The organism is Pseudoalteromonas sp. SR44-5, from assembly GCF_014163675.1.
Classification (GTDB): Bacteria; Pseudomonadota; Gammaproteobacteria; order Enterobacterales; family Alteromonadaceae; genus Pseudoalteromonas; species Pseudoalteromonas rhizosphaerae.
In genome coordinates, this window is record NZ_JACJDT010000038.1 from 1 (window position 1) to 45,980 (window position 45,980).

Annotated in this window: 45 protein-coding genes and 3 pseudogenes; 23 read left to right on the forward strand and 25 right to left on the reverse strand. The window is 39.4% G+C overall.

Features of this window, described 5'->3' with window-relative positions; all coding sequences use genetic code 11:
- The 7 genes from H5154_RS16940 to H5154_RS16970 all read left to right on the forward strand — a co-directional run.
- Positions 1–186 (forward strand): T6SS immunity protein Tdi1 domain-containing protein (locus tag H5154_RS16940; RefSeq protein ID WP_182719050.1); only part of this gene is annotated, 186 nt, incomplete at its 5' end.
- 62 nt (positions 187–248) lie between these two features.
- Entirely contained in the window at positions 249–725 is a 477-nt protein-coding gene (locus H5154_RS16945; protein WP_182719051.1) for an SMI1/KNR4 family protein, read from the forward strand.
- 67 nt (positions 726–792) lie between these two features.
- Positions 793–1,137, forward strand: coding sequence for a DUF600 domain-containing protein (locus H5154_RS16950; RefSeq protein WP_182719052.1), 345 nt, complete (start codon positions 793–795; stop codon positions 1,135–1,137).
- A 48-nt stretch (positions 1,138–1,185) separates the two neighbouring features.
- On the forward strand, positions 1,186–1,428 hold the full coding sequence (locus H5154_RS16955; RefSeq protein ID WP_182719053.1) for a hypothetical protein: 243 nt from the start codon (positions 1,186–1,188) through the stop codon (positions 1,426–1,428).
- Positions 1,429–1,692: 264 nt separating this feature from the next.
- Entirely contained in the window at positions 1,693–2,037 is a 345-nt protein-coding gene (locus H5154_RS16960) for a PEGA domain-containing protein (RefSeq protein ID WP_182719054.1), read from the forward strand.
- A 156-nt stretch (positions 2,038–2,193) separates the two neighbouring features.
- Positions 2,194–2,814, forward strand: coding sequence for a hypothetical protein (locus H5154_RS16965; RefSeq protein WP_259398543.1), 621 nt, complete (start codon positions 2,194–2,196; stop codon positions 2,812–2,814).
- Positions 2,804–3,889, forward strand: coding sequence for a rhomboid family intramembrane serine protease (locus H5154_RS16970; protein ID WP_182719055.1), 1,086 nt, complete (start codon positions 2,804–2,806; stop codon positions 3,887–3,889). The genes H5154_RS16965 and H5154_RS16970 overlap by 11 nt, the downstream gene beginning before the upstream one ends.
- 50 nt (positions 3,890–3,939) lie before the next feature.
- Here H5154_RS16970 and H5154_RS16975 read toward each other — a convergent pair whose 3' ends face one another.
- Together H5154_RS16975 and H5154_RS16980 are read right to left on the reverse strand one after the other, a co-directional pair.
- On the reverse strand, positions 3,940–5,136 hold the full coding sequence (locus H5154_RS16975; protein WP_182719056.1) for an iron-containing alcohol dehydrogenase: 1,197 nt from the start codon (positions 5,134–5,136) through the stop codon (positions 3,940–3,942).
- Between the two features lie 46 nt (positions 5,137–5,182).
- Positions 5,183–5,542 carry a DUF1294 domain-containing protein gene (locus H5154_RS16980; protein WP_182719057.1) on the reverse strand — a complete coding sequence of 120 codons (360 nt, stop codon included), beginning with the start codon at positions 5,540–5,542 and terminating at the stop codon, positions 5,183–5,185.
- 52 nt (positions 5,543–5,594) lie between these two features.
- Between H5154_RS16980 and H5154_RS16985 the strand changes: the two genes are divergently transcribed.
- Positions 5,595–6,122, forward strand: coding sequence for a hypothetical protein (locus tag H5154_RS16985; protein WP_182719058.1), 528 nt, complete (start codon positions 5,595–5,597; stop codon positions 6,120–6,122).
- Positions 6,123–6,391: 269 nt separating this feature from the next.
- On the opposite strand, the gene H5154_RS16990 is transcribed toward H5154_RS16985, so the two are convergent.
- Entirely contained in the window at positions 6,392–8,512 is a 2,121-nt protein-coding gene (locus H5154_RS16990; protein ID WP_182719059.1) for a methyl-accepting chemotaxis protein, read from the reverse strand.
- A 432-nt stretch (positions 8,513–8,944) separates the two neighbouring features.
- Positions 8,945–9,373 (reverse strand): organic hydroperoxide resistance protein, encoded by a 429-nt coding sequence (locus H5154_RS16995; RefSeq protein ID WP_182719060.1) that lies wholly within the window; start codon positions 9,371–9,373, stop codon positions 8,945–8,947.
- Between the two features lie 125 nt (positions 9,374–9,498).
- Here H5154_RS16995 and H5154_RS17000 point away from each other — a divergent pair, with 125 nt between their 5' ends.
- The 5 genes from H5154_RS17000 to H5154_RS17020 all read left to right on the forward strand — a co-directional run bounded on the left by H5154_RS17000 (position 9,499) and on the right by H5154_RS17020 (position 13,586).
- Positions 9,499–9,930 (forward strand): MarR family winged helix-turn-helix transcriptional regulator, encoded by a 432-nt coding sequence (locus H5154_RS17000; RefSeq protein ID WP_149981882.1) that lies wholly within the window; start codon positions 9,499–9,501, stop codon positions 9,928–9,930.
- A gap of 104 nt (positions 9,931–10,034) precedes the next feature.
- The gene (locus H5154_RS17005; protein WP_182719061.1) at positions 10,035–11,045 is read left to right on the forward strand and encodes a zinc-binding alcohol dehydrogenase family protein; all 1,011 of its coding nucleotides are present in this window, start codon (positions 10,035–10,037) and stop codon (positions 11,043–11,045) included.
- 362 nt (positions 11,046–11,407) lie between these two features.
- A complete protein-coding gene (locus tag H5154_RS17010) occupies positions 11,408–11,638 on the forward strand; it encodes a helix-turn-helix domain-containing protein (RefSeq protein ID WP_182719062.1) in 231 nt (76 codons plus the stop codon).
- Positions 11,639–11,702: 64 nt separating this feature from the next.
- A complete protein-coding gene (astB, locus tag H5154_RS17015; protein WP_149981885.1) occupies positions 11,703–13,049 on the forward strand; it encodes an N-succinylarginine dihydrolase in 1,347 nt (448 codons plus the stop codon).
- Positions 13,050–13,052: 3 nt separating this feature from the next.
- Positions 13,053–13,586 (forward strand): GNAT family N-acetyltransferase, encoded by a 534-nt coding sequence (locus tag H5154_RS17020; RefSeq protein ID WP_182719063.1) that lies wholly within the window; start codon positions 13,053–13,055, stop codon positions 13,584–13,586.
- 253 nt (positions 13,587–13,839) lie between these two features.
- Here H5154_RS17020 and H5154_RS17025 read toward each other — a convergent pair whose 3' ends face one another.
- Positions 13,840–14,694 carry a mechanosensitive ion channel family protein gene (locus tag H5154_RS17025; RefSeq protein ID WP_145242032.1) on the reverse strand — a complete coding sequence of 285 codons (855 nt, stop codon included), beginning with the start codon at positions 14,692–14,694 and terminating at the stop codon, positions 13,840–13,842.
- A 346-nt stretch (positions 14,695–15,040) separates the two neighbouring features.
- Here H5154_RS17025 and H5154_RS17030 point away from each other — a divergent pair, with 346 nt between their 5' ends.
- Complete coding sequence (locus H5154_RS17030) at positions 15,041–15,721, forward strand: SDR family oxidoreductase (protein ID WP_182719064.1); 681 nt, start codon at positions 15,041–15,043, stop codon at positions 15,719–15,721.
- 58 nt (positions 15,722–15,779) lie between these two features.
- On the opposite strand, the gene H5154_RS17035 is transcribed toward H5154_RS17030, so the two are convergent.
- The 3 genes from H5154_RS17035 to H5154_RS17045 all read right to left on the reverse strand — a co-directional run bounded on the left by H5154_RS17035 (position 15,780) and on the right by H5154_RS17045 (position 17,030).
- The gene (locus tag H5154_RS17035) at positions 15,780–15,947 is read right to left on the reverse strand and encodes a hypothetical protein (RefSeq protein ID WP_182719065.1); all 168 of its coding nucleotides are present in this window, start codon (positions 15,945–15,947) and stop codon (positions 15,780–15,782) included.
- Positions 15,948–16,484: a hypothetical protein gene (locus H5154_RS17040; protein ID WP_182719066.1), complete on the reverse strand. Its 537-nt coding sequence runs from the start codon at positions 16,482–16,484 to the stop codon at positions 15,948–15,950. It abuts the gene before it with no gap.
- A 174-nt stretch (positions 16,485–16,658) separates the two neighbouring features.
- Positions 16,659–17,030 carry a hypothetical protein gene (locus tag H5154_RS17045; protein WP_182719067.1) on the reverse strand — a complete coding sequence of 124 codons (372 nt, stop codon included), beginning with the start codon at positions 17,028–17,030 and terminating at the stop codon, positions 16,659–16,661.
- A gap of 279 nt (positions 17,031–17,309) precedes the next feature.
- Here H5154_RS17045 and H5154_RS17050 point away from each other — a divergent pair, with 279 nt between their 5' ends.
- Positions 17,310–18,902 carry a carboxylesterase/lipase family protein gene (locus tag H5154_RS17050; RefSeq protein WP_182719068.1) on the forward strand — a complete coding sequence of 531 codons (1,593 nt, stop codon included), beginning with the start codon at positions 17,310–17,312 and terminating at the stop codon, positions 18,900–18,902.
- Between the two features lie 44 nt (positions 18,903–18,946).
- On the opposite strand, the gene H5154_RS17055 is transcribed toward H5154_RS17050, so the two are convergent.
- The 4 genes and pseudogenes from H5154_RS17055 to H5154_RS17075 all read right to left on the reverse strand — a co-directional run bounded on the left by H5154_RS17055 (position 18,947) and on the right by H5154_RS17075 (position 22,526).
- A complete protein-coding gene (locus tag H5154_RS17055) occupies positions 18,947–19,744 on the reverse strand; it encodes a response regulator (protein WP_182719069.1) in 798 nt (265 codons plus the stop codon).
- 25 nt (positions 19,745–19,769) lie between these two features.
- Positions 19,770–20,486: a Sir2 family NAD-dependent protein deacetylase gene (locus tag H5154_RS17060; RefSeq protein WP_149981893.1), complete on the reverse strand. Its 717-nt coding sequence runs from the start codon at positions 20,484–20,486 to the stop codon at positions 19,770–19,772.
- 17 nt (positions 20,487–20,503) lie between these two features.
- Positions 20,504–21,503: pseudogene (locus H5154_RS24065) on the reverse strand (GGDEF domain-containing protein).
- A 393-nt stretch (positions 21,504–21,896) separates the two neighbouring features.
- Positions 21,897–22,526, reverse strand: a complete 630-nt coding sequence (locus H5154_RS17075; RefSeq protein WP_149981895.1) for an NAD(P)-dependent oxidoreductase — start codon at positions 22,524–22,526, stop codon at positions 21,897–21,899.
- Between the two features lie 114 nt (positions 22,527–22,640).
- Here H5154_RS17075 and H5154_RS17080 point away from each other — a divergent pair, with 114 nt between their 5' ends.
- The 5 genes and pseudogenes from H5154_RS17080 to dld all read left to right on the forward strand — a co-directional run.
- Complete coding sequence (locus H5154_RS17080) at positions 22,641–23,525, forward strand: LysR family transcriptional regulator (RefSeq protein ID WP_182719072.1); 885 nt, start codon at positions 22,641–22,643, stop codon at positions 23,523–23,525.
- Positions 23,526–23,654: 129 nt separating this feature from the next.
- Positions 23,655–24,212 carry a DJ-1/PfpI family protein gene (locus H5154_RS17085; RefSeq protein ID WP_149981897.1) on the forward strand — a complete coding sequence of 186 codons (558 nt, stop codon included), beginning with the start codon at positions 23,655–23,657 and terminating at the stop codon, positions 24,210–24,212.
- Positions 24,213–24,242: 30 nt separating this feature from the next.
- Positions 24,243–24,641, forward strand: a complete 399-nt coding sequence (locus tag H5154_RS17090; RefSeq protein ID WP_149981898.1) for a ribbon-helix-helix domain-containing protein — start codon at positions 24,243–24,245, stop codon at positions 24,639–24,641.
- A gap of 7 nt (positions 24,642–24,648) precedes the next feature.
- Entirely contained in the window at positions 24,649–25,137 is a 489-nt protein-coding gene (locus H5154_RS23765; RefSeq protein ID WP_259398544.1) for an FAD-binding protein, read from the forward strand.
- Between the two features lie 12 nt (positions 25,138–25,149).
- Positions 25,150–26,337: pseudogene (gene dld / locus H5154_RS17095) on the forward strand (D-lactate dehydrogenase); the annotation flags it as partial.
- A gap of 46 nt (positions 26,338–26,383) precedes the next feature.
- Here the strand turns inward: dld and H5154_RS17100 are convergent.
- Positions 26,384–29,305, reverse strand: coding sequence for a TonB-dependent receptor (locus H5154_RS17100; protein ID WP_182719073.1), 2,922 nt, complete (start codon positions 29,303–29,305; stop codon positions 26,384–26,386).
- 162 nt (positions 29,306–29,467) lie between these two features.
- Entirely contained in the window at positions 29,468–30,583 is a 1,116-nt protein-coding gene (locus tag H5154_RS17105) for an FAD-dependent monooxygenase (RefSeq protein WP_182719074.1), read from the reverse strand.
- Between the two features lie 103 nt (positions 30,584–30,686).
- Here H5154_RS17105 and H5154_RS17110 point away from each other — a divergent pair, with 103 nt between their 5' ends.
- Positions 30,687–31,574, forward strand: a complete 888-nt coding sequence (locus H5154_RS17110) for a LysR family transcriptional regulator (RefSeq protein ID WP_182719075.1) — start codon at positions 30,687–30,689, stop codon at positions 31,572–31,574.
- A gap of 204 nt (positions 31,575–31,778) precedes the next feature.
- Here H5154_RS17110 and H5154_RS17115 read toward each other — a convergent pair whose 3' ends face one another.
- The 6 genes from H5154_RS17115 to H5154_RS17140 form a co-directional block, all read right to left on the reverse strand.
- Positions 31,779–32,495, reverse strand: a complete 717-nt coding sequence (locus H5154_RS17115; protein WP_182719076.1) for a Sir2 family NAD-dependent protein deacetylase — start codon at positions 32,493–32,495, stop codon at positions 31,779–31,781.
- 25 nt (positions 32,496–32,520) lie between these two features.
- Positions 32,521–32,847: a cyclic-phosphate processing receiver domain-containing protein gene (locus H5154_RS17120; RefSeq protein ID WP_145242070.1), complete on the reverse strand. Its 327-nt coding sequence runs from the start codon at positions 32,845–32,847 to the stop codon at positions 32,521–32,523.
- Positions 32,848–32,927: 80 nt separating this feature from the next.
- On the reverse strand, positions 32,928–34,025 hold the full coding sequence (locus H5154_RS17125) for a cell division protein FtsZ (RefSeq protein WP_182719077.1): 1,098 nt from the start codon (positions 34,023–34,025) through the stop codon (positions 32,928–32,930).
- Between the two features lie 78 nt (positions 34,026–34,103).
- Positions 34,104–35,078, reverse strand: a complete 975-nt coding sequence (locus H5154_RS17130) for a YafY family protein (protein WP_182719078.1) — start codon at positions 35,076–35,078, stop codon at positions 34,104–34,106.
- A gap of 12 nt (positions 35,079–35,090) precedes the next feature.
- On the reverse strand, positions 35,091–35,837 hold the full coding sequence (locus H5154_RS17135; RefSeq protein ID WP_182719079.1) for a GIY-YIG nuclease family protein: 747 nt from the start codon (positions 35,835–35,837) through the stop codon (positions 35,091–35,093).
- 54 nt (positions 35,838–35,891) lie between these two features.
- Positions 35,892–37,910, reverse strand: a complete 2,019-nt coding sequence (locus tag H5154_RS17140) for an ATP-binding protein (RefSeq protein ID WP_182719080.1) — start codon at positions 37,908–37,910, stop codon at positions 35,892–35,894.
- A gap of 225 nt (positions 37,911–38,135) precedes the next feature.
- Here H5154_RS17140 and H5154_RS17145 point away from each other — a divergent pair, with 225 nt between their 5' ends.
- The gene (locus H5154_RS17145; RefSeq protein WP_182719081.1) at positions 38,136–38,777 is read left to right on the forward strand and encodes a hypothetical protein; all 642 of its coding nucleotides are present in this window, start codon (positions 38,136–38,138) and stop codon (positions 38,775–38,777) included.
- 45 nt (positions 38,778–38,822) lie between these two features.
- Positions 38,823–39,749 carry a hypothetical protein gene (locus H5154_RS17150; protein WP_182719082.1) on the forward strand — a complete coding sequence of 309 codons (927 nt, stop codon included), beginning with the start codon at positions 38,823–38,825 and terminating at the stop codon, positions 39,747–39,749.
- Positions 39,750–39,944: 195 nt separating this feature from the next.
- Here the strand turns inward: H5154_RS17150 and H5154_RS17155 are convergent, their stop codons facing one another.
- From H5154_RS17155 to H5154_RS17175, 5 genes and pseudogenes are all read right to left on the reverse strand, one after another.
- Positions 39,945–40,676, reverse strand: coding sequence for a hypothetical protein (locus tag H5154_RS17155; RefSeq protein WP_182719083.1), 732 nt, complete (start codon positions 40,674–40,676; stop codon positions 39,945–39,947).
- A 97-nt stretch (positions 40,677–40,773) separates the two neighbouring features.
- The gene (locus H5154_RS17160; RefSeq protein WP_182719084.1) at positions 40,774–44,094 is read right to left on the reverse strand and encodes a type I restriction endonuclease subunit R; all 3,321 of its coding nucleotides are present in this window, start codon (positions 44,092–44,094) and stop codon (positions 40,774–40,776) included.
- A gap of 48 nt (positions 44,095–44,142) precedes the next feature.
- Positions 44,143–45,678, reverse strand: coding sequence for a restriction endonuclease subunit S (locus tag H5154_RS17165; RefSeq protein WP_182719085.1), 1,536 nt, complete (start codon positions 45,676–45,678; stop codon positions 44,143–44,145).
- Positions 45,668–45,790 carry a hypothetical protein gene (locus tag H5154_RS17170; RefSeq protein ID WP_259398545.1) on the reverse strand — a complete coding sequence of 41 codons (123 nt, stop codon included), beginning with the start codon at positions 45,788–45,790 and terminating at the stop codon, positions 45,668–45,670. Before H5154_RS17170 ends, H5154_RS17165 begins: the two co-directional genes overlap by 11 nt.
- Positions 45,780–45,980 (reverse strand): annotated as a pseudogene (locus H5154_RS17175) (hypothetical protein); the annotation flags it as partial. The gene H5154_RS17170 and the pseudogene H5154_RS17175, both read right to left, overlap by 11 nt.

The window sequence follows — 45,980 nt, forward strand, 5'->3', positions numbered from 1 at the left end:
GGCCCACTCAATGCTAATGAAGTGTACGGCTTTGCGCCATTTTTATTTATGGGTGGCGAGAAAAAAATCAAGAATATTGAAAAGTGCGATATTTTTGCCCATTTGAATTTAATTGCCGACATGGGTGATATGGAAATTATTGATATGGCTTCTATGGTACGTGGCGCTATTAAGCAGTACGAATAACGCTGTATGCAAATGTGATTAGTTGAGGACTTAAACGAGCTTTATTTGGCACACATAACTTAATGAAAAACTTAGACTTAAAGAAAAAAGTTTCAGTAACACATGATGAGCTATATTCATTAGAAATGTTTTTTAATATTAACTTACCAATTAGCTACAGAGAGTTTATTTTAGAATTCAATGGTGCATCCCCAGAGGAAGCTATTATAAGAATTAACTCTGAAGAGCGGGTATTGGAAAGATTTTTAATAGTTTCGGAAGATGAAAAACTCGATAGTGGACTGATGCAATACGAAATTAAAGTAGTAATGGCTCAAATTGAGGAAAGACTTACAGCTAACGAAGACTTGGTTGGAGCCGAGACCTTACCTTTTGCTTATCTTTTTGGTGGTGATTTTTTATGCCTAGACTTCAAAGAAGATGCAATAAATCCTAAAGTAGTAATATGGGATCATAATGAATCTGAAGAATTATCGCCTGTTTTTTACAAAGCTTTTGATAATTTCCAAAAATTCCTTAATGCGATGTCTTTCGGCTGACATATATTTACAAACTTTATGTTTGATCATTTAATTTAAAGCTCATTTATAATACTAAGGACAGCACATGAAACCTGACATTACAAACATCCCACAACAACTCGGTCAGTACCTTTATCAGCAAATTAATGAGCCGTGGCTTAAAGCACAACTCATTTTAAATTGCGAAGATGAAAACGTACTTGAATGCAAAGCCCATTATCAAACAGCAGATGACTCAAGTGAACAGCCAATTACCGTGAAAGTCGAGATAGTCAATTTATTCAAACAAGTATTTGATAAAGCCACAAAGCAGCAACCCGAAAACTGGACACGCGCTATTTTTACCATTAATCGCCAAGGCCAATTTAATCTCAACTTTGAGCGTAACAATCACGATGATGACGTTATTACTGCACAAAATACGCACTAACTTAAATAAGTAAATTACTCTAATACAAAAACACTAAGGACAAAAAACATGGATGTTAAGAAAAACACCCGTAGCAAGCTAAGCCTAACCGCCTTACTTTTTTCAAGTAAATTTATCAAAAGCCCGGTTATTCGTATCGCGATCATCTTCGCCATTATTATCGCATGTTTACTAATGATCAAAGTGGCTATTATGGCCTTTTACATCACGGTATTTCTGCTTGTGACTGTTTTAATATGGGGTACATGGCGACGATTTGCTAAGCTTAAAAAGAGTAAAGCTCTAAGCTAATATTTATCATAATCATAATGAAATTGTTTCTTTTATTGTTATAAATATAACAAAACAAGGAAAAACTGGTATTTTTTGCAACTATGATTTGAACCTCATCCTTATACATACTAAAATGCCATTTGATTTATAGTTAAAGTAAATATAAAAGTCATGGAAGACTCTAGTAGAAATATAATCCTTCCTATTGTTACTCCATGATTTTTCGTTGCTAAAAGTGATATAAACAAAGATGTTTATAATGAACAATTTAATGGAGTAATTATGAAAAAATTAAGTGCGCTGGTTGCTATAGTGATGCTATCAGGTTGTTCAAGCAGCCCAAAAGTTGAACAACAGGCAGCCCCAGTTGAACAACCAGTTGTTGTCGCAGAAGAAGTTAACAGTGCAATATCATTGACTGTTATTACTTCTCCTGATGACGCCCGTATTCGCATTATGAATATAAAGCCGAAATACGAAGCTGGTATTGAACTCGATGAAGGTAAATACGACATCGAAGTTACTAAAGATGGTTACTTAACCTATAGAAAGTGGGTTACTGTTGACAAGAAAACGATCCTGACTATCGAATTAGATCAAATTGAAGCAAGCCAATCTGCGTTATAGTACCCCTGGTGGCAAGTGTATTCTTGCCATCATCACTTTGTGTTATCTTTATTAAAAATTAAGTATAGTTTACATACAAAGTTATTGTCGCATTAAAGAAATACCCGTATTCTATTGCGCTCATTAAATGGACAGTAAAGAATAAGGATATTAATTTTGGAGTCATCACAAAACTATTCTGACAGCTTAAATAAAATCTCCACACGAATACCTAACGCACTTAAAATAGTTGATAATAAAGAGCTAAAAAGCACTATTTTTTGGTTGAATCAAGTGCTTTTAGTAGTTTCAACTATCTTTGGTGTTTACCTAGCTGCGAAAAGCGGTTTAGAGCAAGTACTTAAATTTGATTCCTATAGTAAAATGGAAGATAACTATTATTTGCATACTTCATTATATGATAAAGTAAATGATAATTTAGAGAATATAAAACGCTATTCGTTACTTTTAGTACAAAGCCCACATACGAGTGAGCTTGAGTATAATAAGCCCACGTTTGAAAAATATATTTGGCATACCATGCAGTACTTGTTCACAACACTTGAAACGCCGAGTATATTTTTAACACAAATTCGTCGTTTTTATAGTTGTGCTGAGTGTGTAATTGAAGCGGCGTTAAGGCGTAAAATGTCTGCGCGCCAAGCGTCTATTGAACTAGACCAAATTGCCGATAGTATTGAGCAACAAACATTACCTCAACTAAAAACTAGTGCATTAAATTTACAACAAAACGATATTATTATCGGCTCATTAAAGGACGCTGATAATGCCAACTAAACGCTGCCCTCACTGCAAAGATCACCCTTTGGATGTTACTCATTATCAAGGTGAAGAGATAGATATCTGTCGCGAATGCGGTGGCTTATGGTTTGAAAAAAACGAAGTTAACCGGATGATTGCCGAAATCAACGAAGGTCCTATTGGTGAAAAATACGAGACTCATTTTGGTAAATCATTAGGTATTTCAAGACTAGACTGCCCTGATTGCAATAAGAACCTTGAGCGCTTTCATTTACTCGAAGATTTTCATACCGAAATTGATGTTTGCCGTCATTGTGATGGTAGTTGGATTGAAAAAAATCAATTAGAAAGCGTTGAAAACAGTCCTGAGCTCAAAACAAACCTAGACAAGCTAAACCAAAAAGTTAGTTGGAAAACTTATCTGTTTCAATTTTTAACGCAAATGCCCGTTGAATATAACCTAAAGCCAAAACAAACGCCGTGGGTTACTCGCAGTTTAATTGCACTCAATGCCATTGTTTTTGCCTTGTATTTTTTCAATGCAGAGGCATTCAGTGCAACCCTCGAATTGTTTGCAATGAATCCAAGTAAGATCTCTCAAGGCGAACATTTATGGAGTGTGATTACCTGTGTATTTTTACACGGCTCAGTAATGCACCTTATTGGTAATATGTACTTTTTATACATTATTGGCGATAACCTCGAAGACGTATTAGGTCATAAAAAGTTTTTAATATGGTATATGGTATGCGGTTTGGCAGCGTCTTTTGCTAGCTTTATCGTTGATCCCACCTCGATTATTCCAAGTGTCGGGGCTAGCGGCGCAATTGCAGGGCTATTTGGTATGTACTTAATGTGGTTTAGGCACGCCAGCCTTACTTTTATGTTTATCATTTATCAAAAGAAATTATCTGCAGTGTGGTTTTTTGTAATTTGGTTAGGGATCAATATTTATGGCATGATTGCAGCACCTGATGGTATCGATTATGGCGCTCATATCGGTGGCTTTATCGCAGGGTTATTGATCGGCTTTGCTCTTAAAGCAAAAATCACTGCACAAAATCCTATGATTGAATTATTAAATCAACCTGAAGCACAGTTAAAACGCTAATTTAACGCTTAAACCTTCCCTATCTGTGCTGATGGGAAGGTTTTCATTTATTACGTATCACTCACTACTTTATGAATAATGGCTTGGCATTGAGCTACGTTCATAAATTTTGGTACTGGATAGTCCCAGTTAGCCTCTACAATTGCAGCATCAGCAAGCTTTGGTATATCAGCTACTTTTAGCTCTTTTAAATGATGAGGGATCGCTAGATCAATAAGTAACTGCTCTAAGGTGTTTAATAGTATTGCTGCTTTTTCTGTTGGTTTTTGGTGTGATTGTGTTAATTGGCAATGATCAGCAATAGCCGCCAGCTTTTTATCTATACTGGAACCATAAAATTTCAGCACATGCATCAATACCACACTATTTGCTAAACCGTGAGCTGTGCCGTATTGCGCGCCAAATTGATGCGCTATAGCATGCACATAACCTACAGATGTTCGGGTAAACGCTTGCCCTGCATAAAATGAAGCGAGTAACATATTTTCCCGCGCAACTAAGTCATTACCATTTTTATACGCTGTTAATAAATTTTGTAAAATAAGTTCGATTGCCCGCAATGACTTGTCATCACTAAAAGCAAGGCCATTAGTGCCTATGTATGCCTCAAGTGCATGCGTGAGTGCATCGATACCTGTAGCTGCGGTAATAAAATCAGGCACCGTTTGTGTTAGCTCAGCAATTAAAACTGCATCACTTGGTACAAGAGCAAAGTCAGTGGCGGCATATTTTGTTTGCATTTGCGGATCGTTTACCACCGCAGCAACGGTCGTTTCTGAGCCAGTACCTGCGGTTGTTGGAATGGCACATAACGGGGGCAGTTTTTTCAGTACTTTAAACAAGCCTTTTAACTGCTTAATTGATTTATTAGGTCTTACTGCACGTGCGCCAATTAATTTGGCACAGTCAATTACTGAGCCGCCACCAACGGCGATAATACTCTGGCATGTGTATTGCTGATAAAGTGCTAAACCACTTTCAACATTGCTAATCGTTGGATTAGCATCAACGTCACTAAACAGCTGCCAAGAGATTGCATGCTCATCCAGCAAAGCTAAAATGGGAGCAACAACGCCTAAATTATTTAACGTATTGTCAGTTACAACTAACACAGGTTTATTAGGATTAAGTAATGCAAGCCATTGCTTAAACCCGCTATAACCTTGATACAAACGCGGAGCAGGAATACCAATAAAAATAACAATACATTTTAAAATAAAATGATAGCAGCGATATAAAAAATACATAAAATCGGACTTTTGTTATTTTTAGGTTACCTGATAGTGCATCAATTTAAAGCAATTGCCAATAATAGGCAGCCCCTAATACAGAAGTATTTATAATGATAGTGAGCCAAAGTACCGCAATAAAAGTACGTTTTTGTGATTTATGTCTTAACCATTGCTGAGCGATCAGTGCTCCCGGCCAACCACAAATTAATGCTAAAATATGTAAACTACGTTCCGGCACTCTAATAGGCCGATCTGTTGACTCTATCGCCAAACGCTTATCCCATTTATAAACTAAAAACGTAATACTGCTCATAGTACAGTAAACACTGGCAACCAAATATGGCCAATAATCAAGCAGCCCACCAATCACTAATACAACTAGAAAACTAACAGAAAAAAGCAATAATGTTTTTTTAATCAACGGACTCTCGCCTATACTACAATTTGAAAAACTAATAATGATAGGCACAATTATGTCATACCTAAAAACACTTTTACTATCTTTTTGCTTTATCTACGCTGGTGCTATTAGTGCACAAACGATTGACTTAGCACCAGAGCTTGAAGTATTTAAACCTTACCTCGGCACATGGCAAGCTGATTTCAATGTTGCCGATAATAAGCCAAAGATTCAGGATGTAGGTCGCTGGGAGCGAGCCCTCAATGGGAAAGCAATTCGTACCCTTCATTCCATTAATGAAGGTGAATATGGCGGCGAATCAATGATATTTTGGGATAGCAAAAAGCAGTCATTAGTTTTTTATTATTTCACCACCGCAGGGTTTTACACACAAGGCACCATGAAAGTATTGAGCCCTACGCAATTTGTAGCATACGAAACCGTAACAGGTTCAAAAGAAGGCATCACAAAAGTAAAATCAACCAGTAATTTTAAAGATGAGCAGTTTGTTGTCTCTACCTCTTATTTAAAAAAAGGCGAATGGACAAAACCTGAAAAACGTATTTACATTCGCAGTAACAAACAGGTTATTTTTAAATAGTAACGGCATAACAGTAATCGAGTGAATCAATTGGCTGGACTGATGACTTACCATATAAAAAGACATAACTAATTTAAAAGAGGTAGCCCGTTGAAATGCTTTTGCCGCTGTTTGGTTTTGTATTATTTTCTACAGCTAGATTAGAGTTGATCTAGTTTAGAATTGATAATGTAACTCAAACTAACCACGCCGAAGTGGCGTTGCTAGTTTGAGCGAACGGTTAAGTTATACCGATTTTATACAAAACCAATTTAATCGTATTGAAGGTATTATGTTTTCAATTTATTCAGTTCATCGTCTTGCTGTGCAACGAGCTGATTGAGCATTTGACTACCATCGCCGGCTTGAGTTGATAAATCAGCAAGTTGTGATGCGGCATCAGATATCCGCGTTAAATTACGATTAATTTCTTCGGTTACAGAGCTTTGCTCCTCAGCAGCCGTCGCTATTTGGGTGATCTGATTAGTGATCTCTTCCACTTTAATTACCACACTGTGCAAAGCATCAAAGGCAACGGTGGTTTCATCAACCGCGGTTTGTGCTCGCACAACCCCTTTTTCAATCACTGTTGAGGCATTACCCACTTCAAGCTGTAAGTTGTCAATTAAGCCACTAATGTCATCTGTTGACGCACGAGTTTTAGATGCCAGAGCACGTACTTCATCGGCTACGACAGCAAAGCCTCGCCCCTGTTCACCAGCGCGAGCTGCCTCAATCGCAGCATTAAGTGCGAGTAAATTAGTTTGCTCTGAAATAGTGCGGATCACATCTAAAATTTGTGTAATATCGTTACTACGCGCCGCCACCTTGGCTACGGCTTGATTGGCTTGCTTTATTTCTTCAGACATCGTTTTCACTTGTGATACCGCAGACGATAAACTCGCTTCGCTACTGACCACTAATGAATTGATTTCATCTGCCTGTTGCGCTGATTGCTCTGAAGCACGGGCAACTTCAAGGGCGGTGGCACTCATTTCATTCATTGCCGTTACTACACTTTCAATTTCTTGAAACTGAGCTTGCACATTTTGCTTAGTATCAACGGCTACATGTGCGGCAATTTGCGCCTGCTCTTTAGTCTGCCCTGATACATCTTTAAGTTGCGCAATTAAATCACGTAATTTTTCCAAAAATGCATTAAACCCAACAGCGAGCGCTATTAACTCAGCATGAGTGTCAACCGTTAACGTTTGTGTTAAATCCCCATCCGCGCTGGCTAAATTATCAACCCGTAGCTGAATTTGTTGCAGCGGTGCAACGATGCTTTTGACAACTAAAGTCATAATAATAAAGGCAGCGCCAGCAATCACTAAGCCTGATATTAAAATTAGCCCACCTAGTGTATTGGCATTTTCTTGCATACTCGCGCTGAGCTGCTGTGGCCCTTGCAGTGCAAGCTCTGCTGGTACTTCAACTAATAAAGTCCACTGGCGACCAGCAAGTTTAATATCTATTGGGTAATTGACTAAGTATTCATTTTCACCCTTTTGTACTCCAGAGCGTTCTTTCAAACTAGTATAATTTTTTAACACCGAGGCTGAGACGGCTTCTTTTAGCGGACGGCCAAGTTTGTCTTTGTTATGACTACTACCCACAATTAAATCCATCGAACTTAATAGGGTAACTCGCGCCTGACCATTATATAATTCTTTTGATAACTGCTCGGTCATGGTTTGAAAAACTGGCAGTGTAATATCAACACCACTGAGGCCAATAAACTTACCGTCGCGAAGTATTGGCACAGTCAAAGAAGTCATCATTTCAGAATTGCCGGGAGATATTTCGTACAGATAGGGTTCCATTATGCACGGCTTTTTAGTGTCTTTAGCACATAAGTACCACTCAGCTTCACGTTGGCCAAATTCGTTTAAGGTCGTAACGTATTTTTCTGCTGCATCTTCAACAACTTGCTGTTCAATCACACCTTCACGGCTGCGAGTGAAGTAAATCTCTAAGGTGCCTTGGCCTGCGACTGAATGATCATAGCCATTTTTATACTGTTGATCGTTACCATCAAAACCATTAGCTTCAAATTGCGAGTAGATTGAAGAAAGTATTGAATTACCTTCTATAATAGAGCTATTAAGCTGTACCACTGAATCACGCGTTAAAGCATCTTTAGCTGATTCATTACCAAGTATTGCTGCGAGTGAAAAAGGCACTCGATACGCTTCGTTGATAAATCCTGCGATTTTTTCACCGTACACAGCAGCATTGCTGGTGAGCTTTTCTTCTACCTCAGTAACTATCAATTTTTCAGCTTGTGCTGATAACACTTTATTGCTGCTTGATAATTGCCACCAAAGCACACTCGATAGCACTACAACGGTGATAAAAATACTACCTAAAGTAAGCCATAGTAACTTTTTCGCCAACGCTAATTGCCGCATTCCACTTATCCTTTAATTAAAACTACGTTTACATTCTAGTTCAATTATTCATAAGTTAATCTATTTTGTTGAAAAAAACATACTAACGCTGCGCTAATACTATTTAATTTTACCAGTAGCTAAAAAGTTTTCGCGATAACAAAACCAATTTAGACATCGAGTTGATCATTGCTGAACTATTTGTGTAAACGCTTGGCAATGACTTTGCACTCTATAAATAGTCTTAATATGGCAAAATAAAAATGGGGGATGTTGGTTGTCGGGTAGCACAAACTGAGGATTGAATATTAAGTACGAATTATCACAATAACGCGTCTTTGTTATAAATGGCGTTCTAAAAAGCTCATAATTATAAAAAACAGCCACAAAAAAGGCGTATTTAAAATAAAAAATGCGCCTTTTAAAATATAAATTATTCAAATTTACAATAAGTTAGATAACCGACAATTCAATTGCGATATTACCACGAGTAGCATTTGAATATGGGCAAACTTCGTGTGCTTTAGCCACTAACGCTTCTGCGGTGTCTTTATCTACATCACCTACAAAAACAGCTAATTTTACAGCGATACCGAAACCACCTTCGATTGGACCAATCGATACTTCTGAATCAATGCGGGTGTCAGCAGGTAACTTAACTTTAGCTTGGCCTGCAACTAATTTTAATGCGCCAATAAAACACGCTGCATAACCCGCTGCAAACAACTGCTCAGGGTTAGTACCTTGACCATCATCGCCACCTAACCCTTTTGGAGTTGAAAGTGCCACATCTAAACGGCCATCGTCTGATTTTGCAGACCCTTCACGGCCACCCGTTGCAGTTGCTTTAGCTGTGTACGCGACTTGTAGTAATTCTTTCATAATGTTTTCCTTATTTAAGGTTGGGACTGAATTTATTTTGTATGCAAAATAATAGAGCAGTTTATTGATCATTGCAAATACTTTGCGTACAAATTAAAATGCAATGTCATCATTCGAGAGCTACTATGAAATATCCACAATTGAAATTAGATAATCAAATTTGTCATCGTCTGTATATGGCCTCCAATTCAGTGGTACGTGCCTATCGAGATGCACTAAACGAACTTGAACTGACCTATCCACAATATGTGGTGATGATGGCGCTCTGGGAAGAAGATGAGATCAGTATTGCACAGCTGCTGGAAAAAACCGCAATTGATGGCGGCGCCATGACGCAAATTTTGAAAAAAATGACCGATAAAAGCTTATTAGCCGTGGTTAAAAATGAAACAGATAAACGTAAGCGAGTCGTAAAGTTACACAAACATGGCATACAGCTGCAACAACAAGCAGCGAACATCCCTGAGCAAATTCGTTGCCGTTTTCCATCTATTACACAGCAAGAAGCCACACAACTAATTACTTTACTTGATAAACTCAATACTGACTTAAGTTAATTATCAAAAATTTTGAGAGAGATTCGTGTATACATACCCCACTCTTTTTCTATTATAAAACTGCGTTATAGTGGGTGCAGCAAAACAATTTAACGGAGCAACTCATGAAAGCCATTGGATACCAAACAGCAACCAAAACACTTAGTAATCATTCTTTCGAAGCCATCGAGTTACCTATTCCAACAGCATCCGGTCACGATTTATTGGTCGAAGTAAAAGCAATTTCAGTTAATCCTGTCGATGCGAAGATCCGCGCAAATGTTAGCCCTGAACAAGGTCATAAAGTCATTGGTTGGGACGCTGTTGGGATCGTAAAAGCTGTTGGTGATAAAGTAAGTTTATTTAATCTGGGCGATCGGGTTTATTACGCCGGTGATTTAACGCGCTCAGGCAGTAATGCTGAATTTCAACTAGTTGATGAACGTATTGTTGGCCGTGCGCCTATTACCTTGAACGATGCCCAAGCTGCTGCGTTACCGCTAACCAGTATTACAGCCTGGGAATTACTGTTTGATCGTTTGCAAATATCACGTTCCAACAATGCAAAACCAGCTTCATTATTAGTTATTGGTGCCGCAGGCGGTGTTGGCTCAATTTTAGTGCAGTTGGCTAAACAGCTAACCAACTTAACGGTGATAGGCACAGCATCACGCGTAGATAGTGTTAGCTGGTTAAATGCGCTAGGTGTTGATCAAGTGCTTGATCACTCACAAAGCTTAGATACACAACGAACAGAGCATAATCTTGCCGAATTTGATTATGTCGTTAGCCTCACTCATACCGATCAACATCTTGATGAAATTATTAAAGTGATCAAACCACAAGGTAAATTAGCTTTAATAGACGACCCAGCAAGTTTTGATATTTTAAAACTCAAGCGCAAAAGTATCTCGCTACATTGGGAGTTTATGTATACTCGTTCAATGTTCCAAACTGACGATATGATAGCGCAACATCAGTTACTTACTGAATTAGCAGAGCTAGTTGATAACGGCATCATTAAAACTACCTTAGGCCAACATTTAGGAAAAATTAATATAGAAAACCTGCTCAAAGCGCACGCAATATTAGAATCTCATCAATCTCGCGGTAAGCTGGTACTTGAAGGGTTTTAAACTTACTTAATATTATTGCGCGCTCATCTGAACGCGCAAATAATTCCCCTTCTGCTCCAGCAAAGTGCAAAGCCATCATTATTTTTCACTACATTAGTGCTTATACTCAATCATACAACAACGAAAAAACCTTAAGCTATTGATTTGTTTTAACTAAAAATAATTATTAAGACTGGCACAGATCTTCCTTACAAAAGAGTAACTCACTAATCTGAGTTTTACCTTCATTTACCTCGTCTACAGGGAGCGAGCTATGACTAATATTTATCATATGTTGTATTTACTATGGCGCTTAGATATAAGCATTTGGCATATTCACCATGCTAATGATCCACATACCACCGCAGAAAAGGAGCGTGAATATGTTAAGTAACTACCCGCACTTAGATGAAGCGCTTAAAAAGTTGTCGGTGCATCAATTAACAATTAGCCAAGCCTCTGAGCACTATGATTTGCCCAAACGAGTTATCTATAAAGCACTGCGTCAACAACAAGCAAAAATAGCACAGCAAAAAAGCTACCTACTCGCAGCACAAAAACGTTTGCAACAAAACTTGCAGAGCGTAGAGCTAGAATTAGCTAATTTTAATTAACCTACTACTGATTATTTTCTGTATAGTTTAAATACACTAAAATTAGTAAAATTGCAGGATAACTATGACAGCTGTAGAAGTTAATTTTGATGGCCTTGTAGGCCCGACTCATAACTACGCGGGATTATCATACGGTAACGTAGCATCATTAAATAATGCGGCAAGTTACTCCAATCCAAAAGAGGCGGTACTGCAAGGCTTAGCGAAAATGAAAGCTATGCATGACTTGGGACTAACTCAAGGGGTATTTGCCCCACATGCCCGCCCTGATATAAATGTATTGCGTCGTTTAGGATTTACAGGCACTGCAGAACAAGTGATCAGTAAAGCGTTTAAAGCTGATCCTGTTTTAGTTCGCGCATGTTATTCAGCATCATCAATGTGGACTGCCAATGCCGGCACTGTATCACCATCAGCCGACACACTTGATGGCAAAGTTCACTTTACTGCTGCTAATTTGAATAACAAATTTCATCGCTCCCTTGAGCCTCAAACAACAACACGATTACTTAAAGCCATGTTTAATAACGAAGGCTACTTTAGTCATCATACCCATTTGCCAGATCAAGGTTTTTTTGGTGATGAGGGCGCGGCTAACCATACTCGCTTAGGCGACGAGCATGGTGTTCAAGGTTTGGAGCTGTTTGTATATGGTGCCAGCGCATTTAACAGCGCACTGCCTAAGCCAGTTAAATTTCCTGCAAGGCAGACACTTGAAGCATCACAAGCAATATGCCGACTACATCAGCTAAAACCATCTAGCCAATTAATGATTCAACAAAACCCTGAGGTGATTGATCAAGGGGTGTTCCATAATGACGTAATCGCGGTGGGTAACGCCAATGTATTACTCTGTCACGAGCAAGCTTTCTTAAATCAGCCTCTCGCCCTACAACAAATAAAAGATGCATATATTGGCGACAAAACACTGCATATTATTGAGGTGCCAACAGCCAAAGTAAGCGTGCAAGATGCTGTAACTAGCTATTTATTTAATAGCCAACTGGTTAGTTTAAACAATGGCAAAATGTTACTAGTTGCTCCACAAGAATGTAAAAACAATCAGGCAGTTAACAGTTATATTGAAGAAATGATCCTTGCAGACAATCCAATTGATCAAGTGCAATTTTTTGATTTAAAACAAAGCATGCAAAATGGTGGTGGCCCTGCTTGCTTACGTTTACGTGTAGCGCTAAATCAACAAGAACTCGCGGCAGTCAACCCTGCGGTTATTTTAAACGATAGTAAGTACCAACAACTGTGTGATTGGGCGAATAAGCACTATCGTGACAAACTTAGCAATGATGATTTTGCAGATCCAAACTTGTTACGTGAAAGCTGGCAAGCGCTGGATGAATTAACTCAACATCTGCACCTAGGCTCTGTGTATCCATTTCAATTAGAAGGATAAACCATGCAAGATACAAGCGTTGTAGATACGCAAATACATAAAATCAGTTCACTAGCGGGATATCAGCAATCGCTAAATCATTTACTGGTTGATAGCGTTAACAATGGTGCATCGATTGGTTTTATCGCGCCATTGACGCGCGCACAAGCAGATCACTACTGGTACAGTATTGAATGCGATTTATTAAATGATAGCCGCGAATTATTTGTTATCACCGAAGGATCTGAGGTAATTGGTGCAGTGCAATTAGCGCTGTGTCAAAAAGCTAATGGCGCTCACCGCGGTGAGGTTGAAAAGCTAATGGTACATAGCCAATACCAAGGCCAAGGATTTGCAAAACAACTTATGCATATCCTTGAAAAAAGTGCGCTGCAGCAACAATTAAAACTACTGGTACTGAATACCCGCTTAGGCGATATTGCCTCACTTTTATATGAAAAATTAGGCTATATAGAAGCCGGTGAAATACCACAGTTTGCCCTTAGTTCATCGGGCGAATTACAAAGTACTGTGCTGTTTTATAAATTACTTAAGTGAGTTAAATTCGTCAATCGCTTACAACCTTATAATGTTATCAGCAGTCACTTCGTTTTTGTAACCTACCATAAAGGCATTTACTATAACGTTTAAATCGCTGCTGATACGTTGACAGAACAGATAAAATGGGATCAAGTAGACGAACTTATGAGCATGTTTTCAATGAGCACAAAAAGAAAACGCCAGTCAATATTAATTAACTGGCGTTAAGCTGACAGATTGCTATTTAATATATTAAATCACTATCTGTTATTTATACATCCTTGTTAACGGTTATTGCCGATGCCATCGACTCCGATATATGTAACGTACGCTGCGGAAATGGAATTGTCAGCCCTGCTTGCTCAATAGACTCTTTTACACGCTTATTAAGATCCCAGACTGTTTGCCAATAATCACCGTTAACTGTCCACGCACGTAATTGAATATTCACTGAGCTTTCAGCTATCGATGTCACCATCACCTTAGGTGCTGGATCCGCTAATAATCGGCTTTCTGATGCGGCTATTTCTTTAAGTACATTTAAGCCATCATCTATTGAGTCAGCAAACGAAATACCTACTACAATATCCATGCGTCTTTTACCATTGCGAGTGAAATTTTTAATATTGCCACCCCACACTTTGCCATTTGGCGAAGCGATATATAGGCCATCATTGGTTTTAAAAATAGTTGTAAAGAGGTTAATTTCACTCACAGTACCCGTTGTGCCACTGGCATCAACAAAGTCACCAACTTTAAATGGCCTAAGTATTAATAACATAATACCTGCGGCAATATTACTGAGGGTATTCTTTAACGCAAGGCCAATCGCAAGGCCAGCCGCCCCCATAAGTGCTATTAAACTGGCTGTATTAACACCAAAAATATCTAAAATAAACAACCCTGCAATGATATACACCAAGTAGCCCAGCACACTCGATAAAATTGGTAGTAAGGTTTTATCCATTTTCTTAAGAGGCGACTTAGAGTTTTGGATCGCTCTTTTAACAGAGCGCGCAATTAGAGCACCAGCTATAACAATAGCCAACGCTAGAATCAGTTTATAACCTAGAGTCATTATGGTTTCTGAATGATTTTGCCAAAACACTAATAACTTATCTTTCACTGTTTATTTCCACTAAGTAATTGCTGCAATTGAGCAAGGTTTAACATAGCTTACACAAGGTTAAAACCACATTGTTATAAGCCAATAAGTGTGAGCTGCTATAACCATTTGCGATTTGTAGCCTGCTAAAAAATAAGCTGGCCTCAAAGCGAAACCGCGCGATTATATAGCATAATAAATATAAACCTAACTTTTTATTTTAATCTTTAAAAACAATTAAAAATCATACAGTTAAATCAATCCAGCAAGTTGGTGTAATAAGCATTCAATGGAGGTTAATCCTTCACTGTTACCATCACCACTAAGAGTATCAAACCTAGTCTCAGATTTAATCGAGGAGCAAGTCATGAGTAAAGAAAAAGTTGTACTTATTACGGGCGCTTCCAGTGGTATTGGTGAAGCAACAGCAAAAACCTTAGTCGCAAACGGTCATAAAGTAATTTTGACCGCTCGCAGTGAAGACAAACTTAATGCGCTGGTTGAAGAGTTAGGGGCTGATAACGCATTAGCAGTTTGCGCAGATGCCACTGATTTTTCATCGCTTGAAAACGTAGTTAATACAGGTATAAAACACTTTGGCCGCCTTGATGTTGCATTTGCCAATGCCGGTATGGGTGTTCAAACGCCAGGTGTTGAAGAGGGCGATCCTGAGCAATGGCAAACAATGATTGATATTAATATCAATGCACTGCTTTACACCGCAAAACTCACTCTGCCACATCTAAGAAAAACCACAGGACACTTTATTTTAACCAGCTCAGCCGCAGGACGGATTGCCCTTAAAGGCTCTGTTTATGGCGCAACAAAATGGTTTGCTTACGGTTTTGGGCAAAACTTAGCTGAAGAAATGAAGCCATGGCAAGGACGCTGCACCACTATTGCCCCAGGCATGGTCAATACGCCTTTTTTTGATGAAGCAAAACCCGACAAACTCGACCAAAATGATGTAGCCGAGGCGGTACTATTTGCTATAGAGGCAAACCCACGTTGCAATGTACGAGAGTTATTTTTGATGCCGAGTAATTAACGGACTCGACAGTAATAAATGCCCTTAACAGGGCATTTAATTTGATCCAAGCAGTAAATTAATTACTGCAACTTAAACGCGCCTGTTTTAATCGGTTAATTGATGCGATAACTTGCGCAATCGTATCATTATTGATCTCGATAACTTGCGACTCACTTAACGCATCTTTATTTTGCAGAGCATCAATAATTAAGCTGTACTGGTTTTTATACCTAAGTGGATTCATCTAGGCTGATTGCCGATAGTGATCAACAGCAAAACTAAATAAAACTTTGATCATAAAAAATAGACTCACCATCAAAAACCACGTTGGTAGCGATAAGTAAATCAACAAAAAGATGCCATAACACATTAAGTTTGCAGCAATAAAACCCTGTATTGATTTACCATGTAACGCATTAACAACAGATGCTGCCACTATCGTATATGCCCACATAAGCAGTGCAGTATCTAGTGGCTGTGAAAGTAACCACGCAATCACTATTATATGAACGTGAATGGCAATAAAAATCAGCCTATTTTTAGGACGCTTTGTGTAAAACTCATTGGTACCAAGAGTGAAATTAGCAATACATCCTGCTAATACGTCAGCAATTAATATAAAAGCTAAGATTGCTCGCCAATTATCGAGTTTAATCTCCGCAACCGAATAAATAACCCAACTGCCGACTAAAGCAAACAAAATAGTACCGGTGACCTCTAAAATCGATTGTTTTTCGCCAAACACTTCATGCAAAAATTCAGGGGTTTTAAAATACTTCATTGTTAAACATTTCCTTATTTAAATTAAATTTTTGAACAACGACTTTCCATGTTTTTAACTATGCAAGTAGGTGACAAGATAAGCACCACTAGCAGCCAACGAAATAACATTATCTATATAGACACGCCATTAATTAAAAAAACACCGTAAAGGTAGCTGGATATGCTCAGGGATCTAATCAGAGATCACATACTTTTTTGCATCAACTGTGACTTCAAATAAAAGATACTCTGAATTTCTGCCAATATAACGCTCACCTATATTTGGCGTTATCTTATATATATTTCCGGTAAGAGTAAGCTGACTAGAGGCTGATATCTTTTCAAACCCGCCGTAAGGGCTGAGATGACCCTCTACGTTGTGATCTTTTAAGTAGTCGTTTCGAGGATGGCCAACCCATATAGGTTCGACATGAATTTCACTACTTTGAAATAATTTATTTGCTTGATAATGAATGGGCTCAAAGCACTGCTTCTCTATTTTAATATCACTGCAACCACTGATAGAGATCACAGCAAGTATTGTAATATACTCAATGTATTGCATATCAACGTATTCCTTTACATACACTTGGATCTAGCTATTGGCAGCACTGCAATGCTAGCATTTTTATAACCCACATTTGGGTAAGGTATTTGCTTGAGTAACGAAAGTATTTTTATGTAGCAATAAGTCTAGCATTGATGAATTAATAATCTAATAAATACAACGAGTCTCTCGGTATAGCATTTGATTATTTTCTGTATAGTCACTTTTTATTATACGAGTCTAGATGCTACTATCTGATAACTATAGACATTAAAACAACCATTACAGGGCTTAAAAATGGTATTGCGTTCTCTTAAATCTCTGCTTTTTATTCCATCACTGATCGCTACTATTTTTATTGTACAAGCTTGCTCCGAGCCATCCCAAAATACCATTGCTGATGTAACTGGCGGCAAAATTCAAGGTACTGATTCGGGTAAAGTGATTTCTTTTAAAGGGATCCCTTTTGCTGCTCCGCCGGTAAATGATAAGCGCTGGCGCGCACCGCAACCAGTAACTCACTGGCAAGGTGTAAAAAGTACTACCGAATTCGCAGCAGATTGCATGCAAAAACCATTTGCTGGCGATGCTGCACCACTGGGAACCCCACCAGCTGAAGATTGTTTATATTTGAATGTGTTTAAGCCTGCAAAACAGAGTAAACAGCCTTACCCAGTAGTGGTGTGGATTTATGGGGGTGGCTTTGTCAATGGCGGTTCATCTCCTGGTGTGTATTCCGGTGAAAGTTTTGCAAAGCAAGGTGTGGTGTTTGTCAGCTTTAATTATCGACTTGGCCGGTTTGGTTTTTTTGCTCATCCAGCACTGAGTAGCTTTGAAAATGATGCTCTTGGCAATTATGCCTTCATGGATCAAATTGCAGCATTAAACTGGGTCAAAAGTAATATCAGCCAATTTGGTGGTGATCCTCAGCAAGTCACACTGATGGGCGAATCTGCGGGCGGTAAGTCGGTGCATGCAATGATGCAAACCTCTGCTGCACAAGGATTATTCAATAAAGCTATTATTATGTCTGGTGGTGGCAGAGAGCTTTTTAATCAACTGCCACTAACCAGTGATAATAAAAATATCCTATCAGCTGAGCAAGTGGGAGTTAACTTTGCAGCTCAGCACGGTATAACAGGCGATAATAAAGCAGCATTAAACGCACTGCGTGCGCTAAGCGCCGAGCAGCTTGTTGATGGCCTTAACTTAGCAAATATGACCCCTACCCCAGAAGCGCCCACCTATGTTGGCGGGCCCATTTTAGACGGTATATTAGTTAGTTCATCGACCGAAGAAGCATTCAACGAAGGTAACTTTAGCCATGTTCCCACTATGGTTGGCACCACAGATAAAGATATTGGCTTTGCAATTTACAGCACAAAGGAAGCATTATTTAAAAGTTTTGGCTCACGCGCTGAGCAAGCCCAACAAGCTTATGACAGTAAAGGCAACACAGATCTCGCAATACTTAATTATGAAACTGGTCAAGACCTCTTAATGCAAGAACCTGCTCGTTTTGTTGCTCAACAAGTGAGTAAATTTTCACAGCCCGCGTTTATTTACCGATTTGGCTATGTAGCACAAACAGTTACTGCACAAGGCGCAGCGCACGCGACTGAAATACCTTACTTTTTAAATACAGTAACAACTAAGTATGGCCATATTACCACCGAGCAAGACAAACAAACGGCTAAAACAATGCATCGTTACGTTACTAATTTTATTAAATACGGCACACCCAATGGGCCGGGGTTATCTGCTTGGCGCGCATTTAAAGAAGATGAGCGCTATATCCTACAACTGAATAAACAAGGTACTGCGACTTTTTCACCAGATCCTCTTGAAGCTCGTCTTGATGTAACACAAGCTAAAGCCTCAATAAAATAGTGTTGAAGTAACTCAGCTTGCTATTAAGTCATTTAGGTGAATATCTAAGACATTATTTTAAATAGCAGCTCTCTTACTGTGGCAGGTTCAAATGGCTTGTCACATATGGCATCTACACCAGCTTGAGCAATATTAGCTAAATGAGTGTCGTTTGCCTCAGAACTCACCATCAAAATAGGAATATGCGAGTAAGCATTCGAGCTTCTTACGGTCTCCGTTAGCTCTTTGCCATCCATTTCTGGCATATTGTAATCAGTAACAATTAAATCAAATGATTGACTATTAAGGTGTTCAATCGCCTGTTTGCCATTTTCGGCTTCTACAGGCGTCGGTATTCCCATTCCAGCCAAGACCCTAATAATATGCTTACGAGCAAAACGACTGTCATCAACCACAAGTACACGCAATAGCGTTACATCAAAATGCTCTAACTCAACTTCTTCTTCAGTGATGATATCTAAGGTTGCCTTTAACGCACGCGTAATTGCCTCAGCGCTAAATGGCTTTGGTAAAATAGCTAATACCCCTGACTGCCTTAACTGTTCAAGATAGGTTTTATTGCGCTCTGTTGATACCAGCATAAAAGCTTGATGCTCAATACCAGGGGTTACTCTGATTTTTTGCAATAAAGAGTCAGCGCTACCGTCAGAAAAATACATGCTGCTAATAACCAAATCCGGCTGATAATTCTCCAGCATTGTTAACGTTTTCGCTTGAGAAGTGGCAGTTTCAATTTGTGACACACCGCATTGAGTAAGTGACTTTATAATAAGCTTTTGCTGAACATCTGAAGGCTCTACTAATAATATTGATAAATTGGCTATTGCTGTTAAATCTTTCATTTAAATCTCTTCAGTGTTGCTATGTTTAGTTACGTTGAATATAGTCTAATGCAGTCATTTTATGATAACTCACATTACTATACATAACATGCGCAGGTTCTGGATCAACGATTTCGATTGGGATATCGTAATTGCGTGCCACTTCTAGCGCCATTTGGGTAATATTAACGCTAAACGAAGTGCCAATAAAAACGATTTTATCGGCATCAAGCATCCGCTGTTGTGCTTCGCTAATACGATAAAGTTCAGTGTAATATTCATCAAATAGCAACACAAAAGGCTTTAAAGATTGATCCACCACTGGCTGCTGGTTTTCAATGTTAAACAGCTCAAGCAGTGACTCATGTAAGCGGCTTTCGTCTACATTATCCCACGGTGTCGTATGCGCTTTCACATCATCGCCTTGATGATGAAACAAAGTCATTTGATCAAGCCGGCCATGAATGGCGATATAGTTTTTATTGCCTGCTTTGCCATCTAGTCCGTCAATATTTTGTGTGATCAGGTTTTTATCGCTCAACCACTGATGAACTTCGTTAGGACCGTGGTTGCGATAAGTAGCAAAGCGATGATAATACCAAGCTAAAAACTCCCGTGGGTTGTTTTCATACATAGCACGCGTAGCCATTTCCATTGGCGTATAGTTTTTACTGCCAATAGTCCAAAACCCATCTTCACCTCGAAAGGTAGGAATGCCGCTGGCGGCACTCACACCGGCTCCGGTTATATATAATGTATTCATAGCGTTCCCAATAAGCGCTAAACACACGTTTGATTTTTGCCTTGCTTCTTTGCTTGATAAAGCAATTCATCCGCTTTGTGCATCGCTTTATCAATCGGCACATCCGCAGTTAGTTTACTGATCCCCATGCTCACTGTAACAGCCAGCTGGTTTACACCAATATCTAAACGATTTTGTGATAAAGCATAATGAATATCGTTGGCAAATTGTGTCGCTTGTTGTTTATTTTTATGGCGTAGAAAAAATAAAAACTCTTCACCGCCCCACCATATCATTTTCACTTAACTGAGCAACAAATAAATCAGCAAGGTGCTTTAGTACTTCATCGCCAACTGAGTGACCATATTGATCATTAATATCCTTAAAATTATCTACATCCGCAATGATAATACTCCCAGTTTGCAGCTGGGCATCAAATTGCTCGAGTTCCGCCATAGCATAACGTCGATTAGGCAAGTTTGTTAAAGGGTCGCGAGTCGCTAAATACTCATTTTTATGTACAAGTTCAATCAAACGGTGGCTATACATTTGCCGAAAATATTCATAAAAGCCACTCAATAACGCAACAATTATAAAAGAAGCAATAATACGAATTGGAAAATAAACCGAGTAACCGCTGTAAAATTTAAAGTAGCTCGATAAATAAAAGGCGCCAGTTACGCAAATTACAAAAATAATTAAATCAATGATTCCCCGTTTAAAACCACGCACAAAAAAGGTTACCGGAGATACAATAAAAATCCAAATAGGCCCAGTACCATGGCTCCCTCCTGTAAGTACTAAATAAATCATTAAAGCATATAAAGTATACAAAACAATTAAAGAGGAAATCTCGACTCTATCACCAAGGCAAAAAGGGGAAGCAAGTAAAATTGATGAGCCTAATAGAGGGTAAACCAAAGTAGATTGATTATTAAACAAAGCGATTATTGCCATACAAAGCGTTGTCAACGTACCTATTACGGAAAAGAACCTAATAATAAGTTTTCGTTCGGCCATATCAGAATAGCTAATCATCAATACAATGCATCACTTATCAATAGTAAAGGCAATCTTTGCATGCAAAAACTGATTGTAAGATTGCACTAAAATTAAAATAATTAATCAGTTACCAGTTCAAATATAGTCTAGACATGAGATCATTGTAAAAGTGAAAGTAATAAATAGTTGCTAAAAGTAAGCTTACACGCGAATAACATCCTAGTATTACTAAGCTGAGCAAATAGGTTTTGCCATATCATTGCTTCAAAAAATCGGCTGCTCATAAGCAATAACCTTTAGATTTAGCTTTACCTAAGTTGCAAAAGGCTCAGGTAAAGCTGGTTAAAGCTGGTTAATGCAAAGGATAAAAGTGGGTTCAAAAGTATCATTAAATAATCATACTTTATTTGTAAGCCCTGCGAAAAACCCTTAATAAGCGACGCTCATACGTTGATTAATATGCGCGGCATTTTGCACTTCATCCAGCATAGCAATCGCGTAATCAGTCACTGATATTTTGCTTTCACCTTGTTCATTAGTAAAAAACGCATCGCCACCAATACGATACGGACCTTCACTTGCGCCAGGGTAAATAACCGCGGCAGGGCTTACAAACGTCCATTGTGTGGTTGTGTTTGTTGCTTTAAATACACTGAGAGCCTCACCTTGCGCCAACGCTTCATCTTTATATTCAGCAGGAAAGTCCGGCGATGACACTAACGTAACACCAGGCGCAACTTCTAAACTACCTGCACCACCAACCCACAGTAAACGAGTACTGCTACCTGACAGTGCAGTTAATAAACGCTTGGCCGTTTGCGCAACTAATTCATGGTTACCCGCTGCACGTCCACCGATTGAGGCAATCACCACATCAGCGTTCGTTAATACTTCTGCAATGTCATTTTGAGATTGTAAGTCAAACTCTTCTACCGCTGTACCGTCAGTCACCTTATCCGCATCACGAACAACCGCCGTCACATTGTGACCATTAGCTTTTGCCTGCGCCATGATGTGGCTACCAATCCAACCTGTTGCGCCTAAAATAGTAATATTCATGTCTGTATCCTTAAAAAAGTATTAATCATCTGAGTTGATGTAATCAGTTTACTTGCTCATTAATTGATGATAAATAAACCTTATAGATACACATTAGTTCACCTTAGGATGCTAATGGATAAGATAACTGCAATCCAAAGCTTTGTTGAAGTCGCCCGCAGTGGCAGCTTTACAAAAGCAGCTGCTCACTTAGAGCTCAGCCGCTTACAAGTCACCCGCCACGTACAAGACATTGAGCAGTGGCTGAGCTTGCGATTATTTCACCGCACCACCCGTAAAGTCAGCTTAACCAATCAGGGCGAAGAAGCGCTTGCCTACTGTAAGCAAATACTCAGCACCGTATTGGATTTACAAAGTAGAGCACATAACCATAATAACGAGCTGGTTGGTACCATTAGAGTCGCAGCCCCTATTGGACTTGGCCAAAATCTGTTGTTTGATGCAATTGAAGAATTTGTTGCTATACACCCAAATACTCATTTTCAGCTAGTACTCTCAGATCGGTTATCACAACTGGTTGATGAGCGAGTAGATATAGCACTGCGCTATACTCATGAGCCTGATGAGCAATTAATTGCGCGTAAGCTTATGTATATCAATACGGCTATTTGCGCCTCCCCAACTTATTTGGCGAACAACAGTCCAATCACTAAACCGCAAGATTTATTGCAACACAATTGTTTAGTGCATAGCGGTAGTTCAACATGGCATATTATTAGTGATAACGAGGATGAAAAAGTCACCGTAAAAGGCAGTATTAATGCTAATGATATGTCTGTGCTACTAAAAGCAGCAATCAAAGGAATGGGGATCGCAAATTTGCCGTGTGACTTGGCAAATCGCTATTTAGAGCAAGGTAAACTGGTTAAAGTGAATCCATCTTTTTCATCACCTAGCCAGCATTTATGGGCTGTGTATTTATCTCGTCATTATCAACAAAATGTGGTCAGAGCGTTTATTGATTTTTTAGCGCTGCGATGGCAACAAGATATCCTATAAAATGACTGTGTAGTATTAGAATATTACCCGTTACTGATTAGTGTATGTTTTACTAGGAGCTCATTGTATTAGAGTGCACTTAATCTCCACTCTGATACGTTTACGCACAATTAATATCTGGAGCAGAACATGGCTAAAGTACTTATGATCACCGGTGACTTTGTAGAAGACTATGAAAACATGGTGCCTTTTCAAGCATTATTGGCGATGGGTCACCAAGTTGATGCTGTATGTCCTGATAAAAAAGCAGGTGATACTATCGCCACCTCAATTCATGATTTTGAAGGCGACCAAACCTATACTGAAAAGCGCGGTCATAACTTTGCGCTAAACGCGACATTTGCCAATATTAATGCCGCTGATTACGATGCCCTGTATTTACCCGGTGGCCGTGCCCCTGAGTATTTACGCTTAAACGCGAAAGTAATTGAAATAATTCAGCATTTTGCTACAGCGGATAAACCCATTGCCTCTATTTGTCACGGCCCGCAATTGCTCACAGCAGCAGGAGTTATTGAAGGTAAAAAAGTATCCGCTTACCCTGCTTGCCAACCTGAAGTGAAAATGGCGGGTGCCGAGTACGTTGAATTACCAATGGATGGCGCCATTACCGATGGCAAACTAGTAACAGCACCAGCATGGCCTGCACACCCTGCCATGTTAAAACAGTTTGTAGCCTTGCTATAATCGCAGTTCAGCAGCATCAAGAGGTTAATCATGTGCCAACTTTTTATTAATGCCGACAGTCGGTTATGGACCTGTCGTACCAAATCACTGCGGATTGACGGCGTTGTTACGTCGATTCGTTTAGAAGAGTTTTTTTGGGATATTTTAGAAGAAGTGGCATTTCGTGATCAAATGACCGTTAATCAAATGATCACTAAGCTGTACCTTGAATCTCTTGATGCTGATCACGACATTGGTAATTTCACTTCATTTTTACGTGTCTGTTGTTCGCGTTATTTATCGCTGGTGGCCGATGGCAACTTAACCCGCGAAGATGCGATACCTTTAAATGATATCGACGCGACACAAGTTTTAGAACAAGAAAAATTGCGTACCAGTGTGCGCAAAAGCCAGTATATAGATACATCGTTAAAGTCTTCACTTAACTAGAGTTTTCATGTCACAATCCTCCTTAGTTCGATCTTTTAAAAAGATTGTTGGCGCACGTTATGTATTAACGAGCGATCGTGCAACTGCTCCTTACCGTAAAGGCTTTAGAGAAGGTCACGGTCCGGCACTAGCAGTAGTAAAACCGGCAACACTATTACAACAATGGCATATTTTACAAGCCTGTGTAAGTGCAAAGGTCATCGTTATTATGCAAGCCGCAAATACCGGTTTAACGGGCGGCTCAACACCGACACAAGGTTGCGATCGCAATACGGTGATCATCAACACCTCGCGCCTTAACGACATTCAAGTATTAGCTGAGCAACAACAAATTGTCGCGTTCCCTGGGGCGAGTTTGTTCTCATTAGAAAAAGCCCTCGCCCCATACGGCCGAGTACCACATTCAGTTATTGGCTCATCATGTATTGGCGCATCGATTGTCGGTGGGGTATGTAATAACTCAGGTGGCGCTTTAGTTGAGCGAGGCCCAGCATAAACTGAACTTGCCTTATACGCCCAAGTAAATAGCAATGGTAGCCTCAGTTTAATTAATAATTTAGATATTGAACTTGGCGATACACCAGAGCAAATACTCACTAATTTACAAAATAAAAAATACCGCACCCAAGATGTTAAAACGACAGCTAAGAAAGCATCTGATCGCGAATATGCCGATTGGGTTCGTAAAACAGATGATGATACCCCGGCACGATTTAATGCCGATCCTCGGCGTTTACATCAAGCCAGCGGCTGTGCGGGAAAACTAGCTGTATTTGCCGTACGAGTAGATACCTTCGCAAAAAATCAACAAGAACTGACGTTTTACCTCGGTACTAATTCCTCCACTGCGTTGCAAGCGGTACGAAAAACGTTATTAGAGCAAGCCACCAGCTTGCCTGTTTACGCCGAATATTTACACCGTGATATTTTTGAGCTTGCTGATAATTATGGTCGAGATACAGTATTATTAATTAAACATCTTGGCACCAATTGGTTGCCTACTTTTTTTAATATTAAGCGCCAGCTCGATTCCGTCTGTCAAAAACTGCCTTTTATATCCAAAAATGCTATTGATAAACTAGTTTATTGCTTCGCAAAACTGTTCCCAAGTCAAACACCCAATAAGCTCAAGCAATGGAATAGTCAATATCAACATCAGCTCATTTTGACAGTTAAAGGCGAGGCGCATCAACAAACTCTTGCATTGCTTGAACACGTTCAAAAAGACTACCAAATTGATTTTTTTCAGTGTAGTGAGCAAGAAGCTAAATCGGCATACTTACTACGTTTTGCTGCCGCAGGTGCTGCTGTGCAATATGCCAAAATAAATCATCAAGAAGTCGAAGATATTCTCGCGCTGGATATCGCTTTAAAACGTAACGACAACGAATGGTTCGAAAAATTACCGCCAAGCATCTGCAATAAATTAGTAGGGAAACTGTATTACGGGCACTTTTTATGTCACGTATTTCACCAAGATTACTTAGTGCGTAAAGGTGAAGACGGCAAAGCAATTAAAGCAGCCTTACTTGAGTTATTAGAGCAACGCGGCGCGCAATACCCCGCAGAGCATAATGTAGGACATCATTATGATGCAAAACCAGCCCTTGCTGATAACTATCGCAATTTAGATCCAACCAATAGCTTTAATGCGGGCATTGGCGGCATGTCTAAAAAGCGCGATTATGCTAAGTAAGCTAGTAAGCTAGTAAGCGCGATTATACATCGCGCTGTTAGCACACTTAAAAGCTGTAATTAATCCCAGCATAATAACGGCGGCCTGAATAACTAGTATTAAGTAGCCGCGCATCGGTATCTTTACCCAAACGTGTTACCGACTCCGATTGCGTTAAGTTAATTACCGCTGCGGTAAAGCTTAAGTTATCGGTAACGTTATATGCTGCATTTACATCTACTTGCTGGTATGGATCTTGGTAGACATTTAAACCACTGTTAATACCGAGCACCGTTTCACCTCGTTTATTGTACGAAGCGCGAATGTTAAAACTATCCCCTTCATAATAAACGGAGGTGTTATATTGATAGTCAGCACTGCCTATTAATGGCGACTCTGCTAACTTTTCACCTGCAACTGTTACATCGGCCTGATTGGTGTTGTTATACGTGTAGTTTGCGTAAATACCAAAGCCACTATCAAAGGCGTGTTGAATAAACACTTCCACCCCTTTTGATACCGCATCAGTACCATTACCTACGGTGCTATACGGGGAAATACTAATAGTACCAGCATCAACAAGACCTTTTTGCCCTGCAAATTCACGCTGTGAATCAATCACCAGTGGCACGATAAAGTTATCGACCTGTTTATGAAATAACGCTACACCTAATGCAGAACCTGGCGCGTAGTAATACTCAAGAGATAAATCGGCTTGTACTGACTCAAACGCTTTTAAATTTTTATTACCACCACTGCCACTAAATCCGGGTTGTTCATTAAAAGCGGCGCGATCATCTGCCCATTCGTCCGACACATAAGTAATACGCTGTTGACTACCCAAATCGCCGTAATCGGGGCGCGACATCACTTTAGCAAGCGCACCACGGATCACCACATCATCACTGGCATCCCACGCAATATTTAAACTCGGCAATACGTGGGTGTCTGTTGTTTGCTGGGTGATCAACTGGTATTGCTCAACTAAACGATCATCACCGGTGATTTGCTCGCCCGTTTCGTCATCGGTTTCATCCAATAAAAAGGTATAGAGATCGGTTGAAGCACTGCTAGTCTTGGTTTGTACAACGCGCACACCAAAATTACCGCGTATATCTCTGTACTCAAAATCACCTTGTAAATAAAACGCACTGATCTGCTCGGCAATATCATAGACAAAGTTATCTTCAATTCGAGTATACGGCACATAGTTACTGTAAATATAATCGCGATATTTATGCCAATTAATAGTTGGCATTAAATTGATATTAAAGCCACCAGCAATATTGCTTTCACCTTCCACATTAAACACATCTTGTGCCTGTGGCATACCATTATTCCATTGATAGCTATCAAATTGCGTGATACCGCTTGCGCTTGCCTCGCCTGCGGCAATATCAAAACTCGGATCAAGGAAAAAGTTGTTGCCCGTTTCGCGATGCAGTGATGCATCGCGGTATTTTGCACCAGTGCGAATGGTGGTCAATATGCCCCAATCAACATAAAAATCAACGTCAGCTTGGTAGTACTTTTCTGCTAAGGTGCTACGTACAAAACTTGAGTTCGATGAGCCTGCATCACGACCTCCGCCAACACCTGCGAGCAAGTTATTGAGTGTATTTGGGTCTATCAGCATCGAAATACGGTCATCACTGATTGACCAAGCGGCACTTTGCGAGGCGTTCTCAATATTACTTTGCCCCTCACCCGCGTTTGAGCTTTTATACGCTGCTTGCCAACTTTCTTTTGGCCCGCCTTTAGCTTTAGTTTTACCAACGACAAAGCGTGCTGTAAAGTTGTCGCCTTCGTAGCTTAAGTTAAAATCAAAAGTATCAGAGGTTGACTCTTCATCCAAATAACTGCCGCGCAACCACGGCAATTGCATATCTTTTTCAACGCCACTGGCCATGGCACTGTAGTCCATGCCATTGACAATTGTGCCACTTTCATCAAGTGTAATACCGGTTAAAAAGTCAGGATTTAACGCCCATTCCGGCATATCAACGACCGAGTCGCTGCGTTGTTGCTTTAAACTAAAACCAAAGTAATTAAAACCTAGTTCAATGCGATTAGTTGGTCGCCACTGAGTCGAAAACTGCACGCCTTCACGTTCACGTTTTTCATTCACAACAGAGCTGCGCACCACCTGCGGAAACCACATATTCTCATAACGTTGCCCGTTGGCATCAGTCACCGCGCCCCAGTCATTACTGTTATTAACCTCGTTACCATTTATATCAACAGCTTGCTGACCTGTGTAACGCCAAACATTGGCATCTGTGCCACCAGAGAGCGTACGGTTGGTGCGCTCTTGACGGGTATAGCCAAGTAAAAAACCAAAGCTATCGCTATCGTTTTTCCATGAATACAAACCAGTAAACTGAGGTTCATAATCTTCCGTTACATCTGCATAAGTACTTTCAACATTAAAAACGCCCGAATTAGCATCCATATCCAATGGTTTGCGGCTATGCATTAACACTGTACCACCGACGCCACCTTCATCTAGTCGCGCTTCAGGTGATTTGAATACTTCAACGCTTGCGATCATCGCTGATGGGAGTAAAGCATAATCAAATGAACGAGATGGCTCTCCTGGTGACGAGGCAATAAAATTACCATTTAACTGCGTGTAAGTAAGATCAGACGATAAACCACGAATACTCACCGTTGATCCTTCACCGCCTTCACGTTCAATCACTACACCCGGCACACGGGCTAATGAATCAGCCACGTTTTTATCCGGGAATTTACCAATGTCTTCAGCGGTAATGGCATCAACCACAGAACTTGATAAACGCTTCACCGCTAAGTTTTCAGCCATGCTAGAGCGAATACCTCGCACCTCAATCACTTCCATATCTTTTTCTGTTTGAGTGCCTGTTAATTGCTCGGCAGCCGCCGCATTCATAGCACTAAAAACCGATAAACTAATAACTGAAAAACGCAGCGATGCTGCTAAAGGCGAGTAACACGTTGAGGTTGACATTGAATGTACGAGTCCATTACTGGTTAACAATTGTAAAGGCGGCAATTGTACACAGCCAGACTTAATGGATTGTTAACCACAACTTACAAGTAACTGAATAAGCGAGCAAATAACCACCTCATAAATAGCCTTGCTCGCACCTAAATAACAGAGCTCGATAGGTTAATTACTCAAGCCTTGCATCCATAACGTTACTAACTGCTGAGCAGAGATACCTAGCGCTGGTGTCTCATTGGTATCAGCTGCTGTAGTGAAAATTTTCTGCGCGACTTGCCGACCAACAAGTTGAGAGGCTGAGGTTTTATCTATGCGTTGTTGATAAAAAGCCGTTAAGGCGTGCTCTAAATCATCATACTTTTCTAACACCCGTACAAGATGCCAAGCATCTTCTAGCGCCTGACATGCCCCCTGCCCTGAAGTAGGTAAAGGAGCATGAGCCGCATCCCCCATAATCAGTACATTACCTTGATGCCAATATGGCAAACGGTCAATATCGTGCACAAATATTCGTTTCAGTGAGTTTTCATCATAAGACTTAAGCACCTGCTGTACTGCATCTGGCCAAGTTAAAAAGCGTTGGTGCATTTCTTCATACCAAGCAGATAGCGGCCGCGCTTTATCAATATTTGTACTCCACCCGGCAGCCCAATAACAAAGGTCTGCTTTAACAGGCACAATACCAAAGCGCTCGCCACGGCCGCGAAAATCATGGATCACATTATCTAAAGTGCCCGGTTTTAACTGGCTAATAGCAATAATATTAATAAACCCCTGATACTGAGGAGTGATTTTTTCAGCATATAAAAATTGCCTTACCACCGAGTTCATCCGCCCATCAGCGCCCACAACTAAATCAAAATCTTGTTTTAGTTGAGCAATCTCTGATACGGTTATTGCGCTGTTAAAATGTATGTTTACCCCTAAATCAGCTAATGTGCGGCCCAACACACTCATAAGATCACGGCGCAATATACTGATACTAGAAAAACCACTGAGTGTATTTACTTTTGCAATATCAAATTCACTTTGCACCGTGCCATGCTGATCACACTGACGCATAAACAAAGGCATACCGCCCAGCGCTTGGATCTGTTTATCCAAGCCCATTTGCTGTAACACAAACATTGCATTCGGCCATAACGTTACCCCGGCACCAATAGAGGAAATCTCACTATCGCGCTCAAATATGTTCACCTGATAACCTTTTCGTGCTGCAAGAATGGCCAGCGCTATCCCCCCGATGCCCGCACCCACAATGGCAATTCGCTTGCTGTTCATATTCTTTACCTCAATAATTAACTGAATAACCATTATCACAAAGTCATTTTTTAAGATAAATTAGTAATAATTGCGTTATTAATCCCATATTTTGAGTTAATTAATGATTGATAAAATCGAACTTCAGTGGTTACTCAGCTTTCAGTGCGTATATGAACAACTGAGCTTTAAACTCGCAGCCGAACAACTGCAATTGCCTACATCTAATGTTAGCCGCCATGTCGCGTTATTAGAGAAGCAACTTAATTTAAGGTTATTACAACGTACCACCCGAAAAATGATTGCAACGGCTGCAGGAAAACAACTTTATCAATCTATCACCCCACTGATACAAGCAATGAATGACTCGCTAGAAGAGGTGTCTTTGTATGGTGATTCTCTTGCCGGGCATCTTAAAATCATCATGCCTGATCTGCCTTTTTTAGCCGAAATAAGCGCAGAGTTTTGCTCTGTGCATCCACAAATACAACTAAGTTGCGATACGCAACTAAATCCAACCGAAGGCTTGTTAGAGGGATTTGATTTGGTGCTACGCTTTGGCCGTGGTCCATTGGACGATTCAGGTTGGGTTGCTAAAGAACTGCTGCGCTGGCCCAGTTGCATTGTTGGCGCGCCACAACTGATCAACAATGCGCCACCGCCTCGCTCGCTAGATGAGTTAAGTAAAGTTCCTTGTATTACTAGCTTATCAGTACTGCAAGGTATGCCTTGGCGTTTTAAACAGCAACAAGCAGTGCAAGTAAAATCTAATTTTAAAGTAAACAGTGGCAACATGGCCAAAGCCGCTGCACTAAAAGGGCTCGGCTATGCCATTTTACCCATTCATGCATGCCAAGAAGATATAGACAACGGCTCATTGATCAATATTAAACTCGACCATGAACCAGAAGATCTGGTGTTATACGCATTTTATGCAGGCAGAAAATACCCGCTAGAAAAGGTAAAAGTATTTTTAGAATTCTTAAAGTCTAAATGCATTGAGCTTACCTAAGATATCAATGCAGTTAGAATTAGATGTACAAGTAAGCTAGAAGAAGGAAAGTATTAGCCCTCATACTCTGGTTTGCTAAAGATAACTTTTAAAACTCAAATCATCGAGGCGTTTAACCTCTGTCCAAAAAGTACTAAATGGTTTGATTATCCTCACCGCAGGGCAATCATTTACTAATTAATTGCCCTGTGCGACGAACAGAAATCATCCCATTTTTTGTATATAGTCGATTGCCGCCATTTTTTTATATGTGATGTTTCCAATTGAGAGCGCCACAGGATCAGGATCTACAATTTCAACTAGCTTGTTATACTCTGCTGCTATCTGAAGCGCCATATTGGTAATGCCAACATTAAAAGAGGTACCAATAAACACCATTTTATCTGCATTAAGCATGCGTTGTTTAGCTTCACGAAAACGGTAAAGCTCAGTGTAGTATTCATCAAATAACAACACATACGGTTTAAACGAACGGTTCACCTTCGGATTTTTGTTTTCAATGTTAAACAGCTCCAATAACGAATCGTTTAAGCGGCTTTCATCAACTTTATACCGCGGTGCGGCTATTAGTTCTGGCAAACCATTTTTTTGATAGAGAGTCATTTGATCAAGGCGACCATGAATAGCGATGTAGTTTTTGTTACCCGCTTTGCCATCAAGCCCATCAATATTTTGGGTGTTCACATTTTTATCACTAAGCCATTTATGTACTTCATTTGGCCCATAATCTCTATAAGTCGTAAATCGATGGTAATACCACGCTAAAAATTCGTGAGGATTAAATTTATACATCCCGCGAGTGGCCATTTTCATCGGTGTATAATTTTTACTGCCAATGGTCCAATAACCGTCTTGCCCCCGGAAAGTTGGGATGTCACTGGCTGCACTTACACCTGCGCCAGTGATATATAATATCGTCATAAATAATCCTGTTTAATTGTAAGATTTACGACTCGTTATAGCAGCGTTTAGAGCCCTGTTGATTTCTAGCCAGTAAGTTAATTTGTGTAATTGCGCGCTCCATTTTTATGCGTGCTGAGCTATTAGCTGAATGAACGGTTATTGCTGGTGGTACAAAGCCATCAATAAACACTGCCCGCTCAATCCAAAGTAAAACATCATAGCCAGTGCCTTTAGTATCATTTCCTAAATCATGATCAAGGCTGAGCTGCTTTACTTTACCGGTCTTCAAAAGTTTAATCACTTCATCGGGCCAATAGGCTCGTAACCAACCGGCTGGAGTTTCCCTCTCATCATCTAAATATACGTTCATAGATTTATACCACTTAAAAAAATATTCAGACTCTGAAAACAACAGCTAACAACCCTTTAAGTACAAATAGTGAATAACCGTTATTTCCCGGAGGGCGGCGGGGCTTGATTACGAATAAATGCGGGTATATCAAAAATATCTGAAGCTTGAGGTTTATAGATTACAGCATCTGGCTTTTTTAGTTCACTATTAGGCGCTTTATCATTAGGTTCAACAAGCATCTTCGCGCTTGCGCCCGTTGCTATGATCAACAGTTCGTAATTAGTTGCTAAGCTCTCAATTTTAGACACACCACAGATCACTAACGCATTAGGGCTAACTTGCTGGCGAACCGTGTCGGTGATGAGATTATAACTACCCAGTGAAATCTCATCTTTACAGTTTACTTGCACAATAACGCCGGTACTTGATGACATATCAACTTGGTTAACCAGCGGATTATTAAGCGCCCCATCAAGCGCGTTTGAAAGTTCATCTTCAAGATCGCACTTGCCTACACCTAATACGGCATCGCCTTGGCAATCCATAATTTTAGCAAAGTCGTTTAAATCAACGTTAATCAAACCTTGATAACACAGCATATCGATTAACGATTTTATTAATGAATGCAATATTTGGTTGCTGTGTTTAAAGGCATCAAACAAGCCAACATCATTACCTAACACTTCAATAAGTTGATCATTAGGTAACGTGATCACCGCATTAGCATACTCTTTTAAGGTATTCAGCCCTGCTTGCGCTATGTTGCTTCTAAACTGCCCTTCACTGCTAAAAGGCAATGTCGCTACAAATATCACTGGCTTATTTTGCTCACGCGCAAGCTGCGCTATAAATGGGCTTGCGCCAGTGCCGGTGCCACCACCAAGCCCTGTTGCACACAATAAAATATCGCAGCTATTTATTAATACTAACAGTTGCTCTTTACTCTCTTGAGCAGCCTGTAGGCCAACCTCAGGATCGGCCCCAGCGCCATAACCATGAGTTAACTCAGCACCGATAAGCACGGCATCATCACTTTGTGTATGTTCGAGCACCACTTTATCGGTATTAACACTAAATAACTTAGCCTGCTTACTCTCTCGCTGCTCATAAATACTATTTAACGTATTACAGCCGCAGCCACCAATACCAAATACACCAATAGATAAACCATCTTGCTGCTCAATTAATTGAAACATAACCACTCCTTTCATCTTTAAAAGAAGCATAGCAAACAGGTGCGTCAAGAATTGACGCACCCAGACTAGCTAAGGTCATTAGAGGTAGTTTGTAGTAGCAGCTTTAAGCTTAGAAATAATTCTTTGCCGCAGCTTTTCAGGTTTAATAACCTCAAGCCAATGAGCACATTTAAGCAACTCATCAGTTAACTGCTCTGTATCAATGGTTTGGTAGGTGAGTAATACGTTTTTATCGTCAATATGTTGCTTGTCAATCAGCTCGCCAAGTTCAATAAAACCTTGATTAACCGCCGAATGGCTGGGCACTTTAACAATTAACTCAATAGCTGATTGCTTCATGCCTTTATTAATAGCACTGCGTAACGATTTTAATTGCTCAGCAGTTGGCCCACGTCGTGTTTTTTGTAGTACCTGTACATTACGAATACGGTAAACCGGCATTTGGTAGCATTTATCGTGAAGTTGCCCCACCATAAACTGCACCATTAAAACACCGCCTTGCTCAACTAAGTTATAAAAACTCAATTCAGTAAACTTAAGCCAATGTGCCTCATTGTAAAGTACTCTATAAAGCTCAGCACTCACTGCACGTTTATGCTCAATCGCATGCTCAATTTGAACTACTAACTGAGTATCAATATTCACTTTTAACGAAGGCTTAGGCAGAGTTAAGAGCCACTCAGGCAGATGGCCATTAACACGCTTTAACGCCTGCTCTGCTTTAATATGCACTGACTGCTTAACGTCACTCGGGACTGATTGCGGTAGTAATTGCTCCAGCAACAAATAATGTTCAGCCACTTCGCTGCTCATTATTTTAGCGCTACCACCTCGCCACTGCGCATTGATAGACCAGCCATACGGTTTACTCCGCGTGTCTTTTTCAAGCCCAAAGCAACCTTGCTCGTATAGTGATTGCAGGTCTCGTTGAAGCATGCGGGTTGAAATCTCCAACCCACGTTCAAGCAGTTTTTGCTGCAGCTGTTGGGTCGTGATAGAGCTTGGCGCTATTGGCACAAGCTCTAAAATGGATAAATGACGGTGTGAATTCATTAATGTATCTGATCACTTTTTAGGTAGGTAACTATAACCTTGTTGCATAGCTGGTATTGGCTTACCATCAGAATTTATCAGCATACGCCCTCGCAGATAATGTTCTTTATGAGCTTGCCCTATAAACTCCCACTTATTAGGTTTTCCTTTATAAACTCTGGTAGACAATGTAGAGCCAGCTTCAAACCAAGCCTCTATTGTATAAACTTGAACTACCACCCCATCAACTACTGCTAAGGCAAGATTGTACTTGTTATTTTTTCTAGTTTCCTCAGATACACCGTACCAAAATTGACGTGTCATATCGTAGATTTCAGGCTCACTTAATGTCGGTGAATATGTCTGATTTATATAAAACAAAATACACTTTTCTTTAATACTATCAACTAAAAGAGGTTTTGAAGAATGTAATCTTTCGATATCATCCACACTAGAGCGACCCTTTTCTATGCCGTGCCCCCTGACTGCATTTGTCAAATTCTCCAAACCTATCGTATCAATAATCGCAGCTTCAACTTCAAATGCAGTGCTTTCATCTAAACCATATCTTAAAATTTCAACTCTAGGCTCTTCACCCGCAGCTCTTATATCTGAAATGCGGCCGCTCTTATCTGTTTCTTTTCCAATCTCTTTTAAATGATCAAATGCTCTATTATTTTTAGACGCTTTACCTATGTAGAAAATTTCATTATTACTAGGGTCAATTAAGCAGTATACATAACATCCCAAACTTTCTTTTGCTAATTTTGAAAACTTCATACTTAACTCTCAATATATTAAACTTAGTTCATTACATCATAAGCTCTTAAATTTTCATACAAAACCTATTTTTCGCTTATCACCTTCTTTTAGATCGTTTTGTTCTTGTAAAATCGATAACATTCGCTCTTGAGTCATTCGTTTTTTTGAAAACCTCATTTGCCTTTTTACAATCGCAAAGTCACCTGGTGTTAACTTCGACAGTTTGAATAGCTTATGCATTAGGTCCTTCTTTAACACCCCTTGGCCCAATGTATCTTTAAATAATTGCTTAGCTTGAACCGAAGTTAAGTAGGTTAAATTTAAATTAAAATCAAATCGCCTCATTACCGCTTTATCTAAGTTTTTAGCAAAGTTAGTCGCAGCAAAAAGTGGGAGTTGAAATTGCTCCATCTGGCATAATAATTCATTAACTGTTTGTACCTCCCAATTTGCCGTTGCTTGTTCACGGCTACACAACAAGCTATCAGCTTCATCAATAAATATTGCACTTCCTTCTTGTGTAGCTTGTTTAAATAGTTGAGCAATGTTTTGCTCATTTTCGCCAACCCACTTGCTTAGTAAGTCAGATGCTTTGATCGAAATAAGTTTAAAGTCAGCTTTTTCGCATAAATAATTCACAAAGGCTGTTTTACCTGTGCCTGGCGGGCCAGTTAGCAATGTACGTGAACTTGAATACTCTATTACAGCCTCTTCCACCTGTTCGAGTGATGCATACTCAGACTCTACGTTTACCATTTGTGGATTAAACTTTTGCGCTGCTTGATAAGTTAATTCATATGTTGAAAAGCCGCATGCAGTTAAGGTGTCTTGAATATTCTCTTCAATACATTCACGTGCTTCTTGAGCTTTAAACCCACATAACCTCGCTACATGTACTGCTTTAGCAATATGAGCTGGCAGCAAATTCTTTTGAGCAGCTAACTGACTTATAAAGCTGTTACCAACACTCAAGCCTTTAACATATTTGCCGATCATTTTTTCTTTAGTTGCTTTGTTTAGATCAGGAATTTCGTAAACAATATTAAATCGTCTAATAACGCTCTGTGGTAAATCTTCTAGATGATTAGTTATCCAAATACTCACTACAGGGTGATTTTCAATATAAGTATGAAGTAGCTCCTTTGAGAAGCTTTTAGAGAATAAATCACGCTCAAAAATGTTTTCACACTCATCCAATAACAATATTGTTTTTTTACGCTTACCTACCAACTTACTCACCACATTAAAGTGCTCTAAACGCAGCTCAGAGCTTGCGCTTCGACTATCGAGCTCGTTAGTTGGGTTTATTAAGTTGCTACCTTTAGCTTGCACCTTAAGCAACTGCGAGTCACACGCTTGCGCTAAATATTTCGCCAATGAAGTTTTACCCGAACCTGGCACACCATAAAATAAAATACTCAATGGTTGCCCACCGGTCTTAGTCGCATTTTGTGTAGCTTTTAGTAAAGTATTTAAATCTAAGTGCGATAAATCAGCAGCGCTAAGTTCAGAAGCTTCACAGGCAGTGACCAAGTTAGATAAAATATCACTTTCACTATTTAACTTACCCTCGAGCAGGCTTTTAGCAATTGCGTTTGGTAATATTAAAAACTCATCTTCCCCAGCAAATATCTCCATATCCATTGAATACATGCCAGATTCAATAATTAACCCAATTTGCTTGTTAAGCAGTGCCTCATCAATACTAAGCACGTAAGCTATTTTTTCTAAAATAACGCTCGCGTAATCGTCACGTAAGTATTCAACAAGTTCGCGCAATGGTTTACTGAGCGTCATACAGCACGAAAAAATAACTAAAGGAGTAACCACTTTTGGCAGTGAAAACGCTTTACAAAATATATACACATTTTTTTGTATCGTTTTTGACATTGTGTTGATTGCTAAATGATCTATTCGCGTGATCAAATCATCAACATCTAAGCCCTGTAAATTTGTATAGCTGAAACCAGAAATGCTACATAAAGCCTTTTTAAATAGCTTATCTTGCCAAAGCTCTTCTGTGTCGAACTCTTCTAATAATTCAGTGGTAAAGTGTGCCACAATACGTTTTAATTGGGGGGTTGTGTTCATGCTATGTACCTAGTTATTGTTAATCAATGAGTACATAGTAGCTGGGTGAAATATTTTTAGATCACGTAAGAAAAGCAAACACAAAACGGCATAAGCCATTGAACTTAAAGTAAATAAAAAAGGTTTTTCTTTTTTATTTAGAAAAACAAACGTAAAAAACTAAGTGTTTGTTTTATAATGAATATTATCGCAACATATAGACTATAACGTTGAAATGGACTTTATATGGAAGAAGTTAATTTAAAACCAGGCTCGGAAGATAACCCTATTGTTTTAAAGAATAAGCATCAAAATACTAAGCTCACTCAAAAGCACCTAAAAAATAGTAAAATCTATATACATAGACCACTACTGCAAAAATATACTAAAAATAACAATGGTGAGGAAGCATTTTCCTTCGACAAGGCACCCGATAGATTTGAGTCCTTTACTAATAATGTGATTTCAAACCCCAATTTGAAACCAATTGACATTAAAGTAGCTTTAGGATTATTTCATATCTTGGATGAAATAAGTGCAGGTGAAGGCTTGGTGTTTATATGTAGTACAAATGAGCTTGCCTATCAATATTATGGTGAAGATAATTTAGAGGTATACTTCACAAATATGGACACTGCCGATATTGAATTGATTCCGCTTCATGAGCTCATATCAAAAAAGCTCAACATTATTATTAGTAATGACAGCTTAAACAAGGTTTTAATTAGACTTGATAGCTTTCATTATATAAATGTCACGCCCATCACTTATCAAAACTCGCAGCTTGGCATCAACGACAAATCATTAAAAAAAGGAAAAGCATACCTAAAATTTATAGAAATTAACGATAGGATGAACTCTAAATGCTTAGAAAAAATCTGGATTTAGGGAAGTATTTAAACTTTATTCGAATTACATGAAAGGACACGAAATATGAACATAGATGAATCAAAATTATCAAGTAGTGAATTAGCAGCAGCTTGGTTTAGAGCTAACCCTTCTTTTGAAAAATCCAGTAATTTATTGGCTATTCATATATCTACTTACTATAAAGCAGGTACTAAAAAATGGCGTCGTGATTCACCAGTAAAAATAGTCTTTGGTAGTAATGGAGAAGCTGGTCGTATTTCTGTGACTCCGAAACCTAATCAAAATAAAATAAAAGTAAGATTTGTACCTTTAAATAAAGAGGATCGAATTACCTCATTCATTGATACAGCTAGGTTCCAATCTATTGATATTTCACTTACGAAAGGTCAAAGTAAAGATCTTTCTACGATTGAATTAGTTACGCCAATTGACCATACATCATTAACTGAATCTTTGAATATGATAGATCAGATTATTAATAACTTTGACTTCAGAGACTTCGATAAAAAAAATCTAGAATTTAGCACTATGCTTAAACTTAATGAAGAGGCAATTACAGATGCTATTACTGCTACAGAAATAAGAAGAAAGTGCCCAGAATTTAATACAATGGTGTTAAATGAAGCTCAAATGGAACAACGTTTTCAACAATGGTTACAACGTCAAAATATAAAATGTAATGCTCAAGATCGTGATGGCTTATTTCGCAGAGATGTTACTTTCACAAAAGGCGATATTTACACAATTGCAGAGTTAAAACATACAAGCTCAACTAGACAAGACATTGAAGCCGCAATAGGCCAATTACTGAGATATCAGCTGTATCCATTAGCACAAAAACCAGGCGATGAATTATTGATAGTTTCCGGTAACATTCCTGAAAAAGAAGATATTCAATGGCTTAAACTAATTAAAGAAAGGTTAGACTTACCTCTATCTTTCTTATACGAGTCAGAAGGTAAGAACGATTTTTTAAGCGTTGAAGATTAATATCTAGTATCAATATCCAACCACATAAAAACCACTCCTGGTATTTAGCTAATTAATATAAATTAGCTAAATACTTTTATAAAACAGCCTCCGATGAGGATACCCCAAAAATATTGAATGTATTTGCAAATATATGAGAAGCTTAAAATAGGTACGCGGTATTGAGAAACTTTCGTGGTACTTACAGTACAAATATTAAGACAGTATTATTTCATGTTGTAGTTGCGTAACTCTGTTGCCGAATGCATGCAGCAGAGCATCACTATTTAAACCCCAGCGACCACTAAAAAAAGGCACTACAATTAGCAAACTCTTGTCTATTTTACTCCAATATAAAGTACGCTTTTCTCCTGTATCTACTGTGATAATTTCACTTTGAATCGAGTCAACACCATCAGCACCGGCAAAGAACATTAGGAAATCCTTTAAGTAATTTACCCCTGTGCAGATAATTAGTTTTGGCTGATACTGTTTACGAAGAGCAACATAAAACGAGAAGCGATTAAAAAAACACCAGTTATTAAATAGGTATTTACTAGCAAACCCCGTTACTGTATCAAAGCCATGTTGATGCCATAAATCGTCAGCAGTAGAATTAAATGCGATAGGATATAAATTAAGCTTAAACAACTCTTTACCTGATAACTGCGCTACATTTCGATAAGACGCTAGTTGCTGGTGTTGGATAACCTGATAAAGCTTAGCAAATCTCACTCCATAGGGGTAACTAATACTATCTTCCCAGTCAAAATCTGTTTTTTTAACAGGTACAACTCCTCTTTGCATCTGCAACTTCAGACGCTCATAGTATTCATACGCAGCGGCTGACTCTAGCCCCCACTCTATACCACACAACCAAATATCAGCTTCTGGATTACCACCATCACAGCCGCTAAAAGAGCAAACCCAGGGTTTTATTTTTTCCAACATTACTTATCTCCAAAGCTCTTTTATTACGTAGTAAAAAAGTTAATACTAAAATCAGCCCTAGCTATAAAGTATTTCCCTTTCAAGTTATAAAGATCTACGCCTCTTTATTCGCTTTCACACTCTGCGCTTGCTCAAATATTTCTTTGTATACTTCATCGCGGCTGATTGGTGGGTATTTAAATTTAGCCAACACTAAAATAAGCTCTACTTTAAGTGATGATTTAATATCGTCTCGGTTTTGCCAATCTACAAATTTAACTTTGTCATCCACAATTACTTTTACCGCTTGGGCAAGTTCAATGAGTTTATCTTCGGGGTAGTCAAAGTCGTATTTAACCGCGAGTGCTTTTAAAGCGTCGTAAAAGCCTTTTTCTTCAATATCAATGCCTAGCTCGTCGCCGGCGTTCATTTCGTCGCGTACGCTGTAAATCATATCAACCATGCTTTCTGAAAAGTCATCAAGTACGCTACTTACCAGTACGTCATCTTCTCTTCGCTCGTTGTAGCGCTGTACTAGCGATTCAAAGCGTTTAGTAAAGTCGATACCTTGGGTTTGGTTTACTTTTTTAAGCTCGCCAATGGCTTTAGCTAGCATTTGTTGCAGTATTTTTATTTTGGTATTGGGGAGTTTTATTTTTTCTATTTTGGCGATGTAGTCATCATTAAAAATATCAATCTCGCCGCCGTCTTCATTGCCGAGTTTAAATACTTCCTCAACGCCGTCGCTTTGTAGGGCTTCGCTTATCATTTCACGTACTTTGGAGTTCATTTGCGCGGTATCTGGCGCTTCACCTTTGGTTAGCTTGTAAATAATCGAGCGAATAGCGAGGTAAAAGTGAATGTGGTTACGCTCTTTTTCGTTAATTTTTTCACTACCGCAACATATATCGTAAGCGGCTTTTAAACGCTTAACTAAATCCATAAAGCGCTTTTGGCGCTTTTCGGTAATTAGTGCAAACTCGGCGGCGTGGTTTAAACAGTTTAGTTGGGCTACGGCTTCACCGCTAAAGTATGGGCTGCTGTCAAAGTTATGAAATAACTGGGCAAGTAGCGCTAAGTGGTTTTTTACTTCAATAACCGAGGCAGTAATGTCTTCAAAGTTGGTTTCGTCAGTTTTTGAATACTGCGCTAACGCTTTATTCATTTGCGATTTAATACCAATGTAGTCAACCACAAGGCCTTTGTCTTTGCCTTCAAACTGGCGGTTAACCCGCGAAATAGTTTGTATTAAGCTGTGCTTTTGCAGCGGCTTATCTATGTACATGGTATCTAAAAATGGCACATCAAAACCGGTTAGCCACATGTCTACCACTATGGCTATTTTAAAGTTTGAATTTTTGTTTTTAAATTGCTTATCAAGCTCTTTACGCGCGTCTTTACTGCCTAGTAAATTATATAAGCGATCAACGTCGTCTTTACCGCGCGTCATCACCATTTTTACTTTTTCAGAAGGCGCAGCAATACGCCCTTCGCTAATGGCGCGCTTTCGCTCGGTATCGGATAGTGTTTGCGCATCTTCAGTATCAATTACATCAAACCAATGTGGGCGGAGTGCTTCAAGTTCTTGATAAAGCTGATAGGCAATCCCACGCGAGCTACACACAAACATCGCCTTTCCTGCGACCGTAGAGCACTCTTCAATACGTTTTTCGTAATGTTCAACAAAGTCCCTTGCTAATACACGTATGCGGTCAGGATCGCCTAAAATGCTATTCATGTTAGCGGTGGCTTTTTTACTGTCTTCTATTTGCAGCTCGTTACTGCCGGCCTCGGCGCATTCTTTGTAATAAGCTTCAATTTCTGCCAGCTTGCTGTTGTTTAAGCACACCTTGGCGGCGCGGCCTTCGTACACAATGCGTACAGTAATTTCATCTTTAACCGACTCAGTCATAGTGTACGAGTCAACCACTTCACCAAATACATCTAAAGTCGCGTCCACTGGGGTGCCGGTAAAACCAACGTAAGTGGCATTGGGCAGTGAGTCGTGCAGGTATTTTGCAAAACCAAAGGTCTTTTTTACGCCTTTTTCGGTAATAGTAATTTTTTGATCAAGATTAACTTGGCTACGATGCGCCTCATCAGAAATACAAATAACGTTAGTGCGATCAGTTAAAAGCTGGGTGTCTTCGGTAAACTTATGAATGGTCGTTAAAAATACACCGCCACTGTTACGCCCTTCAAGTAATTCACGTAAGTGAGTACGGCTGGTAACTGTTTTTACCGTGTCATCGCCAATGTAAGTTTTAGCATTACCAAATTGCTGCGAAAGCTGATCGTCTAAATCGGTTCGGTCGGTAATTAAAATAATGGTGGGGCTTTTAAGTTCAACGCTTTTCATCAACAAACGTGTTAAAAACTGCATGGTGTAACTTTTACCGCAACCGGTTGCGCCAAAGTACGTACCGCCTTTACCATCACCTTGTGGTTTTAAATGCAGTTTTATATTTTCGAACAGTTTATTAGCCGCATAATATTGCGGATAACGCGGCACAATTTTTATCTCTTTTTTGCCCGTGTTTTTATTATCAGAGTCAGGGAAGAACACAAAATTACGCATTACATCCCGCAATCGCGCTTTGTCAAACAAGCCCTGTAATAAGGTATGTAACGAGTTAATACCCTCTTGCGCGGTTAGCTCTTGCCCCGTTACTTTACCCCACGAGTAAAAAAACTGATACGGCGCAAATACGTTACCCATTTTATTGTTTACGCCATCACTTATAACGCACAAGGTATTAAATACAAATAACTGCGGGATAGCACGGCGGTAGCGAATAGTTAACTGCTCAAAGGCTTTAAAAATAGGGGCTTGTTCGCGTATTGCGCTTTTAAATTCAAACACCACCAATGGCAAGCCATTTACATATAAAATGCCATCGGGAATACGTAGTTCTATGTTGTCGTAACTTGTGGGGCTTTGTATTTCTAATTGGGTAACAAAGCGGTAGATGTTGTCGTCTTGCAGGTAGCTAACGCTTGCCTCATTTACTTTATCCAAAGCAGCCATAGCACTGCCTGCTATTAGGCTACTTTTAATACCTTGTGCAACGTTGTCGTAATCAAGCAGTTGAATATACAAATCTTTTTGCGCTGCACTACCTGCGACCCTGCCACGCTCGCGTGTCAATACTTCCCGTTTAAGTAAGAATCCATCACTTAACCACTTACAAAAGGTTTTATTGCTCTCGTATAAATCACTGGCTGGCAGCTTTTCAAGCTTTGCAATTATTGAGTTTACTTCACCGGTGGTAATATTATTTTTAGCGTAGCGTTTGGTTAAAAAAGCACGGAGGTCGTCTTTAATTAATACCTCGCTATTACTACGGGTGAGCTGACCACCCAATAAATGCGGGTAACCTTGCTCGCCTAATAGCTCAACTACCGCTTGTTCTAATTTGGCTTCAGTAAATTTCATCAAACATCCTTATTGTTATTATTTTGGCTTTTAAACGCACAGCTAAGTTTAATCTACTATTTCTTCATCAATGGCGACATCGGGTATGTGTAGCTCGCCTGAGATGAGTTTGGGTAGCAAAGCATCTCTTAATTCTGTTAGTGTATTTATTTCTTTGCTTTTCAAGGGTATAGTTTTGTAGAACTCTTTTACTAATACCGAGTAATTTTTCTGGATGTGGTCCGGAGGTATTACTATCATCCAATCCATTATCGCTTTTTTATCTCCTCTTGGCATTTTTGAGCCTTTGGAGGTTGTCATCATATAGTCGAAGAAAACATCCTGAAAAAGCAAATTAAATAAGTATCCTGTATTTTTTGGCTCTAAAGCTTCAAATCCTAAAACATCATTAGAACGTCCACCACTTGATGTTGCTAACCATATCTTTTTAAAATATGGTCTGATATTAGAAATTAATATATGTCCTGGATGGAACCCTGATGTAGTTTTAACTTCCGGTATTTTAGAAGCTTTAGTAATTCCACCTCTATTAGGGCGCATATTATCTGTTGAAATGTAATTATCAAACGTTAAATCATCACCATTTACCCGCTCAGATGTGAACTTTGCAATTTTTGATAAGTTATCAACACTCCAGCCCTTTGGTATCCAGCCTAGTTGTTCGTTGTGTTCAAACTCATTAGGGAAGTGGGCGTGGGTGTTGGCGTGTTGCGCTAATATTGTAGGGTTGGCGTTAACGTTTGGTTTAACGGGTGTTTCAGCGGCTTTTTCTGATACTTGCACTGCTGCGTGTGTTGCTTCTTTTGTTGGTGGCTGTGCTTGTAACTCGTGAGCAAGCGCACTGAGTGATGCTTTGCATTCTGTCGCATTGTGTAAGCTGTTTAGTGCCGCTAAGCGGCGCTGCGCTTTTTGTATTAACTCGTCAGGCAGACTAGTTTCAAGGTTTTCTAAGTTAAAATCAACGCTGGCAAGGAGATTGTCGAACACGGGATCAAAATCGACAAACCAGCTTTTAAATAACGCCTGCGCCATTTGTTCAAGAGTGTGGTTTATCTTTTGATTTAATTCTATTTTTCCTGAAATAGCAGATAAATGTTCGGCTATCTTAATTTGTGCACTTATTGGTGGTTCAGGAATTTTAAACTTTGGTATATCTGCGCATTTTAAACTTTCAAAAATTGCACCAGGGTTTAAATATTTTGCAACCTCATTCCACCATTCCTTACCATGAACAGCCCAACGAAGATATTCTGGGTGAACACGCTCCCCCTCAGGACGTAATAAAACTAAGTTTTGCCCTAAAGCAAATTTAGAATTTCTTGGGACGTAAACAGTTTCACCAGAGTTACATCTGCGAGATAAAATAATATCTCCGTACATTGGATTTGCTTTTCGTGTCCAATGTTTGAAATCATCTTCTGAAATTAGTCTGGGATTAGCATCAAAATTAATCCGGCCATTATCCATTTGTGGTATCCCAATATAAGGGATACCAGATTCAACGGCTTTGGGTGTTTTATGATCACAATCTATTAATCGCACCCCAAGCTCTTTTAAAGAAGTGGTTTGCCATTTATTCCCCATAACCCAATGCCTCCAAATTCTTACGAATGGCTTTATCAAGCTCATCGCTGTGCTTCATTTGGCTATAAAGCGTTTGGCTAAATGCGAGTTGTTTATATTTATTATTTTTCATTGTTTAACACCTGCCAATATCCGTCTTTTTTTGATCCGATCCGCTTGATTACTTTATGATCTTTTAACCATTTAATATGACGTTCAACCGTTGCCGTACCTAAATCAAGCTTTTTAGCGAATACCTTTGTAGACAATGAAGGCGCTTGCTTAATACACGTTAACAATGGTTGAATATTTTTTGGAATAGC

Coding starts and splice junctions, on each gene's coding strand:
- H5154_RS17100 (WP_182719073.1), bottom strand. CDS start 29,305: ATGTCAACCTCAACGTGTTACTCGCCTTTAGCAGCATCGCTGCGTTTT.
- H5154_RS23765 (WP_259398544.1), top strand. CDS start 24,649: ATGTCACAATCCTCCTTAGTTCGATCTTTTAAAAAGATTGTTGGCGCA.
- H5154_RS16950 (WP_182719052.1), top strand. CDS start 793: ATGAAACCTGACATTACAAACATCCCACAACAACTCGGTCAGTACCTT.
- H5154_RS16945 (WP_182719051.1), top strand. CDS start 249: ATGAAAAACTTAGACTTAAAGAAAAAAGTTTCAGTAACACATGATGAG.
- H5154_RS17160 (WP_182719084.1), bottom strand. CDS start 44,094: ATGAAATTTACTGAAGCCAAATTAGAACAAGCGGTAGTTGAGCTATTA.
- H5154_RS16985 (WP_182719058.1), top strand. CDS start 5,595: ATGTCATACCTAAAAACACTTTTACTATCTTTTTGCTTTATCTACGCT.
- H5154_RS17145 (WP_182719081.1), top strand. CDS start 38,136: ATGGAAGAAGTTAATTTAAAACCAGGCTCGGAAGATAACCCTATTGTT.
- H5154_RS17080 (WP_182719072.1), top strand. CDS start 22,641: ATGGATAAGATAACTGCAATCCAAAGCTTTGTTGAAGTCGCCCGCAGT.
- H5154_RS17090 (WP_149981898.1), top strand. CDS start 24,243: ATGTGCCAACTTTTTATTAATGCCGACAGTCGGTTATGGACCTGTCGT.
- H5154_RS17000 (WP_149981882.1), top strand. CDS start 9,499: ATGAAATATCCACAATTGAAATTAGATAATCAAATTTGTCATCGTCTG.
- H5154_RS17020 (WP_182719063.1), top strand. CDS start 13,053: ATGCAAGATACAAGCGTTGTAGATACGCAAATACATAAAATCAGTTCA.
- H5154_RS16975 (WP_182719056.1), bottom strand. CDS start 5,136: ATGTATTTTTTATATCGCTGCTATCATTTTATTTTAAAATGTATTGTT.
- H5154_RS17140 (WP_182719080.1), bottom strand. CDS start 37,910: ATGAACACAACCCCCCAATTAAAACGTATTGTGGCACACTTTACCACT.
- H5154_RS17060 (WP_149981893.1), bottom strand. CDS start 20,486: ATGAATACATTATATATAACCGGAGCCGGTGTGAGTGCCGCCAGCGGC.
- H5154_RS17150 (WP_182719082.1), top strand. CDS start 38,823: ATGAACATAGATGAATCAAAATTATCAAGTAGTGAATTAGCAGCAGCT.
- H5154_RS17010 (WP_182719062.1), top strand. CDS start 11,408: ATGTTAAGTAACTACCCGCACTTAGATGAAGCGCTTAAAAAGTTGTCG.
- H5154_RS17135 (WP_182719079.1), bottom strand. CDS start 35,837: ATGAAGTTTTCAAAATTAGCAAAAGAAAGTTTGGGATGTTATGTATAC.
- H5154_RS17115 (WP_182719076.1), bottom strand. CDS start 32,495: ATGACGATATTATATATCACTGGCGCAGGTGTAAGTGCAGCCAGTGAC.
- H5154_RS17030 (WP_182719064.1), top strand. CDS start 15,041: ATGAGTAAAGAAAAAGTTGTACTTATTACGGGCGCTTCCAGTGGTATT.
- H5154_RS17085 (WP_149981897.1), top strand. CDS start 23,655: ATGGCTAAAGTACTTATGATCACCGGTGACTTTGTAGAAGACTATGAA.
- H5154_RS17050 (WP_182719068.1), top strand. CDS start 17,310: ATGGTATTGCGTTCTCTTAAATCTCTGCTTTTTATTCCATCACTGATC.
- H5154_RS17125 (WP_182719077.1), bottom strand. CDS start 34,025: ATGTTTCAATTAATTGAGCAGCAAGATGGTTTATCTATTGGTGTATTT.
- H5154_RS17055 (WP_182719069.1), bottom strand. CDS start 19,744: ATGAAAGATTTAACAGCAATAGCCAATTTATCAATATTATTAGTAGAG.
- H5154_RS17045 (WP_182719067.1), bottom strand. CDS start 17,030: ATGCAATACATTGAGTATATTACAATACTTGCTGTGATCTCTATCAGT.
- H5154_RS17040 (WP_182719066.1), bottom strand. CDS start 16,484: ATGAAGTATTTTAAAACCCCTGAATTTTTGCATGAAGTGTTTGGCGAA.
- H5154_RS17035 (WP_182719065.1), bottom strand. CDS start 15,947: ATGAATCCACTTAGGTATAAAAACCAGTACAGCTTAATTATTGATGCT.
- H5154_RS17165 (WP_182719085.1), bottom strand. CDS start 45,678: ATGGGGAATAAATGGCAAACCACTTCTTTAAAAGAGCTTGGGGTGCGA.
- H5154_RS17105 (WP_182719074.1), bottom strand. CDS start 30,583: ATGAACAGCAAGCGAATTGCCATTGTGGGTGCGGGCATCGGGGGGATA.
- H5154_RS16960 (WP_182719054.1), top strand. CDS start 1,693: ATGAAAAAATTAAGTGCGCTGGTTGCTATAGTGATGCTATCAGGTTGT.
- H5154_RS16990 (WP_182719059.1), bottom strand. CDS start 8,512: ATGCGGCAATTAGCGTTGGCGAAAAAGTTACTATGGCTTACTTTAGGT.
- H5154_RS17170 (WP_259398545.1), bottom strand. CDS start 45,790: ATGAAAAATAATAAATATAAACAACTCGCATTTAGCCAAACGCTTTAT.
- H5154_RS16955 (WP_182719053.1), top strand. CDS start 1,186: ATGGATGTTAAGAAAAACACCCGTAGCAAGCTAAGCCTAACCGCCTTA.
- H5154_RS17110 (WP_182719075.1), top strand. CDS start 30,687: ATGATTGATAAAATCGAACTTCAGTGGTTACTCAGCTTTCAGTGCGTA.
- H5154_RS17075 (WP_149981895.1), bottom strand. CDS start 22,526: ATGAATATTACTATTTTAGGCGCAACAGGTTGGATTGGTAGCCACATC.
- H5154_RS17005 (WP_182719061.1), top strand. CDS start 10,035: ATGAAAGCCATTGGATACCAAACAGCAACCAAAACACTTAGTAATCAT.
- H5154_RS16995 (WP_182719060.1), bottom strand. CDS start 9,373: ATGAAAGAATTACTACAAGTCGCGTACACAGCTAAAGCAACTGCAACG.
- astB (WP_149981885.1), top strand. CDS start 11,703: ATGACAGCTGTAGAAGTTAATTTTGATGGCCTTGTAGGCCCGACTCAT.
- H5154_RS17120 (WP_145242070.1), bottom strand. CDS start 32,847: ATGAACGTATATTTAGATGATGAGAGGGAAACTCCAGCCGGTTGGTTA.
- H5154_RS17130 (WP_182719078.1), bottom strand. CDS start 35,078: ATGAATTCACACCGTCATTTATCCATTTTAGAGCTTGTGCCAATAGCG.
- H5154_RS16970 (WP_182719055.1), top strand. CDS start 2,804: ATGCCAACTAAACGCTGCCCTCACTGCAAAGATCACCCTTTGGATGTT.